The sequence below is a fragment of the Capnocytophaga sp. oral taxon 336 str. F0502 genome, from assembly GCF_000411575.1.
GTDB classification, from domain to species: domain Bacteria; phylum Bacteroidota; class Bacteroidia; order Flavobacteriales; family Flavobacteriaceae; genus Capnocytophaga; species Capnocytophaga ochracea.
Map to the genome: position 1 here is coordinate 5,001 of NZ_KE150489.1, position 57,671 is coordinate 62,671.

Annotated in this window: 47 protein-coding genes, 1 rRNA gene and 2 pseudogenes (2 of these 50 cut by a window edge); 38 read left to right on the forward strand and 12 right to left on the reverse strand. The window is 35.3% G+C overall.

Annotated features, from left to right (window positions below; genetic code table 11):
- The 5 genes from HMPREF1528_RS03495 to purE form a co-directional block, all read right to left on the reverse strand.
- Window positions 1–225, reverse strand: a 16S ribosomal RNA gene (locus HMPREF1528_RS03495); it reaches 1,293 nt to the left of the window's first position.
- Between the two features lie 332 nt (window positions 226–557).
- Window positions 558–1,547 carry an aspartate-semialdehyde dehydrogenase gene (locus HMPREF1528_RS03500; protein ID WP_016478651.1) on the reverse strand — a complete coding sequence of 330 codons (990 nt, stop codon included), beginning with the start codon at window positions 1,545–1,547 and terminating at the stop codon, window positions 558–560.
- A 19-nt stretch (window positions 1,548–1,566) separates the two neighbouring features.
- On the reverse strand, window positions 1,567–3,495 hold the full coding sequence (locus tag HMPREF1528_RS03505) for a LysM peptidoglycan-binding domain-containing protein (RefSeq protein WP_016478652.1): 1,929 nt from the start codon (window positions 3,493–3,495) through the stop codon (window positions 1,567–1,569).
- Window positions 3,496–3,554: 59 nt separating this feature from the next.
- The gene (guaA, locus tag HMPREF1528_RS03510; protein WP_016478653.1) at window positions 3,555–5,102 is read right to left on the reverse strand and encodes a glutamine-hydrolyzing GMP synthase; all 1,548 of its coding nucleotides are present in this window, start codon (window positions 5,100–5,102) and stop codon (window positions 3,555–3,557) included.
- Window positions 5,095–5,580: a 5-(carboxyamino)imidazole ribonucleotide mutase gene (gene purE / locus HMPREF1528_RS03515; RefSeq protein ID WP_016478654.1), complete on the reverse strand. Its 486-nt coding sequence runs from the start codon at window positions 5,578–5,580 to the stop codon at window positions 5,095–5,097. The genes guaA and purE overlap by 8 nt, the downstream gene beginning before the upstream one ends.
- Before the next feature lie 913 nt (window positions 5,581–6,493).
- Between purE and clpB the strand changes: the two genes are divergently transcribed.
- From clpB to HMPREF1528_RS03585, 15 genes and pseudogenes are all read left to right on the forward strand, one after another.
- Window positions 6,494–9,088 (forward strand): ATP-dependent chaperone ClpB, encoded by a 2,595-nt coding sequence (gene clpB, locus HMPREF1528_RS03520; RefSeq protein WP_016478655.1) that lies wholly within the window; start codon window positions 6,494–6,496, stop codon window positions 9,086–9,088.
- A gap of 106 nt (window positions 9,089–9,194) precedes the next feature.
- Window positions 9,195–11,099 (forward strand): molecular chaperone DnaK, encoded by a 1,905-nt coding sequence (gene dnaK, locus HMPREF1528_RS03525; protein WP_034567873.1) that lies wholly within the window; start codon window positions 9,195–9,197, stop codon window positions 11,097–11,099.
- Window positions 11,100–11,294: 195 nt separating this feature from the next.
- Window positions 11,295–11,867, forward strand: coding sequence for a helix-turn-helix transcriptional regulator (locus HMPREF1528_RS03530; protein ID WP_009411836.1), 573 nt, complete (start codon window positions 11,295–11,297; stop codon window positions 11,865–11,867).
- Window positions 11,864–13,096: a tyrosine-type recombinase/integrase gene (locus HMPREF1528_RS03535; protein WP_016478657.1), complete on the forward strand. Its 1,233-nt coding sequence runs from the start codon at window positions 11,864–11,866 to the stop codon at window positions 13,094–13,096. The genes HMPREF1528_RS03530 and HMPREF1528_RS03535 overlap by 4 nt, the downstream gene beginning before the upstream one ends.
- Before the next feature lie 10 nt (window positions 13,097–13,106).
- Window positions 13,107–13,883, forward strand: coding sequence for a hypothetical protein (locus HMPREF1528_RS03540; RefSeq protein ID WP_016478658.1), 777 nt, complete (start codon window positions 13,107–13,109; stop codon window positions 13,881–13,883).
- A 135-nt stretch (window positions 13,884–14,018) separates the two neighbouring features.
- Window positions 14,019–14,356: pseudogene (locus tag HMPREF1528_RS03545) on the forward strand (helix-turn-helix domain-containing protein).
- 24 nt (window positions 14,357–14,380) lie between these two features.
- Window positions 14,381–15,610, forward strand: coding sequence for a primase-helicase family protein (locus HMPREF1528_RS03550; RefSeq protein ID WP_016478660.1), 1,230 nt, complete (start codon window positions 14,381–14,383; stop codon window positions 15,608–15,610).
- Between the two features lie 220 nt (window positions 15,611–15,830).
- Window positions 15,831–16,679, forward strand: coding sequence for a toprim domain-containing protein (locus HMPREF1528_RS03555; RefSeq protein ID WP_016478661.1), 849 nt, complete (start codon window positions 15,831–15,833; stop codon window positions 16,677–16,679).
- Window positions 16,680–16,788: 109 nt separating this feature from the next.
- Window positions 16,789–16,935, forward strand: coding sequence for a hypothetical protein (locus HMPREF1528_RS12880; protein ID WP_016478662.1), 147 nt, complete (start codon window positions 16,789–16,791; stop codon window positions 16,933–16,935).
- A 37-nt stretch (window positions 16,936–16,972) separates the two neighbouring features.
- Window positions 16,973–17,239, forward strand: a complete 267-nt coding sequence (locus tag HMPREF1528_RS13185; RefSeq protein WP_410492503.1) for a hypothetical protein — start codon at window positions 16,973–16,975, stop codon at window positions 17,237–17,239.
- Window positions 17,232–18,020: a relaxase/mobilization nuclease domain-containing protein gene (locus HMPREF1528_RS03565; RefSeq protein ID WP_016478663.1), complete on the forward strand. Its 789-nt coding sequence runs from the start codon at window positions 17,232–17,234 to the stop codon at window positions 18,018–18,020. Before HMPREF1528_RS13185 ends, HMPREF1528_RS03565 begins: the two co-directional genes overlap by 8 nt.
- 145 nt (window positions 18,021–18,165) lie before the next feature.
- Window positions 18,166–18,639 (forward strand): hypothetical protein, encoded by a 474-nt coding sequence (locus HMPREF1528_RS03570; RefSeq protein WP_016478664.1) that lies wholly within the window; start codon window positions 18,166–18,168, stop codon window positions 18,637–18,639.
- Window positions 18,640–18,680: 41 nt separating this feature from the next.
- Window positions 18,681–21,767 (forward strand): type I restriction endonuclease subunit R, encoded by a 3,087-nt coding sequence (locus HMPREF1528_RS03575; RefSeq protein ID WP_016478665.1) that lies wholly within the window; start codon window positions 18,681–18,683, stop codon window positions 21,765–21,767.
- Window positions 21,768–21,780: 13 nt separating this feature from the next.
- Window positions 21,781–23,406: a class I SAM-dependent DNA methyltransferase gene (locus HMPREF1528_RS03580; RefSeq protein WP_016478666.1), complete on the forward strand. Its 1,626-nt coding sequence runs from the start codon at window positions 21,781–21,783 to the stop codon at window positions 23,404–23,406.
- A 7-nt stretch (window positions 23,407–23,413) separates the two neighbouring features.
- Window positions 23,414–24,043 carry a restriction endonuclease subunit S gene (locus tag HMPREF1528_RS03585; protein ID WP_016478667.1) on the forward strand — a complete coding sequence of 210 codons (630 nt, stop codon included), beginning with the start codon at window positions 23,414–23,416 and terminating at the stop codon, window positions 24,041–24,043.
- On the opposite strand, the gene HMPREF1528_RS03590 is transcribed toward HMPREF1528_RS03585, so the two are convergent.
- The 3 genes from HMPREF1528_RS03590 to HMPREF1528_RS03600 all read right to left on the reverse strand — a co-directional run bounded on the left by HMPREF1528_RS03590 (window position 24,014) and on the right by HMPREF1528_RS03600 (window position 27,160).
- Window positions 24,014–25,204 carry a restriction endonuclease subunit S gene (locus tag HMPREF1528_RS03590; RefSeq protein ID WP_016478668.1) on the reverse strand — a complete coding sequence of 397 codons (1,191 nt, stop codon included), beginning with the start codon at window positions 25,202–25,204 and terminating at the stop codon, window positions 24,014–24,016. The two genes, HMPREF1528_RS03585 and HMPREF1528_RS03590, sit on opposite strands and share 30 nt — an antisense overlap.
- Window positions 25,205–25,278: 74 nt before the next feature.
- A complete protein-coding gene (xerA, locus tag HMPREF1528_RS03595; RefSeq protein ID WP_009411822.1) occupies window positions 25,279–26,265 on the reverse strand; it encodes a site-specific tyrosine recombinase/integron integrase in 987 nt (328 codons plus the stop codon).
- Window positions 26,266–26,368: 103 nt separating this feature from the next.
- Complete coding sequence (locus HMPREF1528_RS03600; RefSeq protein ID WP_016478669.1) at window positions 26,369–27,160, reverse strand: hypothetical protein; 792 nt, start codon at window positions 27,158–27,160, stop codon at window positions 26,369–26,371.
- Between the two features lie 158 nt (window positions 27,161–27,318).
- Between HMPREF1528_RS03600 and HMPREF1528_RS03605 the strand changes: the two are divergent.
- From HMPREF1528_RS03605 to HMPREF1528_RS03645, 11 genes and pseudogenes are all read left to right on the forward strand, one after another.
- Window positions 27,319–28,651, forward strand: a pseudogene (locus tag HMPREF1528_RS03605) (Fic family protein).
- A 492-nt stretch (window positions 28,652–29,143) separates the two neighbouring features.
- The gene (locus HMPREF1528_RS12885) at window positions 29,144–29,395 is read left to right on the forward strand and encodes a hypothetical protein (RefSeq protein WP_016478672.1); all 252 of its coding nucleotides are present in this window, start codon (window positions 29,144–29,146) and stop codon (window positions 29,393–29,395) included.
- Window positions 29,396–29,504: 109 nt separating this feature from the next.
- Window positions 29,505–29,675: a hypothetical protein gene (locus HMPREF1528_RS12890; RefSeq protein WP_410492504.1), complete on the forward strand. Its 171-nt coding sequence runs from the start codon at window positions 29,505–29,507 to the stop codon at window positions 29,673–29,675.
- Window positions 29,675–29,983 carry a hypothetical protein gene (locus tag HMPREF1528_RS12895; protein ID WP_016478673.1) on the forward strand — a complete coding sequence of 103 codons (309 nt, stop codon included), beginning with the start codon at window positions 29,675–29,677 and terminating at the stop codon, window positions 29,981–29,983. The genes HMPREF1528_RS12890 and HMPREF1528_RS12895 overlap by 1 nt, the downstream gene beginning before the upstream one ends.
- A 108-nt stretch (window positions 29,984–30,091) precedes the next feature.
- Complete coding sequence (locus HMPREF1528_RS03615; protein WP_016478674.1) at window positions 30,092–31,750, forward strand: ATP-binding protein; 1,659 nt, start codon at window positions 30,092–30,094, stop codon at window positions 31,748–31,750.
- Between the two features lie 251 nt (window positions 31,751–32,001).
- A complete protein-coding gene (locus HMPREF1528_RS03620; protein ID WP_016478675.1) occupies window positions 32,002–32,739 on the forward strand; it encodes a DUF6261 family protein in 738 nt (245 codons plus the stop codon).
- A 115-nt stretch (window positions 32,740–32,854) separates the two neighbouring features.
- Window positions 32,855–33,862: a DHH family phosphoesterase gene (locus HMPREF1528_RS03625; RefSeq protein ID WP_016478676.1), complete on the forward strand. Its 1,008-nt coding sequence runs from the start codon at window positions 32,855–32,857 to the stop codon at window positions 33,860–33,862.
- A 6-nt stretch (window positions 33,863–33,868) separates the two neighbouring features.
- Window positions 33,869–34,441, forward strand: coding sequence for a gliding motility-associated peptidyl-prolyl isomerase GldI (gene gldI, locus HMPREF1528_RS03630; protein ID WP_016478677.1), 573 nt, complete (start codon window positions 33,869–33,871; stop codon window positions 34,439–34,441).
- A gap of 25 nt (window positions 34,442–34,466) precedes the next feature.
- Window positions 34,467–35,597: a peptidylprolyl isomerase gene (locus HMPREF1528_RS03635; RefSeq protein WP_016478678.1), complete on the forward strand. Its 1,131-nt coding sequence runs from the start codon at window positions 34,467–34,469 to the stop codon at window positions 35,595–35,597.
- A gap of 108 nt (window positions 35,598–35,705) precedes the next feature.
- Window positions 35,706–36,215, forward strand: a complete 510-nt coding sequence (locus tag HMPREF1528_RS03640) for an IS1096 element passenger TnpR family protein (RefSeq protein WP_002671788.1) — start codon at window positions 35,706–35,708, stop codon at window positions 36,213–36,215.
- A 30-nt stretch (window positions 36,216–36,245) separates the two neighbouring features.
- Window positions 36,246–37,304, forward strand: coding sequence for a nucleoid-associated protein (locus HMPREF1528_RS03645; protein WP_009418343.1), 1,059 nt, complete (start codon window positions 36,246–36,248; stop codon window positions 37,302–37,304).
- Window positions 37,305–37,383: 79 nt separating this feature from the next.
- Here HMPREF1528_RS03645 and HMPREF1528_RS03650 read toward each other — a convergent pair whose 3' ends face one another.
- Window positions 37,384–38,391, reverse strand: a complete 1,008-nt coding sequence (locus tag HMPREF1528_RS03650) for an aldose epimerase family protein (protein ID WP_016478679.1) — start codon at window positions 38,389–38,391, stop codon at window positions 37,384–37,386.
- A gap of 83 nt (window positions 38,392–38,474) precedes the next feature.
- Entirely contained in the window at window positions 38,475–39,458 is a 984-nt protein-coding gene (gene murB / locus HMPREF1528_RS03655) for a UDP-N-acetylmuramate dehydrogenase (protein ID WP_016478680.1), read from the reverse strand.
- A 524-nt stretch (window positions 39,459–39,982) separates the two neighbouring features.
- Here murB and HMPREF1528_RS03660 point away from each other — a divergent pair.
- The 9 genes from HMPREF1528_RS03660 to HMPREF1528_RS03700 all read left to right on the forward strand — a co-directional run bounded on the left by HMPREF1528_RS03660 (window position 39,983) and on the right by HMPREF1528_RS03700 (window position 51,197).
- Window positions 39,983–41,518: a helicase HerA-like domain-containing protein gene (locus HMPREF1528_RS03660; protein ID WP_016478681.1), complete on the forward strand. Its 1,536-nt coding sequence runs from the start codon at window positions 39,983–39,985 to the stop codon at window positions 41,516–41,518.
- The gene (locus HMPREF1528_RS03665; protein WP_009411807.1) at window positions 41,518–42,063 is read left to right on the forward strand and encodes a hypothetical protein; all 546 of its coding nucleotides are present in this window, start codon (window positions 41,518–41,520) and stop codon (window positions 42,061–42,063) included. The genes HMPREF1528_RS03660 and HMPREF1528_RS03665 overlap by 1 nt, the downstream gene beginning before the upstream one ends.
- Before the next feature lie 83 nt (window positions 42,064–42,146).
- Window positions 42,147–43,271 (forward strand): 3,4-dihydroxy-2-butanone-4-phosphate synthase, encoded by a 1,125-nt coding sequence (gene ribB / locus HMPREF1528_RS03670; protein WP_016478682.1) that lies wholly within the window; start codon window positions 42,147–42,149, stop codon window positions 43,269–43,271.
- Window positions 43,272–43,299: 28 nt separating this feature from the next.
- Window positions 43,300–44,196 (forward strand): DUF4835 family protein, encoded by an 897-nt coding sequence (locus HMPREF1528_RS03675; RefSeq protein WP_016478683.1) that lies wholly within the window; start codon window positions 43,300–43,302, stop codon window positions 44,194–44,196.
- Between the two features lie 5 nt (window positions 44,197–44,201).
- A complete protein-coding gene (recN, locus tag HMPREF1528_RS03680) occupies window positions 44,202–45,860 on the forward strand; it encodes a DNA repair protein RecN (protein ID WP_016478684.1) in 1,659 nt (552 codons plus the stop codon).
- A 43-nt stretch (window positions 45,861–45,903) separates the two neighbouring features.
- Window positions 45,904–46,902 (forward strand): polyprenyl synthetase family protein, encoded by a 999-nt coding sequence (locus tag HMPREF1528_RS03685; protein ID WP_016478685.1) that lies wholly within the window; start codon window positions 45,904–45,906, stop codon window positions 46,900–46,902.
- A 60-nt stretch (window positions 46,903–46,962) separates the two neighbouring features.
- The gene (locus HMPREF1528_RS03690) at window positions 46,963–47,493 is read left to right on the forward strand and encodes a DUF4136 domain-containing protein (protein WP_016478686.1); all 531 of its coding nucleotides are present in this window, start codon (window positions 46,963–46,965) and stop codon (window positions 47,491–47,493) included.
- A gap of 116 nt (window positions 47,494–47,609) precedes the next feature.
- Window positions 47,610–50,786 carry an efflux RND transporter permease subunit gene (locus tag HMPREF1528_RS03695; protein WP_016478687.1) on the forward strand — a complete coding sequence of 1,059 codons (3,177 nt, stop codon included), beginning with the start codon at window positions 47,610–47,612 and terminating at the stop codon, window positions 50,784–50,786.
- A 198-nt stretch (window positions 50,787–50,984) separates the two neighbouring features.
- Window positions 50,985–51,197, forward strand: a complete 213-nt coding sequence (locus HMPREF1528_RS03700; protein WP_034567834.1) for a hypothetical protein — start codon at window positions 50,985–50,987, stop codon at window positions 51,195–51,197.
- Between the two features lie 2 nt (window positions 51,198–51,199).
- Here the strand turns inward: HMPREF1528_RS03700 and HMPREF1528_RS03705 are convergent, their stop codons facing one another.
- Window positions 51,200–51,940, reverse strand: a complete 741-nt coding sequence (locus HMPREF1528_RS03705; protein WP_016478688.1) for a 16S rRNA (uracil(1498)-N(3))-methyltransferase — start codon at window positions 51,938–51,940, stop codon at window positions 51,200–51,202.
- Window positions 51,941–52,069: 129 nt separating this feature from the next.
- Between HMPREF1528_RS03705 and HMPREF1528_RS03710 the strand changes: the two genes are divergently transcribed.
- From HMPREF1528_RS03710 to HMPREF1528_RS03720, 3 genes are read left to right on the forward strand one after another with little or no spacing between them, the layout of a single operon-like run.
- A complete protein-coding gene (locus tag HMPREF1528_RS03710) occupies window positions 52,070–52,372 on the forward strand; it encodes a hypothetical protein (RefSeq protein ID WP_002671767.1) in 303 nt (100 codons plus the stop codon).
- A gap of 18 nt (window positions 52,373–52,390) precedes the next feature.
- Window positions 52,391–53,989, forward strand: a complete 1,599-nt coding sequence (gene bshC / locus HMPREF1528_RS03715) for a bacillithiol biosynthesis cysteine-adding enzyme BshC (protein WP_016478689.1) — start codon at window positions 52,391–52,393, stop codon at window positions 53,987–53,989.
- 34 nt (window positions 53,990–54,023) lie between these two features.
- Window positions 54,024–55,244 carry an aminotransferase class V-fold PLP-dependent enzyme gene (locus tag HMPREF1528_RS03720; protein ID WP_016478690.1) on the forward strand — a complete coding sequence of 407 codons (1,221 nt, stop codon included), beginning with the start codon at window positions 54,024–54,026 and terminating at the stop codon, window positions 55,242–55,244.
- A gap of 32 nt (window positions 55,245–55,276) precedes the next feature.
- Here HMPREF1528_RS03720 and HMPREF1528_RS03725 read toward each other — a convergent pair whose 3' ends face one another.
- Window positions 55,277–57,671 carry the 3' portion of a PD-(D/E)XK nuclease family protein gene (locus tag HMPREF1528_RS03725; protein WP_016478691.1) on the reverse strand. The gene runs 335 nt beyond the window's last position, so 2,395 of the gene's 2,730 nt are visible here — the last part of the coding sequence; the start codon falls outside the window, past its right edge; it ends in the stop codon at window positions 55,277–55,279.

Here is a 57,671-nt window from a genome sequence, read left to right on the forward strand (position 1 = left end):
CATCTTTCACCACCGTAGCTTTAATATAAAAACGATGCCGTCCCTATATACTATGGGGTATTAATCCAAATTTCTTCGGGCTATCCCCCAGTGAAAGGCAGATTGTATACGCGTTACGCACCCGTACGCCGGTCTCAGTTACCCGAAAGTAACTTCCCCCTCGACTTGCATGTGTTAGGCCTGCCGCTAGCGTTCATCCTGAGCCAGGATCAAACTCTTCATCGTTAAATTCTTTTATATCTTCTAACCGATCTTCAAGTTATTGACTTCAGGTTTCACTCAATCCTTTAAATCTTCTTTGTGCTGTACAACATTATGTCAAGGTACGTGTTGTTTCTTCTACTCCAGAGGCACTACTCTCCTCTTTTGCGGGTGCAAAGGTACACCTTTTATCTTTACCTCCAAAATTTTTATACATTTTTTTTGAAGAAAATTTTTAATAATTTGATAAGTGATTGATTACTAACTTTATAAATTTTCAATATTTTATTTTTTTATTATCAATATAACACTTCTTTATATTTTCTAAGCATTAATACTTTTCAAATACATCATTACTACAACAGTTTATGTGCGATGAGATACTCAGCAATCTGTATGGTATTAGTAGCAGCTCCTTTGCGTAGGTTATCAGCTACTACCCATAAGTTAAGAGTATTAGGTTGTGACTCGTCACGACGGATACGCCCTACAAATACGTCATCTTTTCCGTGAGCGTACAGTGGCATAGGGTAAGTATTCGTATCAGTATTATCCTGCACCTTAATCCCAGGCGATTGTACTAAGAGCGCACGCACTTCATCAATATTAAAATCCTTTTTCAATTCTACATTCACCGCTTCACTATGTCCGCCTACTACCGGTATGCGCACCGCTGTAGCTGTTATTGCAATACTGTCGTCTCGGAGTATCTTTTTAGTTTCACGCACCAATTTCATTTCTTCCTTGGTATAACCATTATCTTCAAACACGTCACAATGAGGAATCACATTGCGGTGTATTGGGTAATGATAAGCCATCTCGCCTTTTTCTCCTTTGTATTCGTTTTCTAACTGGCGTACGGCTTTCACTCCTGTACCTGTAATCGATTGGTAAGTAGAGACTACCACACGCTTGATACCGTATTTCTTTTGTAAAGGAGCTAAAGCTACGAGCATCTGTATCGTAGAACAATTAGGGTTTGCAATAATCTTATCGTCTTTCGTAAGCACATCGGCATTGATTTCAGGGATTACCAATTTTTTAGTATCGTCCATACGCCACGCCGATGAGTTATCTACCACTGTTGTCCCTACTTGGGCAAACTTAGGTGCCCATTCTTTAGAGACGGTAGCTCCTGCTGAAAAAAGAGCTAAATCGGGTTTGAGCGATACGGCTTGTTGTAAGCCTATCACAGTATATTCAGTTCCTTGAAAAGTAATTTTCTTCCCTACTGACTTCTCTGATGCTACGGGAATTAATTCAGTTACAGGAAATTTGTGTTCTGCAAGTACTTCTAACATCACGTTACCTACCATTCCGGTAACGCCTACTACTGCTACTCTCATTTTTAATTATAATTTTGTTTTATTTTAATTCTTTTACTTCCATATTGTCATACTGTACAATATATACGCCTTGGTTTTCATAGCCACCTCCCTTATAAGCATTTTTTAGGTAGGCAAATTTATTCTCTAAGTAAGAAGTCTCTCCTATACGTGTATTGGCACTGGTAAGATTGCCCGATACTCCCAAACGCAATACAGCATCCATAGTAAGGTCAAACCCGCGAACAGCATACTTATTAGGTAGAATACCATAAGTCTTTAAATATCGCGCAGAAAAACTATCTGTACCATTAGAATATTTATTTACAGTAGGATAAGTAAAGCGTAAATCGGATAGCTGGTTGTTAGAAAGGTTATTAGAATCGTATACTGAACCTCTATCCACAGTCGCCAACATAATCTTAGGGAAGGTGTTGTTCCTTTTAGATTTAAGCGCATTGTGCAACAAACGCACTGCCATCGACACGTAACCTATATCATTCGACTGTAATAACACTACATTTTCCTTGTTGTAGTTTAGAGCATTAACAAATCCATTAGCCGACATTTCGGTTACTACCTTAGCATTAGGGAATGAACGCTCTAATTTCTCACGCAAAGAACTATTCTTGCTATCAGCTAAGATAATCATATTCTCATCTGAATAGTTTTTGTTCAGATAGTCAATCATTTGTGCTTGCAACACCTCATCGTTCGGTAAGGTCTGATACACATTAGGATTGAGAGTTATATTCTTATTAGATAAAGGAGCTAATAATATCGTATTGTTACTTGTAACCAATGATGCCAAAGTATTAAACGATTTAGTGGTAAAAGGACCTATTACTACTTGTGAGTTCTGTACTGAGGCGTTAGAAGCTATCTTCTTTAAGTCTCCTTCACTATCGTATACATTCACTTTAAACTTATATCCCATTTTTTGAAGAGAGTCCAAAGCTATTAGAGCTCCTGAATAGAAATCGGTAGCCACAGGAGTTAGTTTATTTTCAGTAAGTCTAGATTTTATAATAGCGATTTGTCCAGTGCTGACATCCGATAGTTTAAAGGGTAAAATATAAGATATCTCCTTCACATTGGCTGGTGAAGATGCTGAACGCAAGGTATTGTTAGAATTCTGAAAGTTGTAGTTTGCTGTATTATTCTGTGAAGCACTCTTATAGTGTTCGTAATTCTCTTTGGGTATCCATATTTGAGCATCGCTTTTCAATCCATCTTTAAGACTAGGATTTAGTTTCACAAGTTCAGCTTCCGATAAACCGAACTTGCGTTCTAAGCTGTAAAATCCTTCCCCTCTCTCCACAAGATAAAGCACCACTTCTTTCTTAGTATTAGGGCGAGCTGGTGGTTCAGGCTCTGTACTATCGGTAGAAGAGGCTGGCACCCAGATTTCTTGCCCTTCTCTTATACTATTAGGGTTGAAACCTTTTTCGTTTTTGTTCAGCTTTTCCAATTCCTCTACACTCACATTGTGATTTTTAGCAATGCGCCAAAGTGTTTCTTGTGGTTTTACTACGTACCGCTTTTGTCCTTGTACGCTTTTTTGTACCATTTCAGCTGTTTTGCTAAATAGCGGAATAGTAATACGCTCACCCTCTTGTAACTCTCTTATATAGAGGTCTAAATTATAACGCTTTAAATCATCAATAGTGATGTTGTATTTTTGCGACAGACCAAAGAAAGTCTCACCTCCTTTTACCAAGTGAGTCGTAAACCCTACAGGACGTTGGGTATTGTAATGCTTCACTTTACTGATAGGAATATTGATAGTCATTCCCTTTTGTACTCCATCTTTAAGCCCTGGGTTGAGTTTTAAGATGTCAGCAGGCGAAAAGCGATAGGTCTTAGCTATATTTTCAATACTTTCATAGTTATTTGCTGTGTACGTTTGCGGTTGTGCATAGGCAACTCCTAAGCACAATAACAAAGCTAATGTAAAAAGTTGTTTCATAATATTGTCTTATGATTTATTTTTTTAGTGTTAATTGATAATTCTAAATTGTTTATTGTCTATTCCCATTCTATCGTGGCAGGCGGTTTACTGCTGATATCGTACACCACACGGTTTACGCCTTTCACCTTATTGATAATATCGTTAGACACTTTTTGCAGAAATTTATAAGGTAAGTCTACCCAATCTGCCGTCATACCGTCTATGCTTTCCACAGCGCGCAAGGCTACCACACGCTCGTAGGTACGTTCGTCTCCCATTACTCCCACACTGTTGATAGGCAGTAAAATAGCCCCTGCTTGCCACACTTTGTCGTATAGGTTGTTTTCTTTCAGTGCGTTGATGAATATAGCATCTACTTCTTGTAAAATAGTTACCTTTTCGGCAGTGATATCTCCCAAAATGCGGATAGCCAATCCAGGTCCCGGAAAAGGGTGTCTGCCTAATAGTTCATCACTGATGCCCAAACTGCGTCCTACTCTTCGCACTTCATCTTTGAAGAGCATACGCAAAGGCTCTACTACTTTCAATTTCATATAGTCGGGTAAGCCTCCTACGTTATGATGTGATTTGATAGTCGCTGAAGGTCCCTTTACTGATAGTGATTCAATCACATCAGGATAGATAGTGCCTTGTGCCAACCATTGAGCATCGGTAATTTTATGAGCCTCATCATCAAACACTTCAATAAAAACACGCCCTATGGTTTTGCGTTTCTCTTCGGGGTCGGTTTTACCTGCTAAGGCAGTAAGGAAACGCGCTGAGGCATCTACACCCTTCACATTCAGTCCCATACCCTCATATTGTTTCAGTACGTTTTCGAACTCGTTTTTGCGCAAGAGTCCATTATTTACAAAAATACAATGTAATTGCTTGCCAATCGCTTTGTTAAGTAATACAGCAGCTACCGTAGAGTCTACTCCTCCCGATAAGCCTAATATCACTTTCTCATTACCTACTTGTGCTTTTAGCTGGGCAACCGTCATCTCTACAAAGTTGTCGGACGTCCAATTAGGGATAAGTTTCGCTATTTTGAAAAGGAAGTTAGCTAATAGCTTCATTCCATCAACTGAGTGGGTCACTTCGGGGTGAAACTGAATTGCGTAGGTTTCTTCTCCTTCTATGCGATAAGCAGCGTTCACTACATCAGGAGTGCTCGCCAAACAAACCGCCCCAGTAGGCAATTGTTTGATAGTGTCACTATGGCTCATCCACACTACACTTCCTTCTGCAATCCCTTCAAAAAGAGGTTCATTAGGCTTAATATAGGTAAGGTGAGCACGCCCGTACTCTCGTATGTTCGAAGGGGCTACTTCACCACCGCCAAAGTGTGCCAAATACTGCGCTCCGTAACATACTGCCAAAAGAGGCATTTTACCTTTCAGTGCTGATAGGTCTGGGTGCAAGGCTTCTGCACTACGCACCGAATAAGGCGAACCTGAGAGTATCACTGCCGAGAAGTCTTCTAAGTTCTCAGGCAAATGGTTGTAGGGGTGCATTTCGCAATACACGTTCAATTCGCGCACACGGCGTGCAATAAGTTGGGTGTATTGCGAGCCAAAGTCTAATAATAAAAGACGTGAGCCCTGAAAAGTATCTTTATTCATCGTCAAGGGTTGCTGCGGCAGTAAGCACCGCTTGTTTCAAATTTTCTTTATAATCAATCATTTTTTGCAAGAGCTCAGCGTCGGCACTTGCCAATATTTGCACGGCTAATAAACCTGCGTTCTTAGCAGCATTTAAAGCTACGGTAGCCACAGGCACTCCGCCAGGCATTTGTAAGATAGAAAGGATAGAATCCCAACCGTCAATAGAGTTACTGCTTTTCACCGGCACACCTATCACAGGCAAAGGCGACATCGAGGCAACCATACCAGGTAAATGAGCTGCACCTCCTGCTCCCGCAATAATTACCTGAATGCCTTTTTTATGAGCGTTCTTACTGAACTCCATCAGCTTTTCAGGCGTGCGATGCGCCGACACGATGTCTACCACAGTTGTGATACCAAAGGACTTGAGGATATCAATAGCGTCCTGCATCACAGGCAAATCACTCTTGCTTCCCATTACCACAGCTACTTTCATTTTGTCTATATTTTGGTGCAAAGGTACAAAAAAATATCAATTCACAATATAAAGGCTTTATATTTTGTTTCCCCGTGCTACTTCCCTGCAACCTTGTCATTCGCCATTCGCAACTCGTCATTAATTTGGTATCATTAGTATTTTGGGTATTGTAATATTAAATTTGTCTTTGCGCTTTCTGCAAATACGCCTTGTCTTTTAGTCTAATAGCTATCTATATTTTTTCCTCTTGAAGTATGCTTATTTTTCTATTTACCTTTGCTCATCTCACATTTTTGTATCGCCACACTATTCTTTTAAAAAGATTACTTCTTTCTCTTATTTTCGTTTTTCTTCTACTTTAAATCCGCTCAAATCTCTTTTTTCTACTCATTCTTAACCCCTCATTATTAACTACTTATACACCCTTTCTATATCTATCTTCCAAGATTCGTATAAGCTTCCTATAAGCTCTCTATAAGCTACCACCACCCTCTCAACAGCTACTTTACCTCTTGTTTTTTACCTTTCACCTAAATTTTCTCTTCCGAATCTCTCCGTTATCTTCCGAAACCTCCAACCTGCCAAGTAACTTTTTTCATTCCACCTCATATTTTCGGTAAGTGTTTTGGAGCAGATGCACTATTTACTTTTTAGCTTCAAAAATAGATAGGAATCAGTACCTACCCGTTAATGAACAGAGATTTAATTACTAACTGACACTTTGTCATTTGTTACACATTTCTAATCAAGTAGTTATTATTAAATAATAATCAGATTGTTAATTATTTTTAGATTCCTATTTAATATTACATTTGGTATAAAAAACCTTTTAAAAAACTGTCTTTTTGTCAGTTAAAAGCTGTTGGCACAACTCTTGCCCTATTGGGAGTGAACAAATCATAAAATGTTGAACACACTAAATTGAAAATATATGAATTTTAATAACTTTACTATCAAAGCGCAAGAAGCGGTACAAACCGCTCAGCAAATTGCCCAGCAGTACGGGCACCAGGAATTGCAAAACGAACATTTCTTCAAAGCTATTGAGCAAGTAGATGAGAACGTATTGCCTTTCCTATTCAAAAAATTGAATATCAACCGCGAGCAACTAAATAAACAGTTGGATGCAGCCTTACAAGGTTTTGCAAAAGTAAGCGGTGGCGATATGGGGCTCTCACGCGAAGCAAGCACTATGCTCAACGAGGCTGCTAACATCGCTAAAAAATGGAACGACGAATATGTATCCTTAGAACACCTTATATTGGCTATCTTCAAATCAAACAGTAAAATCGCCCAAGCCCTCAAAAACCAAGGCGTGAGTGAAAAAGAGTTGGAGAAAGCCATTCAAGAATTGCGCAAAGGCGAACGCGTAACTTCGGCTTCAGCTGAAGATACTTACAATTCGCTCAACAAATACGCCAAAAACCTCAATCAGTTAGCTGATAGCGGGAAACTCGACCCTGTGATTGGTCGTGATGAGGAAATACGTCGTGTATTGCAAATTCTTTCACGCCGTACCAAGAACAACCCTATGTTGGTGGGTGAACCTGGGGTAGGTAAAACGGCTATAGCCGAAGGCTTAGCGCACCGTATTGTGAAAGGTGACGTACCTGAAAACCTAAAAGACAAGGTGATTTACTCCCTTGATATGGGTGCCCTTATCGCAGGTGCGAAGTACAAAGGTGAGTTTGAAGAACGACTCAAATCGGTAGTGAAAGAGGTTACCTCATCCGATGGCAATATCATTCTGTTTATAGATGAAATTCACACCCTTGTGGGAGCAGGAGGAGGCGAAGGTGCTATGGACGCTGCTAATATATTAAAACCTGCCTTAGCTCGTGGTGAACTCCGTGCCATTGGTGCCACTACTCTCGACGAATACCAAAAGTACTTTGAGAAAGACAAAGCTCTCGAACGTCGTTTTCAAAAGGTAATGGTAGACGAACCTGATACCGAGAGTGCTATCTCAATATTGCGTGGTATCAAAGAAAAATACGAAACTCACCACAAAGTACGTATCAAAGACGAGGCGATTATCGCAGCAGTAGAACTTTCTGAACGCTATATTACTAATCGTTTCTTACCCGATAAGGCAATAGACCTAATGGACGAGGCAGCTGCCAAGCTCCGTATGGAAATCAATTCTAAACCCGAAGAGTTAGACGTACTCGACCGTAAGATAATGCAACTCGAAATAGAAATTGAGGCTATCAAACGTGAGAAAGACGAAGATAAGCTCAAAATGTTATATGTAGATTTGGCAAATCTTAAAGAAGAACGTAACGCTATCAATGCTAAATGGCAGAGTGAAAAAAGCGTAATTGATGAAGTGCAAACCACTAAGGAAGCTATTGAGAAATACCGTTTGGAAGCCGATAGAGCTGAACGTGAAGGCGACTACGGTAAAGTAGCCGAATTGCGCTATGGCAAAATCAAAGAAGCGGAAGACAAGTTAGTAGAATTGCAAAAGAATTTAGACAGCAAGTCACACGAAAATGCTCTTGTAAAAGAAGAAGTAACCGCCGAAGACATCGCTGAAGTAGTCGCAAAATGGACAGGTATACCTGTAGCTAAAATGTTACAAGGCGAACGCGAAAAACTCTTAAACTTAGAAAAAGAATTGCATCGTCGTGTAGTAGGTCAAGAAGAAGCCATCGAGGCAGTTTCCGATGCCATACGCCGTAGTCGTGCTGGTTTGCAAGACCCACGTCGTCCTATAGGTTCTTTTCTTTTCTTAGGAACTACGGGGGTAGGTAAAACCGAACTTGCCAAAGCCTTAGCCGAGTATCTATTCGACGATGAAAATGCAATGACGCGTATCGATATGAGCGAATACCAAGAGAAACACGCTGTGAGCCGATTAGTAGGTGCGCCTCCAGGATATGTGGGTTATGACGAAGGTGGTCAGCTTACTGAAGCTGTGCGTCGTCGTCCCTATTCCGTAATACTTTTAGACGAAATCGAAAAAGCTCACCCCGATACATTCAACATCTTGTTGCAAGTACTCGACGAAGGTAGGCTTACTGACAACAAAGGTCGTACCGCCGACTTTAAGAATACGATTATCATTATGACCTCCAATATGGGTAGCCATATCATTCAGGAAACTTTTGAAAAGTATCCTAAGGATACCGAGCGCGCTATCGACGAGTCACGTGACGAGGTGTTACAACTCCTCAAACAAACTGTACGTCCTGAGTTTTTGAACCGTATAGACGACATTATAATGTTCACACCGCTCAACGCCAAGGATATCCGTAGCATTGTGCGTTTGCAATTGCAATCAGTGTTCCGTATGGTTGTCAAAGAAGGCATCTTGCTCGATGCTACCGATGAGGCTATTGATTACTTAGCACAAAAAGGTTTTGACCCTCAGTTTGGTGCTCGTCCAGTGAAACGTATCATTCAGAAAGAAGTGCTTAACAAGCTTTCTAAAGAAATTTTGAGTGGCACAGTACAACGTGATGCTGTCATCTTATTAGATGCTTTTGATAACCAATTGGTATTTAGAAATAGTCAAAAATGACAATTTGTCAGTTTTTAGTCCTTTGGCACAGTGATTGACTGCAACTAACTGCGTAAGCGTAAGGCTTACAAAAATAATGTTGAACTTAAAAAACGATAATATTAATATGAGTAAGATTATAGGTATTGACTTAGGAACCACAAACTCTTGTGTTTCTGTAATGGAAGGTAATGACCCCGTGGTGATTACCAATGCCGAAGGTAAACGCACAACCCCTTCAGTGGTAGCTTTTACCGAAGGTGGCGAAATAAAAGTAGGTGATGCTGCCAAACGTCAGGCGGTTACTAACCCTAAAAACACGATATATTCTATCAAGCGTTTTATGGGTAACAAGTTTTCTGAATTAGAAAAAGAAATCGCTCGTGTACCTTATAAAGTAGTACGTGGCGACAACGATACTCCTCGTGTGGACATAGATGGACGTTTGTATACTCCACAAGAAATCTCAGCTATGATTCTTCAAAAGATGAAGAAAACTGCAGAAGACTTCTTAGGACAACCCGTAACAAGCGCGGTAATTACTGTACCAGCTTACTTTAACGACGCTCAACGTCAAGCTACTAAAGAAGCAGGTGAAATCGCAGGCTTAAAAGTAGAACGTATCATCAACGAACCTACTGCCGCTGCATTGGCTTATGGCTTGGATAAAGACCATAGCGACCATAAGATTGTTGTATTCGACTTTGGTGGTGGTACTCACGATGTGTCTATCTTGGAACTTGGCGACGGCGTGTTTGAAGTACTCGCTACTGATGGTGATACCCACTTAGGAGGTGATGATGTAGATGAAAAAATCATCAACTGGTTGGCTGAAGAGTTTGAAAAAGAAGAACAAATCGACCTTCGTAAAGACCCTATGGCATTGCAACGTCTTAAAGAAGCTGCTGAAAAGGCTAAGATTGAACTTTCTTCAACTACTGAAACCGAAATCAATTTGCCTTATATCACTGCTACAGCTTCAGGTCCTAAACACTTGGTGCGTAAGCTCAGCCGTGCTAAATTTGAACAACTTATCGACGACCTAGTAAAACGTACTATTGAGCCTTGCAAAAAAGCGTTGGAAAATGCTGGTCTCAGCGTAAGTGATATCAACGAAGTAATCTTAGTAGGTGGTTCTACTCGTATTCCTGCCGTACAAGAAGCCGTTGAAAAATTCTTTGGCAAAAAACCTAATAAGAGCGTAAACCCTGATGAGGTAGTAGCCATTGGAGCCGCTATTCAAGGGGGGGTACTTACTGGTGATGTGAAAGATGTATTGCTTTTGGACGTTACTCCTCTTTCTTTGGGTATCGAAACTATGGGAGGTGTGATGACTAAACTGATAGAAGCCAATACCACTATCCCTACTAAGAAATCGCAAGTGTTCTCAACTGCTGCCGACAATCAACCGAGTGTGGAAATTCACGTATTGCAAGGTGAAAGACCTATGGCAAACGACAACAAAACTATCGGTCGTTTTCACTTAGATAACATTCCGCCTGCCCCACGTGGCGTACCACAAATTGAGGTTACCTTCGATATCGATGCTAACGGTATCATCAACGTATCGGCGACTGATAAAGGTACAGGCAAGTCTCACAATATCCGTATAGAAGCATCTTCTGGACTTTCAAAAGAAGATATCGAGAAGATGAAACGCGAAGCCGAAGCCAATGCCGAAGCTGATAAGAAAGCCAAAGAAAAAGTAGATAAGCTCAACGAAGCTGATGCGATGATATTCCAAACTGAAAAACAACTCAAAGAGTTTGGCGATAAAATCCCAGCCGACAAGAAAGGCGCTATCGAGACTGCTCTTAGCGAACTTAAAACAGCCTACGATAGCAAAGACCTCAGCTCTATTGAGACTGCTTTGGGCAAAATAAATACTGCTTGGCAACAAGCCTCTGAGGACATCTACAAAGCCCAACAGGGAGGTGGTAGCTCCACCGCACAAGAGCAACCTAACACTGGTGGGGCACAAGACGTCAATACAGACAACGTTCAAGACGTAGATTTCGAAGAAGTAAAATAGAGATTAGTTATTAACAACTAATAAATATCAAAAACCACTATAAACTAAGTGTTTATAGTGGTTTTTATATTTTTCAATTAATCAAAAATATTTGTTTTTCTCATTTTTTAATCATAATTTTGTACCATATTTGTATCGGGTCTTAATTTACTACAATGTGGTTCTTAAAACGCTTATGATTCTTAATAGTATAAAATGGGATTTAGTAAACTGAAAATACCAAAGGTTTGTGAACAATGTCAGAAACCATTTGAGGCAAAAACAATAACTACTCGTTTTTGCTCGCATTCATGTGCGGATAAAAATAGGAAAGAACAAAAAAAGCGAGAGCTGGAATTACAGAAAAAAGAAAAAGTTTTAGAAAAATATGCAGATAAGATTGCTATTCTGCAACATAGAGAATTAATTTCTGTAAGTGAGGCAGTTGTTTTATTTGGAATTTCAAAAAGTTCTATTCATAGATTGATTAAGCGAAATGTCATTTGTAGTGTGAATTTGGGAGAACGACTTACGAGAATAAATAAAACAGAATTAGAAAAACTTTTATCTCCAATTATTATAAATGAAAATGATAAACAAGAAAAAGAACTTCCTAAAAAATATAAAAAAGAAGATTGCTATACGCTTTCGCAAGTGAGTGAAAAGTTTGCAGCAAATCCTTCGACAGTAAATAGCATCATAGAAAGATTTAATATTCCTAAGGAAAAAATAGGGAAATTTGTATATGTTCCAAAGGTTGAAATTGATAAAATATTTATTAGACAATGAAAGTAAAACCCACAAAATGTACAGTAAGACTTCGTAAGGCAGAATTTAAGAAAGAATGGTATGTTTACGTGGAGTCTTACCCTGTTTATGAAGCAAATGAAGAAACACCTAAAAGAGTCAAAGAATATCTCAATAGAAGTGTTAGTTCTGTAGTTTTTGACAAAACTCGCTCAGCAAAAACTGATGATAAAGGAAATGTCTCCTATAAACCCAAACGAGATGAAAATGGAGTAATCATTTGTAAAAGTGATTTGGATAAAGAGACAATGTTATTTGCGGATGCAATTCGTAGAAAATTACAAAAAGAATATGATGAGCAAATTTTATTAGGAGATAATCAACAATTAAAACAGAAAGAATTATTAGAAGAAAATTTTATTTCATATTGTGAAGAGCTATTGAAGAAAAAACATAAGAATAGTTCAGACTCCATTCGTGTAAATTGGAAAAGGGTAATAGGATTTCTAAAATTGTTTTCAGGAGAAGAAGTGAAATTTGCACAAGTTGATATGAAATTTTCAGAAGATTTTAGAAATTTCTTATTATCAGTACCTTGTGGAGGAAATAAAAAGGGAACTATCTCTGTCAATACATCGGCAACATATTTTTCTATTTTCAAAGCTATTCTAAAACAAGCTTTTATTGATGGATATTTTTTATCAGATTTATCAGGAAAAATAAAAGGTATTGCCGATAGAGAGTCAAGAAGAGAGTATCTCTCAGAAGAAGAATTAAATATTTTAGCAAAGACACCTTGTGATAATGATATTTTAAAACGAGCTTCACTTTTCTCTGCTCTCACAGGATTAAGACTCTCAGATATTCAAAGGTTAAAATGGAAAGAAATCATAGAAGATAATGACAAAATAGAACTCCACTTTACTCAGAAGAAAACCAAAGGAGTAGAATATAAACCCATTTCAAAACAAGCCTTGAAATTATGTGGAGAGAGAAGAGACCTAGATGATTTGGTTTTTGAGAATTTGCCTGATCCTGCTTGGATTTCTCGCCCTTTGAAAAAGTGGATTGCAAGAGCAGGTATTCACAAGAATATTACTTTTCACTGTTTTAGACACACATTTGCAACCTTGCAATTAGCTAACGGTACAGACATTTATACTGTAAGCAAAATGCTAGGGCATACAAATGTAAAAACAACTCAAGTATATGCAAAAGTAATTGATGAAAATAAAATGAAAGCAGCAGAAGTTATTAAGTTGAATTTTTAATTGTAAAACTATGAATATGATACAAGAAAGATATTTAATTTGGGGATCAAGAGAATTAGCGATTATTATAGTTACGTTAATAGAGATAATAATACCTTTTATGATGAAATTTGAAGTTTATGAAACTAAAACGATTGTTACAATGATTATGATTACAATTATATTGTTAGTAGTTTTTATTTATTGTAATCTTCAGTTACTTCTGATGGAAATTTCATACTTTATTAAAAATAAAATAAACTCTAAAAAAGTTATAAATATTAATACATTACTTCATAAAACAAAAGATACTATTCCAGCTAATATTATCCCTGCTAATACAGTTTTTCATGATAGTATCCCTGTAAATAGGGCTTCTTCAGATATAATTAATGATAATATAAATGATGTTAGCATAAGAAAAGCACAAAACAAAAAACACAAATTTAATATTGCTAAAGAATATATAACAGAAACTTTTTCTCCATATTGTTCAAATGAAGAAATTGAAAATATTTGTGCTGCTATAATAGATTATTCTAAAGGGGAGACTGATTTTTCAAAATATCCATCAGTAGAAATTAAGGTACTAAATAATCTTGATTTATATCACTTCGCTTGGAGTATTTGGAATCACTTTAGAGTTGGGAAACAAGATATGATTGTCAAACTCTTGAAAGTAATTTTTGCGACAAAATTATCAGATGTTGATGTGAAAACAATAAAAAGCCATTTGAAAGACGATGAAAACAAAGGAATAGTTAAAATCAAAGAAGATTTATCTAATCCCGATGAGCAAAAAAAATAATAAAAAAGAGTGTTTTTATTGTGATTTTTCTGTGATTCTCTTGTGATTTCTATGTTTTTGTGTGTTTTGTGTGTTTTTCTTATCACAAAGAAAACACTTATTAAGTTTGCACCGTGATTTTAAAATATCAAAATTATGAACGCAAACGAAATTTCATTTGAAAATCTGCCTAAAGCAGTTGCTTTTCTATCTCATCAGATAGAAGAATTAAAGACTATTGTAAAAAATAAAGATACAATAGAAATCAATAACAAGAAGAATCCTATAAGTATAGATCAGGCCTGCACAATCATAAAAAAGGCTAAACTACAGTCTATACTTTAGTGAGAAAGCGACAAATTCCACATTACAAAAATGGAAAAAAGCTCTATTTCTATGAAGATGAACTTTTGGATTGGATTGCTCAAGGAAAAAGAAAGACAATTCAAGAAATAGATGAAATAGCCCATAAAACTGAAAAAAGGTTCAAGTAATTTTAACATAAAAATGTATCAATATTGGAAGAATTACTTATACCTTACATTCGTGTGGGCACTACCTATTACGAAATTATAGAACGTCCACAAATCTCTGGCGACAAAATCACTTCACTCGTTAAGTGGTCAAGGGAAACTATTATCCAAGATCACGGCAAGAGATATGTCTATGACATACCGAAATATGATGGGTTTTGCTGTATTCCCAATCATTTGAAATATCAAAAAACAATTAGAAACTTCTACAATATTTATAATGAAATCCCTTATCAGCCAAGCGTTTCAGAGGTTTCGATAAATGATATTCCATTTTCCATTTCTTTTATTCAACATATTTTTGGAAATCAAGTAGACTTAGGTCTAGATTATCTGAAGATTTTACTGGAAAATCCTACTCAAATTCTTCCTGTTTTATGTTTGGTAAGCAAGGAAAGAGCTACAGGGAAAACCACTTTTCTAAAATGGATGAAAGAAATTTTTGGAAGAAATATGACTTACATCAAGGGAGATTCTTTTAATAGTCGATTTAATTCTGATTGGGCTTCAATGCTGATTATAGCCATTGATGAAGTGTTTTTCGACCGAAAAGAAATCACCGAACGGCTAAAATATCTCTCCACTACTAATAAAGACAAGTTGGAAAATAAAGGCAAAGACAGAGAGGAAATTGACTTTTTTGGAAAATTTATTCTTTGTTCTAATAATGAAGAAAATTTCATACAAATTGATGAGAATGAAATTCGTTTTTGGGTCTTAAAAATTAATCCTATAAGGCTTGAAAATACTGAGTTTCTTCAAAATTTAATTACAGAAATTCCTTTGTTTTTAAGTTTTTTAATTCATCGGAAATTCCATTCAGAAAAGAAAAGTAGAATGTGGTTTGCTCCCGAAGAAATAAAAACTAAAGCACTTCAGAAACTTATTCTCAAAAATTCAAATAAGTTGGAATGTAAGATGATAGAGCTTCTTTATGAGTTTTTTGAATCAAATGAGGAAACAGAAATAGAAGTTGTCCCTCAGGATATTTTGAATATGCTCAATAGAATGTTCCGCCAGCTGCATTATTCCCGAAATGATGTGAGAAATATACTGAAAGAAAAATGGAATTTGGAACCCCAAAAAAATGGATTAACCTACACCCGTTATGATATTGACTATTCAGGAAATTTCTATCAGAACAATTCTGTGGGAAGGTACTTCAAAATTTCCAAAAATTTTATTCTTGAAAAATACGTTGATTTGTTGAATTAAATCTCAAATCATTGAAAAACAATTAAAATTTCATTCAACAAAATATTCAACAAATTTTAAATCCTTGAATTTTGTTGAACTATTGTTGAATAATCATAAACCTATTTTGTTGAATTGTTGAGTTTTTGTTGAGTGTATAAAGAACACTTGATAAGATGGTTATATTCTTTTTTCAACAATTCAACGAAAAAACAAATATATTAAACCCAGATAATAACATATGAATTGTAAGCAAGCAAATACTCAGATATCTATTAGAAATGTTTTAGAAAGTTTTTCTCTTTTCCCAAGCAAAGATAATTCTAAGGCAGCATTTTATTTTGCTTTCGATAGAGAAGAAAAAACACCCAGTCTGTTTGTCAATTTTGTAAAAAATATTGCTTTTGACTTCGGAACGGGAAAGAAATACGATATAGTCTCATTGGTTCAGGGCATCAAACTATGTTCTGTATCTCAAGCCTTAGAATATTTGTCTCAATTTGATTTTTCTTTTAAGGAGCAAATGTACAATATAACTAAGGATGAAAGTAAATATGAAATATTATCTATTTCAGAGGTTAAACACAACGCCTTAATTCAATATTTAAAAGAAAGAAGAATTGAAAATAACATTCACTTGCTTAAAGAAATCTATTATAAAATATCTAATAAAAAATATTTTGGAATTGGTTTCAAAAATGATGCTAATGGTTATGAAGTAAGGAATAAATATTCAAAAATTTGTATTGGGAGAAAAAACATTACTACAATGAAAAATAATTCAAGCTGCCTTCGGATTTTTGAAGGATTTATGGATTATCTTTCTTTTAAACAAATGGAAAAAGCTCTCAAAAAAGCACTATCAGATTATGTGATTTTGAATTCTGTTACAATGATTTTTAAACTTGAAAAAATCATTAAAAGTTATGAGAAAATAGAATTATATTTTGATAATGATGAGGCAGGAAATAGGGCAACAAATGAAGTTAAACGATTAAATCCTTATGTTGAAGATAATAGAATTTTATATCAAAACTACAAAGATTTAAATGATTTTATAATGGGCAAATTCTTTTTGCTACAATATTAGTGCAAAAAGTACCCATTGTTTACAAAAAGCGTGGGGCTTAATGTAAAATGGAACTTTTTGTTTTTTTCCTATCGTCAAAAACATTTTAAAAACGCTAATAAATAAAAGAATGGAGCAAGATTTTTTAACGAATTTCATAACAAAGATTCAACAAGAGCAAGAACAAAAAGATGCAGAAGAAAAAAGGAAAAATTATTTCAAAACTATTGGTAAAAAAGGCGGTTTAGCCAAGAAAAAAATCTACTCTTTTTTCTAAAACAATTTCTGCAAAACTCACTGAAAAAGAATTTGAAATTCTCAGAACAAAAGCAGAAAAACTAAACCTCAAAATCTCTAAATATGTTCGATTAGTTTTAACGGAAAAAGAATTGAAAGTCAATGAATTTAAAACCGATGAAGTGCTTTTATCTTATGGGAATAACTTTAATAGAATTAAGAATCTATTGCGAAATCGTGAGTTTTCAAGTTTAGAGAATAAGGCTGAGATTATGAGAGAGATAGAAGGAGTTACTAAATTAATTTACAATTATTTATACCAAAATAGAGTACGAGATGAATAATTCTGCAACAACAAGACGAATTTCCAAAATCGCTTTACAATACAATGGAAATGATAAAGGCACAGCTGAAATGGTATATTCCAGCAATTTGTTATCCTATACTGCTGAAAATCAATTCCAAGAGATGAAATCGGTAGCTGACCGAAATAAGAATGTAAAAAATTGGGCTTTAACGGGGTATATTTCTCCCGAGAGAAGTGAAGAAAATGAAATCTCTAATGAAGTTTTGGTAGATATTACCCTGAAAGCTCTACAAAAAGTTGGTGTTACAAAAGACAATCAAATTCGACTAGATATTCATAATTCTACAAAACACAAACATATTCATTTTATAGTCAATAGAGTGAATACACATAGAAAAAACACAATAAAAGCTCATAAAATAGGAGAATTATTTGGACAAGCTGTAAGGGAGATTTGTAAGGAAATGAATCTTAAAACTGATGTAGAAATCAGTAAAGAAAAGAAAGAGAAAATACTTGAAAATCTACAGAAATCTCTGAAAAAAGCCTTTAACTTTGATGAATTGATTAGTGAAATGGATAAATTGGGTTACAAAGTAATACTGTCAGAAAATGTAAAAGTAGGCGTTTCGGGAATGCGGATTGTAAAACTTTCTGATATTAATACAGAAACAAAAAGGGAATATTTAGCAGGATATAAACTCTCTGAAATTACTAATAAACTTAAAATGAAAGAAATTAAAGAGATTCTGGAACTAAATAGTTCAATTCTAAAAAGAGAAAAAGAAGAAATAAACAGACCAAGAAGAAGGTTTTAAACTAAATGTAAATTTTAAAGAATATGAATGCAGAAAAACAAGAAATGGATAATGGTTTAGAATTACTAAACAAAGTCATAAAGAGCAATGAGGATAACATAGAAAACTAACAGATGTAGTTTTTGTTTATCAAGATATTTTAAATTTGGTTGGGGAGTTTGAAAGCTCAGCTAATTCACTAAATCATAGAATAAATAATTTTGAAACTTCATTTAAAGACATTTCTAAACAAATTGAAAGCACTACAAAATTTATTCCTAAGAGTATTAAAACAGATTTATCTGAAAATACACTTTCAAGATTAGAACATTTTGAGAAGAAATCTAAGTCATTAAAATATTTATTGATAGGTAGTTTTAGTTGTTTTGGAATAGCAATTATTGTAATGTTTTTATCATTTTATTTTTCTAAGCAATGGTATGATACAAGTATAAAGACCAAAGAAGAAATTAGAAGCCAAATTTTTAAAGAAATGAGAGCAGAAGGCAAAGAGTTTTATGATATAGAAGTATTTAATCGATTGAAAATGAATACAGAAATTATCAATAAATGGATTGAGAGAAATCCAAAACAAGGAAACAATTTTTTAAAATTTAAGGAAGGGTATGAAGCGAAGTAAAAAAATCGTATATTTGCGCCATCTAACAACAGAGAATTATTATGTATTTCAATGAAGATTCACGCGTAAAAATCCCAGCCCTTTTGCATTTAGCAAGGCTTGATTATGAATATATCCCACGAAATCAACATTCTAATCGTATTGAGAAAAATAATGTTTTCCCAATAATATTCAGAGATGGGATTAAAAATATTAATCCTAATATATCTGATGATGAGGTAAATAAACTTTTGGAAGAGATTAGTGTTTCCTTAGAATTTGATGATTTAGGAAGAGATTTTTATCAGCGTTTGACTTCTTCTAGTGGAATTAAACTAATTGATTTCGAAAATTTTGAAAAAAACTTATTCCATTTTACTACTGAATTAGTTTATAAAAGTGGAGAAGAGGAATTTCGTCCAGATATTACAATCTTAATTAATGGAATGCCTTTGGCTTTTGTGGAGGTTAAGAAACCCAATAACCGAGAAGGAATTATAGCTGAACGCAATCGAATGAATCGTCGTTTTGGGGCAAAACATTTTAAAACTTTTGCCAACATTACACAATTGATGATTTTTTCTAATAATATGGAATATGAAGATGGTATAATAGAGCCTATTATGGGGGTATTTTACAGTACTTCGGCATATGGAAATCTTCATTTTAATTATTTCCGTGAAGAAGAAATATTAGATTTGACGCACATTTTAAAACCTGAAAATGAAGAGTTTGAGAATTTTCTATTAAAGGATAATAATATTGCTGAAATTAAATATTCTCCTGAATTTATCAAGAATAAGGACTATAATTCACCTACACATCGGGTTCTTACTTCGTTATTTCATAAGAAAAGATTGGCTTTTTTGCTCAAATATGGAATAGCTTATGTGCGTGAGGAAAACAAAGACACAGCACAGCAGGAATGGCAAAAGCACATAATGCGTTACCCACAGATTTTTGCAACATTCGCTATTGAAAAAAAACTTAATGAAGGCATTAAAAAGGGAATAATTTGGCATACACAAGGCTCTGGAAAAACAGCCTTGGCATATTATAATGTGCAGTTTCTGACAGATTATTTTCAGAAAAAGGGCGTTATTCCTAAATTTTATTTCGTGGTGGATAGATTAGATTTAGCTGATCAAGCGCAGTCAGAATTTGCTAAACGGGGATTAGAAGTGAAACGAGTAAATTCTCGACAAGATTTTGTGGAAAATATGAAATCTACAAGTGTGGTAATGGGTAGTTCTGGAGGAGCCGAAATTTCGGTAGTTAATATTCAAAAATTTAGTGAAGATAGTGTTTCAGAAGAAAAAGCAGATTATGATGTAAATATCCAGCGCATTTATTTTGTAGATGAAGCACATAGGAGTTTTAATCCTAAAGGAGATTATTTTCTAAATCTTTTAAAATCAGATAAAAACGCTATAAAAATAGCTCTTACAGGAACACCTTTGCTGAAAGAGGTAGCTAAAAACTATGATTCCAAGACGCTTTTTGGAGATTATATACATAAATATTACTATAATAAATCCATTGCTGATGGCTATACACTTCGTCTTATTCGCGAAGAAATAAATACCGAGTACAAGATGAAGATGCAGGAGGTAATGGAACAAATATCGGTAAAAGCAGGCGAGATTTCTAAAAGTAAAATTTTCGCTCATGAAAAATTTACAGCTCCAATGTTGGATTATATTGTAAATGATTTGACAGAATTCAGACAAAAAAACGCAGATGAATCTCTCGGAGCAATGGTAGTGTGTGACACTTCAGAACAAGCCAAAGAATTATATAAACAGTTTAAAGAAAAATATGCCAAAGAAAATTCTGAGCAAGACGATAGTGAGCTATGTGGAAAAGCGAGATTTATCCCTACAAAAGTATCACTAATCCTGCATGATGTAAATGATAAAGTTACGCGGGAAAGCGAAATCAAAGATTTTAAAATTGGGAAAATCGACATTTTATTTGTTTATAATATGTTGCTCACGGGCTTTGATGCTAAAAGGTTGAAAAAATTGTATTTGGCTCGTGTGGTAAAAGACCACAATCTGTTACAAACTCTCACAAGGGTAAATCGTCCATATAAAAATTATAAATATGGATTTGTAGTAGATTTTGCGGATATCTCAGCTCAATTTGAAAAAGCAAATTATAATTATTTAGAGGAATTGAAGGCTGAGTTGGGTGATGAAATGGAACATTATTCTAATCTTTTCAAAACTAGAGCGGAAATAGAAAATGAAATAGCCGAAATCAAAGAAACCCTCTTCCATTACGATACAACAAATAGAGAAAATTTCAGTAATCAAATTACTGAAATCAATGATAAAAAGCGTCTTTCAGAACTTTTAAAGCAACTCATCAATGCCAAGGAACTCCGAAATATTATTCGTTTGCAAGGCGAAGAAGATTTGCTGAAAAATGCAGATTTTTCTCTCTGGCATGATTTTCTAAAAATAGTTTCAGCTCGAATGGAGATGTTGAAATATACCGAAAGTATCAACGAAGGTGAAACCATTTCTAATTTGCTAAATGTAGCGCTTGAAGATATTTATTTTCAGTTTGTAAAAATATCCGAAAGCGAACTAAAAATAGCTGATGAATTGCAACAAAAACTCCGCAGAACACGAGAGGAAATGCAATTGAATTTTGACCCAAAAGACCCACAATTTGTGTCGCTTAAGGAGGAATTAGAACGCATTTTTAGAAGTAGAAACCTAAACGAAACTACACAAGAAGGAATGCAGGAACATATCAGAATTTTAGATAAAATCTATGATGAAGTAAAAGAAATAAACCGGAAAAACACTCTGCTAAAAGAAAAATATAAAAACGATGAACGCTATGTTCGTGTGCATAAAGATTTGAAAAACAATCAATTTAAAGATAAAAAAGAAAGTCAAATCTACGAAGCCCTTTTAGCAACAAAAGAAAATGTAGATGATATTGTTCTTAGAAATAGTCAAATTATTAATAATAGAGAATTCTTTGCCAATGATATTATGCAAAAAATCATTATCCATTTTATGGACTCTTATAAATTAATAAAAGAAGAAGATGAAAAAGCTTATGAGGGAGTGCAGAACATTAGCAATCTTATCATATCAGAATATCAACAAGGGTGGCAATCATGGAGATAAATTTAAATAAAAGATGACAGATATAAAATATATTACCGAAACTAAAAAACTAATAGACGACTTAAAGAGCGTTTGCGCTAATTATGGCTTAGGGAATGATGGGAATGAGTTTAAAATCATTTCACAAGTATTTTTGTATAAATATTTGAATGATAAATTTTCGTATGAGGTAAAAAAAGTAAATCCAGAACTTGCTTCTGCAGAAAATTTTCAGACAGCATATGAGCAAATGCCAGATTCGAAAAGACAGTTTTTGTTGGCTCGTGTGGGTAATAAAGCACCACATCTGAAACCAAATCAGCTTCTTTCTCATCTCTATAACAATCAGAATCAGAATAATTTTGCTGAAATTTATTTTGATGGAACGCTTCGTAATATCAGTCAAGAGAATATTAGTTTGTATTCTATCACATCGGCTTCTGGGGCAAAGGATAAAATGTTTGATGATTTAAGTCAATTCATTACCGATGCTTCCCAAAGAGATAATTTCTGTAAAGCATTGGTTAATAAATTGGTGAATTTCAGTTTTGAAAAAATGTTTTCAGAGAAATACGACTTTTTTGCTACTATTTTTGAGTATCTTATCAAGGATTATAACTCTGATAGTGGTGGAAAATATGCAGAATATTATACCCCCCATGCAGTGGCTCGTATTATGGCTTCTATTTTAATGGGTGAAGCACAAGATGTGAAAGATGTAAAAGTATATGACCCCTCGGCAGGTTCAGGTACTTTATTGATGAATATAGCTCATGCTATTGGTGAACAAAATTGTACAATTTATTCAGAAGATATTTCGCAAAAGTCTAGTAATATGCTTAGGCTTAATCTGATTCTCAATAATTTATCCTATTCTATTCCGAATATTGTAAAAGGGAATACTATTTTAGAGCCTTCCTATCTCAATCAGAAGTTCGATTATATTGTATCCAATCCACCTTTTAAACTAGATTTTTCGGATTATAGAGATAATTTGGATAAAGATAGTAACCGAGAGCGATTTTTCGCAGGAATTCCTAATATTCCAAAGAAAGATAAAGATAAGATGGCTATTTACTTGCTTTTTATTCAGCATATTATGTATTCGTTGAACGAAAAAGGTAAGGCAGCAATCGTAGTACCTACGGGCTTTATCACAGCACAAAGTGGTATAGAGAAAAAAATCCGTGAAGCGCTTATTGATAGAGGTTGGCTCAGAGGCGTTATAAGTATGCCGAGTAATATTTTTGCCACTACAGGTACCAATGTTTCTGTTTTGGTTTTAGATAAAAACGTCGGAAGCGAAAAAATAGTTCTGATGGACGCCTCTAAATTAGGTGAAACAGTGAAAGAAGGCAAAAACCAACGGACTGTACTTTCAGCCGAAGAAGAACAAAAAATCATAGATACTTTTAATCAAAAACAAGCAATAGAAGATTTTTCGGTAGTGGTTTCGGCAGAAGAAATTAAAGCTAAAAACTATAGTTTTTCGGCAGGACAGTATTTTGAAATCAAGATAGAGTATGTGGAAATTTCTGCTGAAGAATTTACTGAAAAAATGAATAATTTTGAAACTACTCTGACAAAACTTTTTGAGCAAAGTAATCAGTTAGACAAAGAAATTTTAGAGAATTTTAAAAAGTTGAAGTTTAATAATTGATTGAAAAATGGATAACTATATAAGTGTAGAAGTTTTTATAGAAAATGATATTTCTGGTGATTGGGGAAAAGAAGTTCCTGATGAAAAACATAAAATCAAGGCTTTTTGTGTAAGAGGTGCTGATATAAATGATTTGAATATAGGAAAAACAGAAAATTTGCCTATTAGATATGTGAAAGAAACAAGTAAAGATAAATTTTTAGAAAAAGGAAATATCATTATTGAAATTTCAGGAGGAAGTCCTACTCAATCCACAGGGAGAGTGGCTTTTTTAGAAAATATAGATAGAGATATAGTCTGTTCTAATTTTTGTAGAGCATTGAAAATCAAAAAAGATTATTCTTCTAAATATGTTTTCTATTTGCTTCAAAACATCTATAATTCAGGCGTTTTTTTTAATTTTGAGAGTAAAACAAGCGGAATTAAAAATTTACTTTATAATTCTGCTTTTGAAAATATAAAAGTTCCTAGCCGAGATTATAGTAGCCAGCAGAAAATTGAAAATATAATTACAGTAATAGATAAAAAAATCCAGCTTCTGCATCAAATAAATGATAATTTAGCGGAATTGAATCCAAACAAAAAGACCCTTTTAGGGTCTTTTTGTTTATTCTACCGATATCTGTCCATTCATTAACATAGGCAAGAGCCAATCTCGAAAGGATTGGAGGTACTGGATTTGTTTCTTAGATGAAACTATATTTTCAATTATACCTCTTAATTGTATGTCTAGTTTCTCTATAATTACTATAGTCGGGATAGGAATGTAACTATCTTTCAAATGATTAATTGTAATATGCCCCATAGTTGTTTTTCTCAATTCAGCCATCATCTTAAAATGTTGCAAATAATTTTTAAGTTCAAAAAAATAAAAACTCATAGGGAATTTATCAGATTTAACTTTAAAAATATGCTGATTTAACCCTCCTTTTCCTCCTACCCAAATTTTAACATCTAATGAAGCAGACCAAGAAAACAAAACATCACCATCATATATTATGTATTTTTTAGGAATGTCTGTTCTTACTTTTTCTGTATTTGAAGATATTCCTTCATTCATTTCCTTAATTTTAATTACAGGTAAAAATTCATTTTCGTTTGTAGGTCTGTATTTTTGGCAAGCAAGACCATTTATATAATGTGCTATTTCATATAAACTCTTCACGTGCCACCCCTCTGGAATTTCTCTCTTCAAAACCTCATTATACACCATTTTTTCACCACTAGATTTGTAAGGTTTTCCGTTTTCATCTGGAAAATCAAACTGCACAAACCAATAATCATAAATAGTTTTAGCTAATTCCGCTAAATTATCATTTATCGAACGATTGAGCCATAACTTATTTGTGATATTAATAACAAAGTTTCCGATATTATCTTGCTCTTGTGGAGAGAATGTCTGTAATTCATATCTCATTATCTGTTCTTTATCACCTCGTGGCATTTTACTCCCTTTTGCACCTTTCATTGCATAGTCAAAAAATCTATCTTGCAACAATATAGCATAGAGGAAAGAACTTTTATAGCCTTCTTTTGCTCTAAAAACAAGAACATCAGAAGAACACCCTCCTTCTTTATTGGCAAGCCAGATTTTCTTCAGATAGGGGCGTATATTTGCTACTAACACATCACCTTCTCGATAATGTGTTAGTGAACATACTACAGGAGGAAGGTTTTTAGCGATAGTTTTTCCCTCCTTGTTAGGCAAAAGAGAGTCTGTAGTAACATAATCTATCAAAGAAATACTGCTACTACTAATTTTGTCTTCTACATATACGGTAATCTCAGATAACTTCATCTTTTCTTTTTTGAGGCAAAGATACAGCTCTAAAAGCAAAAACACAAAGAAATCAAAGATAAAAAGACTACTAATTAACTTATATACTTTCGATGAGCCATTTTTACATTGATTTGATTGACCATTGCATAATGCATTGTAGTATCTATTTTGGTGTGTCCTAGTAGTTTTTGTACTTGTTCTATAGGCATCCCTTTATCAATAGCCATTGTAGCAAGAGTCCGCCTAAATTTATGCGGGTGAACTTTATTGATATTACATTTCTTGCCTAAACTTCGTAATATGCTCTCTATGCTATTGATAGTTAGTCGTTTATTAGGTTTAGAAAAAGAAACAAATAAAGCTTCTTCAGTGTCTTTTCTACTATTAATATATTCTAAGAGATGAATTTTTGTTCGAGCATCAAAATAAACTTCTCGTTGTTTATTTCCCTTCCCTGTAACAATACATGAACGCTCTTGGAAATCAATATCTTTTGTGTTTATTTTTACTAATTCACCTACTCGCATTCCTGTGGAAGAGAGAATTTCTACAATGGCTAAATCTCTGATATTATTAGTGTTATCTCTTAGTTTTTCAATTTCTTCATCGGTTAGAATTTCTTTTATGGTTTTGGCTGTTTTTACTTTATGAATTCTTCGTACAGGGGATTTTAATATATAATCTTCATCTTCTAGCCACGAGAAAAAACTGGAAAAGATTCTTCTAATATTATCAATAGTTACTTTGCTTGAACCATTTTTTTCTTGATAATCAGAAAGGTAAAGTCTCAAATCATTTGTAGAAATGTCACTAATATTTTTATTCAGTTTATTGAGAAGTGCTTCAATAGTTGAAAAATAGTATTTTAATGATTTTTCTGAGCAGCCTTCTATTTTCTTTGCAGAAAGAAAAGAATGAAGCAAATTTATAGGACTTTCGTTCGGCATTTTTTCTGTTAAGAGGTCTATAGTAAAATTTTTAATATTTTGTTCTAAAACAGTTTCTAACAATTCCATCTGCTGAAAGTTTAGACTATTACTCATCTGATTAAGGATTTTTTGTTTAAAAAGTTTTTTCATTCTTTGATAAAATTTAATTTGCAAATAAACAACTTTTTGCTAAATGATAATTTAGCGGAGTTAAGCCCAAACAATAAAAAGACCCTAAAAAGGGTCTTTTTATTTATTCTACTGATACTTGTCCATTCATTAACATAGGTAAAAGCCAATCTCTGAGGGATTGAAGATGATGGATTTGTTGGAGATTTTTTTGTTTATTTTCATCTACTTTAATATTATAAAAATTATATTTTTCTATTATGTTTTTTTGAGGAGAAATTATAGGATAAGTATGAATAAATACCTCAAATAAAAAGTTCTTAATTCCACTAGTTTTTCCTTCAAAAGAAAATAATATATTATTATGGTAAAGCCTTTCCCATTCTTTTAAAAAGAAAAAAGTATATTTTTCATCTTTCAAAGAAATTGCTTTACAAAAATTAGAACAAATGATATTGTTTTCAAATCTGGCAAAAGTATTATTTGTTAATAAAGCTATTCTTCCTGTGGATTGAGTAGGACTTCCTCCAGAAATTTCAATTATAAAATCATTTTCTACTAAAATTTTGCATTTGTTTTTTTTATTTATATACCTAATAGGACTTTTAAGCTCTCCATTTCCATTAAGTCCATTTATATCAGCTCCACGAATACAACTTACTTTTTCTGTGTAATTTCCTTCTTCTTGTTCCTTTCCCCAATCTCCATTTTTTATATCTTTTATAAAATTAGAAAAAGTACAAACTTCCCACCCCTCTGGAATTTCTCTCTTCAAAATATCATTATAAACCATTTTCCCACCACTGGATTTGTAAGGTTTTCCATTTTCATCTGGAAAATCAAACTGCACAAACCAATAATCATAAATAGTTTTAGCTAATTCCGCTAAATTATCATTTATTACTAGATGAGGCACTATATTATTTTTTAACCAATTTATATAATTCAACCAACAAGTTCAATTATTTATTGTATTTTTGCCCAAAGTTCCTGAATTTTGATGTTTTTTCTAAACACAGAATACTAAATTTTGGAAACCTTTACTTTATTGAAAAAACTTAAATAACTTCATATATGAATCCAGAAACGAATCGTATAGAATACAAACAAGAACTTATAGATGATTTAGAGAAAGAGGTAATCGCTTTTCTGAATTATCAAGAGGGAGGGATAATCTATATTGGAATAGACAAGAAAGGAAAGGCTGTGGGTGTTTCAGACATTGATGACATTGATGGAGATATGCGATATGCTTAAAATCAAAGACCGATTAAAAAATAATATTATGCCTTCTTGTATGGGGTTATTTGATGTATCAGCAGAAACTATAGATTCAAAAAACGTGATTAAAATCACATTGGCAAGTGGTACTGAAAAACCTTACTACATCAAGAAACTTGGGATGTCGGAAAAAGGTACATTTATTCGTATCGGAACGGCTGCTGAGCCAATGCCTATAAAAATGATAGAATCTCTGTTTGCCAAACGTACTCGTAGCTCAATTGGAAAAATCAAGTCTCCAAATCAGAATCTTACTTTTGAGCAACTCAAAATATATTATGAAAGCTCAGAAAAGATGTTAAATCAGCAGTTCACATCCAATTTGGAACTTCTTACTGAAGAAGGACAATACAATTATGTAGCATATTTATTAGCTGATATTAATGGAATATCTGTAAAAGTTGCAAAATACGATGGTTTAGATCGTGTTGAATTGATCGAAAACAACGAGTATGGGTATTGTTCATTGATAAAAGCAACCAAGCAGGTATTGGATAAGATAGGAGTCGAAAATAAGACATTGGCAAAAATTACACCCAAAGAACGAAAAGAAACAAAATTATGGAACCCTGTTGCTTTGCGTGAAGCTGTAATTAATGCTATTGTTCATAATGATTATACCTTGGAAGTACCTCCCAAATTTGAGTTTTTTGATGATAGAATTGAGATTACCTCATTTGGTAGTTTGCCACAAGGTATGACAGAAAAAGAGTTTTTTGAAGGCTATTCGGTACCACGCAATAAAGAGTTGATGCGTGTATTTAGAGATTTGGATTTAGTAGAACATTTGGGCTCTGGCGTCCCTCGTATTCTAAGAAGTTATGGAAAAGAATGTTTCAAGTTTACAGAGAATTTTTTACGAATGATATTTCCCGTTACCGCGCAGGATACCGCGCAAGTTACCGCGCAAGTCAAAGAATTGATTGAAATACTATCCAAAGAGATGGATAGACAAGAAATACAAGATATGTTAGGACTTTCTCATAGGGAAAACTTTCGATTAAAATATTTAAAACCTGCATTGGAACAAGGATTTATAGAAATGACTATTCCTGACAAACCTAATAGTAGGTTACAAAAATATCGACTAACCATCTTGGGCAAACAATTAAAAGACAAACTATAAACTTAGAGAGAAGTAGAAACTACTCAAGAATGTGCTACCAAGTTAGGTGAGTGAATTACAATCAAATTTGTACCATAAAATTATAAATTATTGATTTTCAGAACTAGTTATTTTTGAAAAAGTAAAATAGCGGAGAGCCTCCGCAGGCAAATAATAACAGCCCCATCTAATAAATAATTAGGTGGGGTTTTTAATGACTTAATACTATAAAACTACAAATATGGAAGAAAATACAAAAAAAATGATACCAAGAAGTATATTCTTTTACAAAATAATTATACTGTAGCGTATGATGATGAGAATTATTATGTAAATAATAAGGCTCAGGATTCAAAAAAAGATGGAGATAAAACTCCAACTAAAGAAGATATTGAAAAACAAGCAAATGACTTAAAAATACAACAATTATACAACTCTTTCCTAAGAAAACATTTTAAAAATATAGTTGTTTTAACAGGAGCTGGCTCTTCTAAGGATAGTGGAGGAAAATTAATGGGAGAATTGTGGGAGGAATACAATACAGAGATAGAAAGTTTAGTAGAAACACTTCCTGATATAAAAAATAAATCTTTTTATGACACAAAACCAGATATTGAAGCATTTATCTCATATATAACTTTGATAGAAAAAACAGCTGATAAGAATAAAGCAAGTGAATTAAAGAAAGGGCGAGAAGAATTAGAGAAAAAAATAAGAGAATTATGTACTCTCACTCTTCAAAAAGATAAAGCCCCCTCATATTGATTTTCTTAATAAAATAACTGCTCGTAAAAATAATGATTCAAGGGTTCAAATATTTACAACAAATTATGATACACTTTTTGAACAAGCAGCCAATGAAGCGGGGTTTGTAATTATAGATGGTTTTTCATTTACCCAACCACGAGAGTTTTCAGGAAGATGGTTTGATTTAGATATTGTAAATCGAGAAAAAACACGATTGAAACAAGAGGAGAGTTTTATTTCAAAAGTATTTCACTTCTATAAATTGCACGGTTCCTTAACTTGGGAGAGGAAAAAATAATGGAAAAATTATTCAGAAAAATTATTCAGAAAAATAAACCTGATAATCATCTGATAATTTATCCTTCATCTGAAAAGTATGAGAGTTCTTACGAACAACCTTACTTTGAAATGATGTCAAGATTTCAACAAGCTTTAAGAAAAGAAGAAACGCTTTTAATCGTAATTGGTTTTGGAGACAAACATATTAGAAATGTTGTGTTGGAAGCTGTAAATCAAAATCCAAGTTTTCAGTTATTAATTGTTAACTATAATAGGGAAGGTAGAATTTATAAAACAGACTCTCTTAAAGATTTTTTTTTGAAATAACTGAAAAGGAAGATGAACTGAGTGTGAGACGAAATGTGAATATAGTTTTTGATACTTTCAAAAATTTTACAGATAACTATCCCGAAAATAAAACATATTATAATAGCAATGAAACCATTTAGTCATAATTATTTTTTAGGATATGTAAATGAGGTAACCCCTCAATATATCAAGATACATTTTCCATCATCAATACTTCTTAACAAGTTTCATTTTGAAGGAATAAGTTATACTGGAGGTGGCGTTGGTAATTTTGTAGTAATTGAGGGTGATGAATATGGTTTTTTGGCACAGCTTACAGAAGTAAAATTATCTGATAGCGAGAAAAAAGAACTTACAGAAAAGGCTATTGAACACAAAGATTCTGATTTTCACCCCATAGGCAAAGCAGAATTATTGCTTTCTTTTAGTGTTTATGAGCCTCAGAAAATAGAAAAAACCGTTTCAAAATATCCTTCTATTGGAGCTAAAGTATATTCTTGTTCTGATGACCAAATTGCAAAATATGTAAAACAGTTTGGTTATAAAGGTAATGATGACAATATGTATGCTTCTTTGGGTAGATTAACTTCTAATAATGTAGAGTGTAAAGTTGCTTTAAATTCTTTATTTGGTAGACATTGTGCTGTGGTAGGAACTACAGGAGGAGAAAAAAGTTGGACAATCTCAAAACTTATTGAAGAGATAACAAAAGAAACTGATAATAAAGTCATTTTAATAGATGCTACTGGAGAGTATAAAGAACTTGTAAAATATAAAAATCAATGTGTTATAGGAGAAAAAGTGTATTTTTCTTTTAAAGAAATGACAAATAGCGATTTTTGTTTCCTTTTTAGAGAACATTCTCCAAATACTTCAAATGCTTTATGTGAAGCCATTAATTCTTTAAAGTTAATTTATTTGAATAAATTTGATGGGGTTAAAATTGGAAAAAATGTTACTGAAATAAATAGAATTATTACTGAAAATACTAGTAATTTGTATGGAACAGATTTTGACATTCAAGAACTTCCTAACCAAATAAAAAATGAATGCGTAAAACAAGGATGGAAAGGTATTTATGAAGAGGATACTTTTAAACTAGGATATTGTTCTCATTTAATATCTAGAGTTGATGCTTTCTTACAAAACTCAGTAATACAAAAGGCTTTTGGTATAAATATTAATAAAGAAGGTTCTAAAGATATTAATGATATAATCAATGAATTTATTGACACACCAGAAAGTAAGGTACTTAGAATAGGCTTTGAGAAATTGTCATATGATTTTGGAATACGTGAAATTATTGTAGATTTTATTTCATTAAAACTATTAGAAAAATCAAGAAAAGAGAAATTTCAAGAATCTCCTTTAGTTCTATTTATAGATGAAGCACATCAGTTTTTGAATAAACGTATTAGTGCAGATGATGATTCTTCTTTTTATTTACAAAATATAGAGTTTATAGCAAAAGAAGCTAGAAAAAATGGTCTTTTTCTATGCTTAGCTACACAAATGCCACGTGATATACCTATTGGCACATTAAGCCAAATGGGGACATTTATTGTTCATCGTTTGATTAATGAACAAGATAAAAAGGCTATTGAAAATGCTGTTTCATCAGCAAGCAGAAATAGTTTATCTTTTTTACCAATACTTGGTGAGGGGGAAGCATTGCTTGTAGGGGTCGATTTTCCTATGCCTCTATTGTTAAAAATTGATGAACCTACTGTTAAACCTAATTCTAAGACACCTAAATTAGGTAAAAGAAGTAATAAAGAAAAATAACATTCTTTTGTTAATTATGGTAATTAATTATTTTCGCCGGTAATCTCTTCCTCCTTGCTTCACATTTTCATTCGCAGAAAATTTTCTCCCGCAGCTTGAGGGAGGTCGTGTTCTGTAAAATTTTATCTCCCGCAGCTCGGGGAAGAGCGTGTTCTACAAAAAAATAGAAAAAACATTTTTTCTTCATTTTTCAAAAAAACTTCTTATCTTTGCGCATAATTATTAATCATTTTCTAAAAATTTTTATACGTATGAAACCACTTAGAACAAGCGCCCGGATTACTGAAGTTGCCGATACCGGCTCAAGACTTTCAATTCTTTTTAGCAGGGAAACCGCCCTCGCCAAAGATGTTATTCTCAAACCACTTTTTGCTGAAATAGAAACGCTTACTCAGCAACTTTCGGAAGCTATTAAAAGCGACCGCACTCTCTCCGAACTCGATGCTATTGATACCACACGCGATGAGCTTATCCGCCGAATGGGCAAAATACTACAAGGCTATGCCGCTTCGCCTATCGAAGCTCTACAACGCTCAGGAAGCAAGCTCAACGCTGTTTTTGAAAAATATGGCGTGGGCATTGCGCGCGAAAATTATGCAGTAGAGTCCGCTCATATCGAATCACTTTTAAAAGATTTTTCAGATGCTGCCCTCTCTACTGATATTAGTGCTCTAACGGGAGTTACCGAAATAATTTCAATGCTTACTAACGCTCAAAAAGATTTTAACAACCACCGTGTAACCTATGAGCAGGCTGTAGCTCAGAAAAATTCTCAGCTGAAACCCAACGAACTGAAAAAACTCCTTTTGCAACGCATTAACCACTCGTTATTGCCTTACCTCAAAACACTGAAAAGCCTTAACAATGAGCCTTATTTTCATTTCATTGAAGGGGTACACCAAATCATTTTAAGTACCAACAGTGCCATTGCAGCGCGAAGCAAAAAAACACCTCACACCCCCTCCCCCACCGATAGACCTAAGGAATAACTTCTGGTGAAAATAGTAAAGTTGATTTGTAAAAAGTAGTCCTTCTACAATCGATGAAAAACTTTTCTATTCCTTTTTGGCGATAATTAAAAATAATGTCGTACTTTCGCACCCTATGAATATATATGATATAGAAAACGTTAAGCTACTACTTAAAAAACAGCTGAAAATAAGTATCATTCCTCACAAAAGCCCTGATGGAGATGCCATAGGGAGTTGCTTGGGACTATATTTGTATTTAAAGCAATTGCACCAAAATGTAACGGTGGTGTCGCCCAATGATTTTCCTGATTATTTAAAATGGTTACCCTCAGCCGATGAGATTCTCATCTATGACAATGCTCCTGAAAAGGCAAAAAAACAAATAGAAAACTCTACGCTCATCTTTACGCTTGATTTCAATTCGCTTAAACGCGCTGATGGGCTCACACCTTTATTAGAAAACTCGGCTGCTACATTTGTGATGATTGACCATCATCAAGCGCCTGAGGCTTATGCCAAAGTAACTTTCTCTAACCCCAATGCCAGCTCTACCTGCGCAATGGTATATTCGTTTATTGATGCAATGGGCAATAAAAACCAAATAGATAGAGAAATAGCTACTTGTTTGTACACAGGAATAATGACCGATACGGGAAATTTTAAATATCCCACCACTACTAGCAATACGCTAAAAATAGCTGCTTTTCTTATCGAAAAAGGAGCTAAAAACAGTCAGATTAACAGTAATGTGTTTGATAATAATTCATTTAACAAATTGCAATTACTGAGTGTAGTTCTGAAAAATATGACGTATTTAAAAGAGTACGACACGGCTTACACAACGCTTAGTTCCGAAGAACTACAACAATACGACTGCCAAAAAGGAGATACTGATGGTTTCGTAAATTATGGGCTTACGATTAAGAACACCAAGCTGGCAGTAATCTTCATTCAAGAAGGTGATTTTATAAAAATGTCGTTGCGTTCCAAAGATAATAACGATGTAAATCTGTTTGCGCGCAAATATTTCAACGGAGGAGGGCACATCAATGCTGCAGGAGGTAGATTTGACGGTACAATGGAAGAAGCAGTAACTTATTTTAAACAAGTTTTGCCTGATTTTATTCACAAGAATATTTAAAATACAATGAATATACTCAAAAAAATAGCAATAATAATGGTTGCTGGCATAGTTTTCATAAGCTGTGCCGACCGACAAGCACGCCACCCTGTAACCAAGAAAACAAGTACCTTTTTAAAGGAATCGGCTAAGAAAAACAAAGTACTATTAGCTTCAGAAGAAGCTCTTATTGATTCTATTATCAAAAAAGATACGCTCCACACCTTTATAGATTCACAACACGGTTTTAAATTCTATTACCTAAACCAAAATCCTAATGCTGACTACACAGCACAGTTTGGCGATATCGTAACCTATGATTACAGTCTTTCGGATTTGCAGGGTAACGAACTCTACCAAGAGAAACCCGATGGTGATTATAAGTATAATGTAGATAAAGAAGAGGTATTCCAAGGGTTGCGTTCAGCACTAAAATTGCTAAAAGAGAAAGAAAGTGGTGTTTTCTTTTTCCCCTCGAGCGTAGCCTATGGTTATCGTGGTGATAAAGATAAAATAACTTTCAACCAGCCTATTATTGCCAAGATAGAGGTTTTTAAAATTGAAAAGAACAAAGAGAAAATAGAACCACGACCTGAATAAGTAGAAATTTTAATTAATTTTATATATGAGACGACTCAATTTTATCGCATTGCTTTCTGCAATGTTTGTATTTTTCAGTTGCAATTCGCAAAAGAAAGCCTATAAAGATTTAGGCGATGGCTTATTTGCGGATATCGAAACTACTCAAGGAAATATTATTGTAAAACTAAACTACAAAGAAACTCCTGTAACAGTAGCCAACTTTGTTACTTTGGCAGAAGGTAAAAACACTTTTGTAAAAGCTGAATACAAAGGTAAACCGTTTTACAACGGAACAATTTTCCACCGAGTAATCAAGGATTTTATGATACAAGGAGGTGACCCTACCGGCACTGGAATGGGAGAACCCGGTTACCGATTTGAAGATGAGATAGTGCCTACTTTAAAACACGATAAAAAAGGAATCTTGTCAATGGCAAACGCAGGACCAGCTACCAATGGCAGTCAGTTTTTTATTACCCAAGTGCCTACTCCTCATTTAGATGGTCGTCACACAGTATTCGGCGAAACGGTGAAAGGTTTAGAAGTAATAGATGCTATTGCTAATACTAAAACAGTAATGAACGACAAGCCTGAAAAGGATATCAAAATCAATAAGATTACTATTATTGCTAATGGTAAAGATGCTAAAAACTTCAATGCTGTAAAAGTTTTTGAAGATTACTTCAAAGAAATTAACAAGAGAGAGCGAGAAAAAGAAGCTAAGACGAAAGCCGCTGCAGCTAAGTTCTTAGAAGAAGTAAAAGTACAGGAACCACAAGCTAAAGCACTTCCTTCAGGAGTAAAAATCTTTAAGTTAGTTGATGGCAAAGGCAAACAACCTAATCACACACATCAAGTAATGGTAAACTACGCAGGTTATTTGAGAAACGGAACCCTTTTCGATTCTAACGTAAAAGAAATTGAAGAGGCTTATGGTAAGTACGACTCATTACGTGAACAACAAGGAGGATACCAAGCCTTCCCTATGCCTTACAACACTTCTGCACAACTTATACCAGGCTTCAGAGATGCTTTACTTACAATGAAAGTAGGTGATAAAATACGCGTATTTATTCCTGCTGCTTTAGGATATGGCGAAAGAGGTGCTGGCGATGTGATTCCACCTAATAGCGACCTTATTTTTGATATTGAAATTACAGATATAGCTAAATAAGTATACAAAATAAGGATATACAAACTTTGTCAAAGTCTCTAACAGCCTGTCGTGCTACGACCTTTGACAAAGTTTTTTACTAACAACTAAAATAACTAAAAACTAAAAATGGTATACAAATTCAGAGTGATACTTGACGTTAAAGAAGACGTTTTTAGAGATATTATCATTCAAGGAGAAGCTACTTTGGAAGATTTACACAATGTAATCAACCAATCATTTGGCTTTGCTGGTGACGAAATGGCTTCTTTCTATCTTACCGATGAGGATTGGAATCAAGGAGAAGAAATCACCCTTTTTGATGTATCAGAAAGTGGAGAAATGCGCTTGATGGAAGAGACAACCATCGAATCGGTAGTAAGTGAAGAAGAGCCTAAACTATTGTACGTATACGACTTTATGTCGATGTGGACATTCTTCGTAGAATTAGTAGAGATTGATGAAGAAGAAACAGGCGTTTCTTATCCTGCTCTGATATACGCTCACGGTTCTATTCCTGCTGAAGCTCCCGAGAAATCATTCGTAGCTGATGATTTTGATGAGTTTGAAGATGAATTTAACGATTTTGACCTCGACGAAGACGATTATGGAAGTTTCAGTGAAGAAGAATACTACTAATTACGTAATAGTAACAGATAACAAGTAACTATGCTAAATTTATATACAACAAACATTGAAACACTTTCTATTCACAGGGTAGGTAATCTAAGCAAAGGAGAACCTCTATTCCTTTCAGAAAAACCTTATGCACTAAACGATGAGATTATAGGGCTACTGAAAGAATACTTCTTTAAACCTTTCCGTGAAAAAGAAGAAAACTACTTTCACTTAGTACACGATACCGATGTTGAGTTCAATGAACTTTACCAGCTGGTAACTCCTATTTTTGAGGACGAGAGCTCTATTCACGAGCAATCTAAGAAGATCGCGCAACACTTGTACAATCAGTCTAATCACCCACATATCAAAAGTGGAGAGGTGTATGTAGCGCTTCTTCACGATAGTTATTTAGATAATGAAAAGGTAAAAGCAGTGGGTATCTTCAAATCGGAGATGAGGAACAGCTTTTTGCAGTTTGAAGAACAGGCTAACCAGTTGGAGATGATTATCCAAGAGGGAGTAAACATTCACCGATTGGATAAAGGTTGTATTATCTTTAATGTGAATAAAGAGGACGGATACAAAATACTTTCCATCGATAGCAATCGTTATGACACTAAATATTGGTTAGAGAACTTTCTAAATGTCGATGCGTTAATAGACGATAATTTCTATACTAAAAAGTACTTAAAATTCAGCCAAGACTTTGCCAAAGATGTAATCTTACCTGCTGAGGATAAAAAAGAAGAGGTTTTGTTTATGAACCGTGCGATTAATTACTTCGCTAAGAATGATGATTTTGAAGAAACCTCGTTTATGAATGAAGTGTTTGAAAATCCTGAATTAATACCAGAGTTTAAGCACTACAAAGTAGAAAAAGGACCTAAGTACCAAATAGAAGATGTATCAACCTTCCCGATTGTTAATAAGGCTGTATCGGATGTACGCAAAAAAATTAAAAATGTGATTGATTTAGACACTAATATCCAAATACGTATGGACTTTATCAATCCAGAATCAGCTGATAAGTTTATTGAGAAAGGTTGGGACGAAGAAAAACAAATGTATTACTATTTGGTGTACTTCAATAAAGAACAAAAAAGCTAGATTTTAAATGGTAATAGCATAAAAAAAGAGTCTGATGTACAGACTCTTTTTTTATGCTTCTATGTATCTTATATTCCTTCTACGAAAGGTGTATAAACTTAAATTCGGTAAAAAAATTGTATTCTTCTTTAGGTCTTAACACTACATTATCGAACTGTGGATGTTTAGTAGCATCGGCATAACCTTGTGCTTCAAAACAAATCCCTCTGCTTTGCCCTATAGTTTTGCGATGAGGTGGTTGCAACTCAGGTAAATAATATCCTGCATAGATATGTAACACAGGGTGATTGGTACGCACTTCCATTGCCAATGAACCTTCTCCGTTAGTAAGTGTAGCCATTACTTCCTCAGGGGTAATCTCACGTACAAACGAATTATCAGTATGAGCATATACCTTTTGCCCTTTTCGGTAATCCAAACGTGTGCCAGCCACAGGAGGGCGTTCACCTGTAGGAGTAAAGAACCCTTCTTCTAACGGTACGTACTTATCGGCTTTTATTTGTAAGGTATTGTTAAGCACATCGGTATTGCTTTCATTGAGGTTAAAATACGTATGCTGAGTGAGATTTAAAATAGTAGGTGCATCGGTGGTGCCGTGATAATCAATACGCAAACGGTTATCGGAAGTAAGCGTATAAGTTACACGCACCGTTACCTCACCTGGATAACCCTCTTCGCCGTCTTTAGAAACATATTGTAAGGTTACTGAAGAATTATCATCTCCCCTATTTACTGCCACTACGTCCCAAAAGACACTATCAAAGCCTACTGAGCCTCCGTGTATTTGATTTTCTCCCAAATTGCAGTTCAATTGTATTTCCTTGCCATCGATAATAGCTTTTCCATACTTTATACGCCCTGCATTACGCCCTATAATCGCACCAAGATACGGATACTCTTTGCGGTAAGCCTCACTTACGTACTCTTCAAACGTGTCGAATCCCAATACACACTCTACTTTTTTCCCCTTTACAGGCACTTTAATAGAGCTAATCACACCACCAAAATTAAGTACGGTTACTTCCATACCTCCCTTATTAGAAAGTACAATAGTTTGTAATTTTTCTTTATGATATTCTTTTTTCATCAATAATTATTTTTTTAGATAAAGATATTGAAATAATGCGAATCAAGAGTTGGATTGAGTTGTATGTAAATGAAGTATATCCATTAAAATATATTCACTTCAAACTCCAAGGCAATACCAAACTTTTCTCGCACTTGAGCTTTTACATAATTAGCCACCGCTAAAATTTCTTCACCTGTAGCTTCACCATAATTTACCAATACCAATGCTTGATGTTTGTGCACTCCTGCATCTCCTTTCCGATAACCTTTGAGTCCTGAGCGATCTATAAGCCAACCTGCTGGCACTTTCACTTCGGTTTCATTTACTGGATAACAAGGAATTTCAGGATATTGCTGTTGTAGCTTTTCGTAATCAGTTTTTAGAATAATTGGGTTTTTAAAGAAACTGCCACAATTACCCAAAACATTAGGGTTAGGCAATTTACTTTCGCGAATAGTAATAATCGCATCGGACAACTCTTTTGGGGTAGGTTTAGTAATTCCTCGCTCTGAAAGGACTTGCTGAATAGCTCCGTATTGCGTGTGCAATTGGTGGTTCTTTTTAGTAAGTTTAAAAGTAACCGAAGTAATGATGTAATTGCCCTTCTCTTTCCCCTTAAAAATAGATTCTCGATAAGCAAAAGCACATTCTGCATTTGTGAATATGCGTTTTTGCAGTGTATGAACCTCAATAGTCTCACAACTCTCCATCACATCTTTTATTTCCACCCCATAAGCCCCTATGTTCTGTACAGGAGTAGTACCTACATTGCCGTAGATCAGTGAAAGATTTTCAAGTCCGCCATAGCCCTGTTGTAAAGTATAACGCACAAATTGGTGCCAATTCTCTCCAGCTTGTGCTTTAAGCCATATGTATTCATCAGTTTCTTTTACAGTGCTAATGCCTTTAAGCAAAATGTGAAACACAGGTTGCGTAATATTTTTAGTGAGAAGCATATTGCTTCCTCCCCCTAAAACAAATGGATTGTGATACTCTTGTAACGCACTGATGAGTTCCTTTTCGCTATGGATAGGAATATATTTTTCAGCTTGAACTTTAAGGTTAAAAGTGTTAGGTATTTGCATAACTTACAGTCTACTTACAAGTGCAAAGGTATGCAAAAAAAAATGAATTAGCAAATGTGAAAAATTAGTAAATTAGCAAATGGAGATTGATGGCTTAGTAGTAGGGTCACGAAGAAACGGAAGATAACGGAGAGGTTCGGAAGATGATTGAAGGGGATTTTGGTGAAAAAAGGTTATTAGGAGGGTACGTTTAGCTTATAGGAAGCTTATAGGAAGCTTATACGAATCTTGGAAGATTGGTATACAATAGCTATGTAAATGATTAAAAATGAGGAGTTAAGAGTTAATGAAAAACCGTAGTTTTGAGGGAAATAAAGCGACGTAAAACGAAAGGAAAGACCGTTGTTTGCTCTTAGTCTGTAAGTCTCATAAGGTTATTAACAAATCCTTTTATTGCACTAAAAATAAATTTGTTACCTAATAAATTTTGGGTTTTCAACTTTTTTTTCTACCTTTGTGCCTTGAAAATGCCAACTACCTATCGAATAAGTAAAACACTACTAACAGCTTAAAACTAATAACAAATGGCTAAAATAGATTCTTTTAAAGAAACAATGCTCGCTGGATACTCCTTTAAAGGTGATTACATTACCTTAGGAGGGGCTATCTACGAAGGGCAACCTATTGAAAACGTATTGGTAAATTTACCTTTAAAAACACTTAACCGCCACGGGCTTATCGCAGGAGCTACGGGTACAGGTAAAACTAAAACTCTGCAAGTTATCGCCGAAAACCTTTCTAAAAAAGGTGTTCCTGTATTGCTAATGGACTTAAAAGGTGACCTCAGTGGTATTGCTGAATCTGGTGAAGTAAAGCCTTTTATCTTAGAGCGTTTAGGTAAGATAGGCTTAGACTTTCAACCACAGGCATTCCCCACCGAACTACTGACCATTTCGGAGCAAAAGGGTGTGCGTATGCGTGCTACTGTATCAGAATTTGGCTCTGTGTTACTTTCACGCATCTTAGACCTAAGCGATGTGCAAGAAGGTGTTTTGGCAGTGGTTTTCAAATACTGCGATGACCACGCACTACCCTTGTTAGACCTAAAAGATTTAAAGAAAATACTTCAATATGCCACTGATGAAGGAAAGACCGACTTCGAGAAAGAGTACGGAGCGGTTTCTAAGTCCTCAACAAGTGCTATCTTGCGTAAAATTGTGGAATTAGAGCATCAAGGTGCTGAACTTTTCTTCGGCGAGCGCAGTTTTGAACCAGCTGACTTAATGAGAACCAATGCACAGGGCGAAGGTTATGTAAACATCATTCGCCTTACGGACATTCAAGACCGTCCTAAGATGTTCTCGACCTTTATGTTGAGTCTTTTGGCTGAAATTTACACTACTTTCCCCGAAGAAGGCGATATGTCGAAACCTAAGTTGGTTATCTTTATCGACGAAGCGCACCTTATTTTCAATGAGGCTTCCAAAACGCTTCTCAACCAATTAGAGAACATTGTAAAGCTCATACGTTCAAAAGGTGTGGGGCTTATTTTCTGTACTCAAAACCCTACCGATATTCCCGATGCGATACTCTCTCAGCTGGGTATGAAGGTACAACACGCTCTGCGTGCTTTCACCGCTAAAGACCGTAAAGCCATTAAGCTGATTGCGGAGAACTATCCTTCATCAGAATTTTACGACACTACCGATACGCTTACTTCCTTAGGAACAGGAGAAGCACTGGTAACAGTACTGAACGAAAAAGGAATACCTACCCCATTGGTAGACACAATGATGCGCGCACCGATGAGTAGAATGGATATTCTTAGTGATAGTGAAATTGAAGCGTTGGTAGGACGTTCGGAGTTAGTGCGCAAATACAACGAAGTTATCGACCGTGAAAGTGCTTATGAAATCTTAAATAAGAAAATAGAGGACGTGCGGAAAGAGGAAGAGAAGCAAAAAGAAGCTAAGGAAGCCGATAAAGCTTCTGCTCCTAAGCCCACTACACAAAAAACCACTACTAAGCGTTCGGGTACTAATCCTTTGATAAAAATGGTTACAAGTGCTTCGTTCGTAAGAGGAGTTTTAGGAATATTAAATAAAATCATCAAGAAATAATGAAAAAATACTTTATCATCATTACTGTTCTTTTAACTATTGTGGCGTGTAACAATAAAAAGAATGAGTTCCTCATCACTAATAACAGTGTAGGAGTCCTCCAAAAAGACACTCCCATACAAAAGTTAGATTCTATCTTTGCTAAGGACTCCATAGTAAACTCGACTATGGAAGGAGAGTTGCGTTATGCAAGTGCTGAACGCATTACTATTTTAGACAAAGAAGGTAAAGAGCTTCTTGAAATTACTCCCACTACCAATGATAAGGGGGATAAAATAGTGGAAAGTGTATTGATATTGTGCGATAAATACGCTACCGAAAAAGGGATTTCGTTACAGAGTACTTTTAAAGACGTAAAGAAAAAATATCCCGATTTAGAAATTGAGCCCTCTATCAGTAGCGTAATGGTTACTCCAAAAGGAAAGAATTACTACTTTACTTTTGATAAATCGGCTCTTAAAACAGCTTTTGACCTTACCGATAATATCTCAGAAGGAGATATTGAGGAAAGTGCCAAAATCGCTCGTATTACAGTTAATTTTTAAGTTGAACGAAGATTAATAACTATTTATAATTTTAACACGAGTGATACACTCGTGTTCATTTTGTATAAAATCAATTGATAAAGATGAACAATATTAAACTAAACAGCATTGAAGAAGCTGTTGAAGACATAAAAAAAGGAAAAGTCGTTATTGTAGTAGATGATGAAAACCGCGAAAATGAAGGCGATTTTATTGCTGCTGCTGAAAAGGTAACTCCTGAGATGATTAATTTTATGATTACCAACGGTCGCGGGTTAGTCTGTGCTCCTCTTACTGAAAAACGCTGTGCTGAGCTTGACCTTCCGATGATGGTGCAAAACAACACCGTACTGCACGAAACTCAGTTTACTGTTTCAGTAGATTTGAAAGGTCAGGGTTGTACTACCGGTATTTCAGCTTTCGACCGGGCAAAAACTATTCAAGCATTGGTAGACCCAAAGACCACTCCTTTCGACTTAGGGCGTCCTGGACATATATTCCCTTTACGCGCTAAAGAAGGCGGAGTGCTTCGCCGTACAGGACACACAGAAGCAACTATTGACCTCACTCGTATTGCGGGACTAAAACCTGCCGGTATTTTAGTAGAAATCTTAAATGAAGATGGTACGATGGCACGATTACCTCAGTTGGTGGAAGTAGCTAAGAAATTCGACCTTAAAATCATTTCTATTGAAGACCTTATTGCTTATCGTATGCGCAAAGACACACTTGTGATAAAGAAAGAAGATTTCTTGTTGCAAACCCCTTATGGAGAATTCCGCTTGCGCGCTTATGAACAAACTACTAACAAGCAAATACACTTAGCCTTTACACAAGGCACTTGGAAAGCAGATGAACCTGTGCTTACGCGCGTTCATTCATCGTTTATCAGCAATGATATTCTGGAAGTTATAGCAGGAGATAAGGACAACCCTCTTGAACGCATTTTCAGAAAAATTAATGAGGAAGGCAAAGGAGCTGTGATAGTAATTAATAAAGAAGGTTATTCGAAAACGTTATTACAGCACATTACCGAAATCAAAGAACACCAAACAGGGCACTCTCTTCCTCAAGTAGGTAAAGATACCAAAGATATTGGAATGGGAGCTCAAATACTCAACGATTTAGGTATTAGAAAACTTCGATTGCTTACCAACTCTAAAAATGCGTCTAATTACGTAGGAATGTCGGGCTACGGTCTTGAAATTACGGAAGAGATACCGTATTAATTAGAATGGGAAGATAGGAAATAATTATATGACACATATCATTATGAAAAGAATAATACTTTTTTTAGCCCTAATTGCCAGCTCATTTTCTTTCTCACAAGAGTTGAATGCCGTGGTAACGGTCAATACACAACAGGTAAATTTAAGTAATCGCTCAGTCTTTAAGACCTTAGAAAAATCTTTGCAAGAATTTATCAATCAAACCCGTTGGACAGATTTAAAAGTACGCGAAAACGAACGTATCCGTTGTAGTTTTACTCTGGTGATTAATAAGTTTGAAAATTCGCACTATGAAGCAAGTCTTTTGGTGCAATCTTCACGTCCTGTATACAATTCAGCTTATCAATCTCCTGTATTTAACTTGCAAGATAAAGAAGTAGCTTTTGACTATCAAGAGTTTGCTCCTCTTACCTTCAATGAAAATGCCTTTGAGTCGAACCTCACGTCGGTAATAGCTTACTATGCCTATTTGCTATTAGGGTTCGATGCTGATACGTTTGCTGAAAATGCAGGGAGACCTTATTTCTTAAAGGCACAACAAATTGCTAATATAGCACAAAACAGTAGTTATACAGGTTGGGCTGATAATGGTAAAAACAACCGATTCTTGTTAATAAATGAGCTCATTTCAGAAAATTACACTGATTATCACAAAGCTTTATACCAATACCATCGTTTGGGCTTAGATATAATGAGCACCGATGAGAAAGGTGGAAAAGAAGCTATCCAGAATGCTATTATTTTACTTGAAAAAATACCGAGCCTACGGTTGAGCTCCTATGCGATGATATTGTTTTTTAATGCAAAAACTGATGAAATTGCCTCTATTTACTCAGGTGGAATGATTTTTAATACCAAAATGCTAAAAGAAGCCTTAATGAAATTAGCTCCCACCCAAGTAACTAAGTGGAATGAAATAAAATAAGGAATATGCTCAACACTCTTTCTATAAAAAATTATGCATTAATTGATGACCTAAAAGTTGACTTCCCTAAAGGCTTTATTATTATCACAGGCGAAACAGGTTCAGGAAAATCTATAATGCTTGACGCTCTTTCCTTAGTATTGGGGAAACGTGCCGATATGTCTGCTTTGAGGAATAAAGATGAAAAATGTATAATTGAAGCCGAATTTTCTTTACAAAATTATGAATTTCAATCTCTCTTTAATGAGCTGGAAATAGATTATGACCCTCAAACTATTATACGTCGTGAAATTCTTCCTTCGGGAAAATCTCGAGCTTTTGTCAATGATTCTCCTGTAACATTAGACGTGCTTTCACGTTTAGGTGAAGTTCTCGTAGATATTCATTCTCAGCATCAGACACTTTCTTTAAGTGACACAGCTTTTCAGTTTGAAATTATAGATGCAATGGCTGAAAATAAATCTTTATTAGAGGAATACCAACGCCTTTTAGTACTACTTAAAAACGAACAAAAAAAACTACAAGAGCTCATAGATTTCCAACAGACAGCTAATAAAGAATACGATTACAATCTGCACCAACTAAAAGAACTGAAATCGGTTACTTTAGGAGAAGGCATTTTGGAGGAATTGGAAGAAAGCTATGAAGAAGCCTCTAACATCGAAGAGATAAAAGAAAGTGTAGCTGAAAGTTTATATTTGCTCAACGATGAGAACATAGGTATCTTGAATAATTTGCGTGAACTGCGTCGCGCTTTTTCAAATCTTACAGAATACAAACAGCAATACCGCGAATTATACGAACGCATTGACTCGGCTTTCTTAGATTTAGAAGATTTGAGTAGAGATGTAGCAGACATAGATGAAAACATAGAAACAGACCCAGAAAATTTAGAGGAAATATCTAAGCAACTCAATAAAATCTACTCACTTCAGCAAAAGCACAAAGTAACAACTGTTGAAGAGTTGATGAGTATTCAAGAGCATTTAGAGAAGGCTGTTTCTAAAACTGAAAGCGCAGATTTCGACCTTAAAGAACAACAAGAGTTAGTTGCAAAACATCAAGCAGAAACTTCTAAAAAAGCAACTGAGTTACACAAAACTCGTGAAAAAGTAGTTCCTTCTCTCACTAAACAATTAGAGAGCTTTATGCACGAATTAGGAATGCCCAATGGGCATTTTGATATCAAGCTAACATCTACCTCACATTTCTTTAACAACGGAAATGATGAGCTCTCATTTTTATTTTCTGCCAATAAAGGAGGAGATTTTGGACCATTAAAGAAAGTAGCTTCAGGAGGAGAACTGTCGCGTATAATGTTAGCTGTAAAAGCAATAATGGCAGCACATACAGCACTCCCTACTATTATGTTCGACGAAATTGACACAGGAGTATCAGGGGAAATCTCTCAAAAAATGGGTGATATAATGAAACAAATGAGCAAAAACAGACAGGTTTTTGCCATTACTCATTTACCGCAAATAGCTGCTAAAGGTGCTTATCATTTTAAAGTGTTTAAAGAAGATATAACAGGTAAGACAACTACCCATCTTAAAATGCTCACTGAACAGGAACGCATTTCAGAACTCTCAGAAATGCTTGAAGGAAAAAATAGTGGCGAATCAGCTCGTAATCACGCAATAGAGCTTTTAAGAAAAGGATAAAAAACAGACAAGTATTAACTTTCTAAACTAATAATAAATTATTATGCTTCCCATTGAAGAGTATAAAACAGCTTTTTTACAGCATATAGAAAAAATTTTTACTCCCAAAGAGCCTATTCACCTCTATGAACCTATTCAGTACATTCTTAACTTAGGGGGAAAGCGTATTCGCCCTATACTTACCCTTATTGCAACCAATATTTTTGGTAAAGACTATCACAAAGCACTTAATGCAGCTACTGCCATAGAGGTTTTTCACAACTTTTCACTTATCCACGACGATATTATGGATAATGCTTCTCTAAGACGTGGCAAGCCTACTGTACATCAAAAATGGGATACAAATGTAGGTATACTTTCAGGAGATGCTATGCTTATCATTGCCTATAAATTATTAGAGGATTATCCTTCAGAAATATTTCAAGAATTAGTAAAAACATTAAGTGAAACAGCTCTTAAAGTATGTGAAGGACAGCAAATGGATATGGATTTTGAAAAGCTACAAGAGGTAAGTATTGAGGCATATATGCAAATGATTTCATACAAAACTTCAGTTCTTATAGGAGCTGCCTTACAAATGGGTAGTATTATCTCAGAAACTACTAAGGAAAACCAAATAAATATGTACAATTTTGGTTTAAATTTAGGAATAGCTTTTCAGTTACAAGATGATTATTTGGATACTTTTGGAGATGCTTCATTTGGTAAAAAAATAGGAGGTGATATTATAGAGAATAAGAAAACTATACTCTATTTAAAATCTTTAGCCCTAAGCAATGAAAAACAACGTGAAGAACTATTGAGAGCATATGCTTTAAATGAAGTTGATAATAAAAGAGCATATGCTTTAAATGAAGTTGATAATAAAATAGCAAGAGTAAGAGAGATTTTTCAGATAACAAATGCAGACAAAGCAGTTCGCCAGCTGATAGAAAATTATACTCAAAAAGCTCTTATGATATTAGAGAAAATAACTATAGGAGATGATGAACGAGAATACCTCAGAACTTTTGCCCTACAATTAATGGATAGAAAAATATAAAACGGTATAGATTTTGTGCTTATAAAGCTAGAATTTATAACCTTTTAAATAACTTATGATATGAAAAAAACAACTGTTTTTATACTCCTAATTATGGCTGTTGTTCTTAGTTCTTGTGCTAGTGTATATGTAGCTACAGATTATGACCAACAGGCCGATTTTTCTGCATACAAATCATTTGCTTTCTTTAAAGAAGGTATTGATAAAGTTCCTATCTCAGATTTAGATAAGAAACGTATCTTACGAGCTATTGAGCGTAATTTAACTTCTAAAGGAATAACACTTTCTGAAAAACCAGATGTTTTAGTAAATATCTTTACACGTGAACAAGAAAATGTAGATGTATATAACAATTCTCCATACTATTGGGGCTGGGGAATGGGTTGGGGGCCTTTTTGGGGAGGAGCAACCTATAACGTCGCTCGAAGTACAGAAGGTTCTCTTTATATTGAAATTATAGACGCTCATAAACGCGAACTCATCTGGCAAGGTAAAGGTGTAGGTAACCTACCTCAAACAACGGAACGCAAAGAAGAAGCTATTAATAACTTTGTAAATAAAATATTAGAAAAATATCCTCCAAAACAGTAAGTCTCATAAATTATTCAAGTACTTACTCATAATAAAAGTTTCCAAAAATATGGAAACTTTTTTTGTTTATTAAGTTTTTTATCGTACCTTTGCCCCCGATTTAGAACAAACAAAAGATGGATTTAATTAAACTTTCTATTAAGCGTCCCAGTGTACTTATTGTGATGCTCTTGTTGTTGCTACTTGGTGGCTTCTATTCGTATAAGTTATTGAACTACGAGCTCATTCCTAAGTTTGAAGTGAATGTAGTTACAATCTCTACTGTGTATGCGGGAGCCTCTCCTTCGGAGATTGAGAGCACCGTGACAAAGAAAATTGAGGATGCCGTTTCGGCTTTGGAAAATATCAAAAAGATACAATCATATTCGTATGAAAGTCTTTCGGTGGTAGTAGTACAACTTACTAACGATGCGAATGTAGATAATACCCTTAATGAGGCACAGCGCAAAATTAATGCAATAAGAGCTGATTTGCCCGATGATGCTAAAGAGCCATCATTGAGTAAATACTCTCTTTCCGATTTGCCTATTGTGTCTATTGGGGTAACTTCTAAGTTATCGGCACAAGAATTGTACGACTTGGTAGATAAAAAAATACAGCCAGAGTTATCACGTGTTCCAGGAGTAGCACAAGTGAATATAATAGGTGGTCGCAAACGCGAAATACGCGTGAGCATTGATGCTAAGAAGTTAGAAGGTTATGGTCTTTCTATTGCTCAAGTACAACAATTGATTGCAGCTTCGAATATGGAAATTCCTGCGGGTAAAATTAAAACTCGTGAGAATAGCACTTCTATACGTTTGCTTGGTAAATTACAAGATGTAGAACAATTGCGCAACCTTATACTTGCTTCGCAGAATGGAGTAGAGATACGACTTTCGGATGTAGCTGATGTGCAAGACACCGAAGAAGAAGCTACAAAAATAGCGCGTATAGACCAAGAAAATACCCTTTTGTTACAAGTGATCAAACAAACCGATGCCAATGCCGTATCAGTGAGTGAAATGGTGCGCAAGAAGATGGCACAAGTAGAGCAGACTTATAAAAATGAAGGTGTAAAGATGCTATTGGCTGAAGATACCAGTGAGTTTACCTTGGAAGCAGCCAACTCTGTAATGTCCGATTTGATATTGGCAATTGTATTGGTAGCAGTAGTGATGTTCTTCTTCCTTCACAGCCTGCGTAATGCTCTTATCGTAATGGTATCTATACCTACTTCTCTCATTGCTACTTTTATAGGTATGTATTTCTTTGGTTTTACACTGAACTTGATGAGTCTTGTTGCCCTCTCGATGGTGGTAGGTATCTTGGTGGACGATGCTATTGTAGTATTGGAAAACATTCACCGTCATATGGAGATGGGTAAGAATAAAGTGCGTGCTGCTTTTGATGGCTCTAAGGAAATTGTGCTTACTGTAATGGCAATTACCTTAGTAATTGTGGTAGTGTTCGTTCCTATTTCATTAGGTAATGCTATTGTAGTAAAAGTATTGCGTGAGTTTTGTTTGACTGTAGCTATTGCTACAATGCTTTCATTATTGATGTCTTTTACAGTAGTCCCTTGGTTGTACTCTAGGTTTGGAAAATTAGAGCACGCAAATCCCAATTCATTTTTAGGAAAGATGACCATAGGATTTGAAGGATACCTCAAACGCTTTACACAGTTCTTCTCTGACTTATTGGTATGGGTATTTGCCAATAAATGGAAAACTATTATTTTGGTATTTTTCCTTTTTGTAGGTTCTTGTTCATTGATTCCTACTGGATTTATCGGATCTGAGTTTATGCCTAATATGGATAGAGGAAAGTTTTTAGTACAGTTTGAATTGAATAAAGATGCTTCCTTAGAGCAGACTAACTTTATGACCCAAAAAGCTGAAAATTATCTTCGTAGCTTAAAAGTAGAGGGTACCAATAAACCTTTGGTAGAGAGTATGATTACTACTGTAGGACAGTCTACCAGTGGTATGGGAGCTTCACAAGCAACCCCTTATAAATCGGAAATACAGCTTACTATTATCGATAAGAAAGAACGTAGTGAATCGACTAACGTAATTGCGGCAAAGCTGAAACGTGAACTGAGTCAGTATTTGGTAGATGCTAAAGTAAAGACGGTGCCTGTAGGATTGATGGGAGCTAAACAAGCACCAATTGCTTTGGTTGTTACTTCTGACAATGTGGAAGTAGCCCAACAGTACGCTGAAAAAACAGCTGAGCTTCTTAAAACTGTTGAAGGTGCTACTGAAATTAAGCTTTCCTCAGAATCTGGTAATCCTGAAATAAATGTGCAGATAGACCGCGATAAGATGGCAATGTTAGGACTTAATATTGCTACTGTAGGGGGAACGATGCGAACCGCTTTTAATGGTAATGACGACAGTAAGTTCCGCACAGGAGATTCAGAATACAATATTAATATAGTGTTTGAAGAAGGTAGCCGTCAGTCTATAGACGATATAGAAAATATGATGTTTATCAACTCGGTGGGACAACAGGTAAAACTATCACAATTTGCGACTATAGCCTACGCTTCAGGACCTACACAGCTGGAACGTTATGACAAATCTCCTTCGGTAACAGTACAAGCTCAATCGGTAGGTCGTCCTACAGGTACTATAGTTTCAGAATGGAAAACTAAGATAGACCAATTAGAAAAACCTGCTAACGTACACTTTGTGTTTACAGGTGACCAAGAGATGCAAGACGAAGGGTTCGGCACCTTGTTTATATCGCTCTTTGCAGCTATTCTCTTAGTTTATATGGTAATGGTAGTGTTATACGACAGTTTTTCACGACCTTTTGTGGTATTGTTCTCTATACCGCTTTCGTTCATTGGAGCTTTAGTAGCTTTGGCATTAGCTAATATGTCACTCAATATCTTTACTCTTTTAGGTATCATTATGCTTATTGGGTTGGTTGCTAAGAATGCGATTATGTTAGTAGACTTCGCCAACCACCGCAAGCAAGAAGGGGAAGATACTGTAACTGCATTAATACAAGCAAACCACGCCCGTTTACGCCCTATCTTGATGACGACTATTGCAATGGTAGCAGGTATGATTCCGCTTGCTATTGCCAATGGAGCAGGTGCCGAAGTGAACAATGGTTTGGCGATTGTAATTATAGGTGGACTTATTTCCTCATTGTTCTTAACACTTATTGTAGTGCCTTTGGTATACCTTATTTTTGACAATATTGGCAGACGTTTCGGTAAAGGTACTAAGACTGATTACGAAAAACTGATGATTGCCGATTACGAGCACAGAGACATCAAAGGCGAACACGAAGTATAACTATAATTCATCTTATTTTTTACTTATCTCTTAGACGGTGCGAGGTCGTAGCACGACAGGCGGATAGAGCGAGACGCATAGGCAGATATAGTGAAAAGACAAAGGTAACCTCCCCCTCAACTGCTCAAAGAGGGGGGAATGTAGCGACGCAAAGATGAAAGATAGACGAACAAAAGACGGTGCGAGCCGCACGAGCAGATGAGGGAAAGACGAACAAAAGACGAACAAAAGACGAACAAAAGACGAACAAAAGACGAACAAAAGACGAACAAAAGACGAACAAAAGACGAACAAAAGACGAACAAAAGACGAACAAAAGACGAAGGAATGACGAACAGAAGACGAAGGAACGACGAACAGAAGACGAAGGAACGACGAACAGAAGACGAAGGAACGACAGACCTAAGATGATATTAAGTTGAACTAATGTTAGTCAGTTCATTTATTACCGCAACGGTATGACAGGCTACTATGGCTGCTGTTTCGGTGCGTAAGCGAGTATCTCCTAATGAGATAGGCACAAATGCTTGTTGCAAAGCGGTGTTTATCTCATTAGTAGAGAAATCGCCTTCAGGACCTATAAGCACAGTAATACGCTCAGGAAAGGGCTTGAGGGCGCGAGAGAGCAAGCGCTTTTCATTTTCTTGACAGTGAGCTATATATTTAGCTGAACTATCTGTCAGCATCGTTTTGAAAAACTGAGCTGATGCAATAGGCGTATTCAGTTTAGGCAAATAGCATTGCAACGATTGTTTCATTGCTGAAAGGAGTATCTTTTCAAAACGTTCTACTTTGATAGTGGTACGATCAGAATGTTCACAGATAATAGGAGTAATTTCATCAACGCCTATTTCGGTGGCTTTCTCCAAGAACCACTCATAACGTTCATTCATCTTGGTAGGTGCTACCACCAAATGTAAGTAGTAAGGACGGGAAAGCTGAGGAGTACATTTCAGTATAGACACCTCACATTGTTTAGGTGTAGCGAAATCTAATTTTGCTTCAAAAAGAAGTCCTTTACCATTGGTAATATGGAGTATATCGCCTGCTTTTTTGCGCAGTACCTTTACTATATGTTGGCTTTCTTCCTTATCAAAAAAGCAATTTGTGCTACTTGAATGAAGGTTGGAGTGAAAAAATAATTGCATACTCATAATTTTATTTTCTTAGAAAAAATGGGCTTTATTGCGGGACAAAGATACAACAAAATAAAAAAAAGTAGATTTTTTATTTTGTAATTATAAAAATTGACTTACTTTCGCCCCGTGAAAAGTAATATTAATATGAAACGTGTAATAGTAGACTACAACAAACTAACTAATGAGATTCTCTCAATGTTGGTAGAGAAATACCCCGAAGGGTATACAGATGCAGATGTGATTCGTTTTAAGAATGCTAAAAATGAAACAGTTGATGCCTTGGAAGTCCGTACTGATGACACTATATATTTAGTGAAAGTAAGTACCCGCTTAGCTGACACTATGGAAAACTTCGACGAAGATGATGACTTTATGAATAACGAAGAAGATGATATGAGTGTAAGCAATTTAGATATACCTGATGACTCTTCATTAGACGACGAATAATAAAACACTAAAAAGCGTATGATTACCGCTTATATTCCTTATCAAAATATTCGTTTTTTCTCTAAACTCATCACTGATTATGTAGGTGAGAAAAAAAAATTACGCCCTTTTTATCATAATTTCCCTTTATTGTTAGAATTTAAAAAGCAAATAGAAGAAAAAGCTCTTGATTTTACCGAGGAGAAACGCCATATTTTGGTCAGTAGTTTAAAAGAACAATACGCTGAGGTAAAAACTACTCCGAAAGTACTTAAAAATATCGAACTTTTATCCAAAAGTAATACTTTTACCATCACTACGGGACATCAATTAAGTCTTTTTACAGGACATCTTTACTTCATTTTCAAGATTATTTCGGTAATTAATACTGCTAAACAGCTCGCCGAAAAGTACCCTGATAAGCACTTTGTACCTGTATATTGGATGGCTACAGAAGACCATGATTTTGAGGAGATTAACCACTTTCACTTCAACAATCGCACAATTTGCTGGAATAGCGACCAAACAGGAGCCATAGGCAACTTTGCTACTGACACACTTGAAGCGGTGTTTCAGACTTTTGACAAAGCCATAGATCTAGGCAAAAATGCTAATACTTTGCGCACACTCTTCCACGATAGTTATCTAAAAAATAAAGATTTAGCCTCTGCCACTCGTTACTTAGTAAATGCTCTTTTTGAAGCATACGGAGTTGTAGTAATAGATGGCAACGATAAAGCCCTAAAAAGACAATTTATCCCTTACATAAGCGATGATTTACTGCACAGTGTGGCACATACTGAGGTTACTAAAAGTATTAAGGCTTTACATACTGTAAATAGCTCTTATCCCGTGCAAGTGAACCCTCGTGAGGTGAATATGTTTTATCTTACAGAAGGAGGACGACATCGTCTTGTGCGCACTGCGGACGGCTTTGAGGTACACGGTACGAATATTCGTTTTTCCGAGGAGGGGATTTTAGAGGAACTACGCACCCATCCAGAACGATTTTCGCCCAATGTAATCTTACGACCTTTATATCAAGAGGTAATATTACCCAATTTGGCATATATTGGTGGAGGTGGTGAAATAGCCTATTGGCTGGAATTAAAAGGCTTTTTCAATAAGGAGAAAGTACCCTTCCCGATACTAATGCTGCGCAATTCAGCAATGATTATTTCGCAAAGACAAGCCGAAAAACTACAAAAACTACAACTTTCAGTAGAAGACTTATTTCTAAAACCAGAAGATTTAAAAAACAAGAAAGTAAGACAGTTAAGCGAAATTCCTATAGATTTTACTCCTGAAAAAGAATTACTACACAAGCAGTTTAAGCACTTATATGAGTTAGCCAAACACACTGATGTTACTTTTGAAAACGCTGTAAAAGCACAAGAAGTAAAACAGCTGAAAGGGTTAGACAAACTGGAAAAACGCCTCTTAAAAGCCCAGAAAAGGAAGTTTGCAGAGGAATTGGAACAGACTATTTTTTTACAAAATGAACTCTTTCCTAATGGAGCCTTACAGGAGCGTTTTGCTAACTTCACAGATTTCTATTTGATGAAAGGAGAAGAACTCATTCCTGAGTTAATAAAAGACTTTAATCCGTTTGATTTTAGGTTTGTGGTAATACAATAAAAATGTTGTATCTTTGCACCCAAAATAACGAACAATGAAAAGTATTCTTGAAATAAGAACAGACTTCCCTATACTCTCACGCACTATTCATAACAAACCTCTTATCTATTTTGATAATGGAGCAACTTCGCAAACGCCTACACAAGTGATAGAGGCAATAGTGCATTATTACAGTTACCAAAACGCTAATATACACCGTGGAGTACACACTCTCAGCCAAGAAGCTACTGATGCTTATGAAGAAGCGAGGAAGAAACTACAACGCCACTTCAATGCCCGTAAAAGCTCTGAAATTCTTTTTACTGTGGGAACTACCCACAGTATTAATTTAGTGGCTAACGGTTATGGCGCACTGATGCAAGAGGGAGACGAAGTAATTATTTCGGCTTCAGAACACCACAGCAATATAGTGCCTTGGCAATTAGCTTGTCAACGGAGTGGGGCTACCTTAAAGGTAATCCCGATGAATGAGAAAGGAATTTTGGACTTAGAGGTGTATAACCAACTGCTAAATGAGCGTACGAAGATAGTGTGTGTACAGCACGTATCGAACGCCTTAGGAAATATTCACCCTATAGAAGAAATTATAGAAAAAGCACACCGTGTAGGAGCTGTTGTATTAGTAGATGGAGCGCAAGCAGCCCCACATTTGCAACCCGATATGCAAACTCTCGATGTTGATTTCTATGCTGTTTCAGCTCATAAAATGTACGGACCTACGGGGATAGGAGCGTTGTATGGTAAAGAAGAATTACTATTACAATTACCTCCTTATCAAGGAGGGGGAGAAATGATAAAAGAAGTACATTTTGAAGAGAGTACTTATGCCGATCTCCCTTATAAGTTTGAAGCAGGTACTCCTAATATTTGTGGAGGTATTGCGTTTGGAGTTACAATTGACTATATACAGCAATTGGGAATGGAAGCTATTGCTAGACACGAACACAAACTATTAGAATATGCTATCGCTAAATTACAAAATATAGAAGGCATTACTCTTTACGGTAATGATGATTTGAGTAAGCGTACCGCTGTTATATCATTTAACTTACAAAACATTCACCCTTATGATGTAGGTGTAATTCTCGACCAATTAGGAATTGCTGTACGTACGGGGCATCATTGTGCCCAACCTATTATGGACTTCTACTGTATACCAGGTACAGTTCGTGCCAGCTTTGCTGTTTACAATACCTTTGAAGAAATAGATACCTTTGTAGAAGCTGTAAAAAAAGCTCAGAAAATGTTAAGCTGATAAACACACAAAAGGAATATAAGATATAAATACTATAGTTTCTCGTAAAAAGGTCTCTCTATATCAAAGATTTCTTGCAATAGTTGCTCGGTATACTGACTGTACAGAGCGAGAGTTTGAGCAGTTACATCACAGTCTTTTACCTTGTCGATATAGGTGTGGAAACGCAAGAATCCTTTTTGCAAACGCTTAAACGATAGGTTGGCAACTATCATCGGTTCATCAATTTTGAAATGCTGGGTAATCATATAAGCATAAGTAAGGAGTTGGAAAGCTTTGCCGTACTTGATATCAGTAATAAGACTCTCCCAATCCTTGATACGCACATCAGTTTCTTCTACAATTCCTGTCTTGTAGTCAATGATATGCAACACTCCGTTACGTCTATCCACCCGGTCGATAATCCCTTTGAAATTAACAAGAAAAGGCAAGTGAGAAGCTTGGAAAGGTATTTTTATTTTCTGTTCTAAATACAGAGGGATAATTTCGGTACCACTTTTTATTTCGTTGAGTTCTAAAGTTAAAAAACTACGCACATACTTCTCTATTACATTGAAAATAAGCCAGTTTTTACCTGTCCTAAAATCAGTACTTCGGTACTCTTCTTCAAAGCGTTTTTCGATAGTGGGGAGTACCAAAGGTTGCATTTTTTTGATGTGCTCTTCGGTGAGTATTTCGTTTAAGAAAGATGTGTACAAATCTTCTAAAGTGCCGTGTACGATATTTCCAAAAGTGCGTACTTCAACAGTTTCTTCTACCTCTTTTTCTTCGTATACCTGTAGTACTTGTTGCTCGTAGAAAGTAAGTGGATTGCGGATATAGGTAGTTAGTGCTGAAGGTGAAATGCCCTTCTCGGCAAGTGTCTTTAGTGTATCGATTACAGAGGTCGTTTTTTTGATGTTAAGAGGTCGCAACACAGCAGGATATACCTCAGGGGCTTTGATTTGGTGCACTACCTTGTGAGTGGGAATTTTCTCTGCCAACAATTGAAGGATAAACCTACTTTTTTCCTTGCTTTTCAGACTATTCATCTCGGTATCGTAGAATAGGTGTACTTGTTTGGCGCGCTGTAAAATGCGGTAGAAGTTGTAACTGTACACCGCATCACGCTCTTTGTAGGTAGGCAATTCCAGTTCGTACTTCACATCGTAAGGAATCAGAGAGCTGTCGCTTTTGCCTAAGGGTAATACGCCTTCGTTTACCGAAGTAATAATCACGCGCTCAAAATCCAAACTACGGCTTTCCAACACACCCATAACTTGCAAGCCTTCCAAAGGCTCACCGCGGAAATTGAGTGAACTCTTTTGTAATACATCTAAGTAGAAATGATAAAGCGTTTTCACCGAATCGATATAGCCGTATCGCTCTTGTAACTGCTTTAACTGATTGAATAACTGAAAGAAGCGATAAGCATACTCTTGAGTGAGTAGGTGAGTATTGCTCTCAGGGTCGATTTGTGCTTTTAGGCGATAGATAAGCGTAATAGCATTGTCGATAAGGGTAGTGATGAGTGTTTTTCCTTTGGCATCGGGGAATAGCAAAGTGAGCATCTCGTGTTCGGTTTCATCTACCGACTCGAATAGCTTTTTACGGGTGATATAGGTGAGGTTGTGTTTTTTGATGAACTCCGAAATATGGCGCACCACTTCTTCTTTTAGCAAGGTGTGCAAGAAAGGTTGTGAGAGCAGGTTCAGTATATCTTTATAGTAAAAACTCTTGGAAAGATGCAAGCGGAAATAGGCGACAAAAAGGTCGTTGAGAGGAGTTTGTTGCAAGGGGTAGCCCATAGTAATGTTCACACTTGTTTTGGGTTGCACGGCTTGTAGTACAGGTATGAGCAAATTCTCATCGGCGATGATGAGGGCTGTTTTTTCCAATTGATTAGAGGGGGTATTCTTGAGCAGTTCGGCTACACTATGTGCCTGATTGATGCTTTTGGGTACTCCCGTGAGATAGAGTTCTTTTTCTTTTTCGTAATTGCTTTGTATAAACTTAGGTTTATGGGTTTGGTAATAACGCCAGTTTTTTATATACTTGCGCAAGAAGAACCCTGCATCGTGGGCTGGATTGTTTAAAAAATAAGTATCACCGTCCCAATAAATTTCACCGCCTATATCCATTAATATAGATTGAATTACGTGTTGTTCGGCTTTGGAAAGAGCGTTGAAACCGACGAATATATGAATGCTATTGCTGTGTGTTTGCAGGTATTCGGGGAGTTTTTCAACAGCTTTTTTAGCGATGAAACCACCATAGCCTTTACCCATTTCAGTGAGTTTGCTGTTGAGAGCGAAATAGTAATCGCCAAGAGTGTTCCAAAACTCCAAATATTTTTTCTGCATCTCGCTAAGCTCGTCCATACCCGACCAATGTTCTACTTCTTTGAGGGCGTGAATATAAGGGAATATCTTATCGGGATTTACCAAA

What these genes read in the sequence shown, in the direction of transcription:
- HMPREF1528_RS03500 (WP_016478651.1), bottom strand. Translation starts at nt 1,547, where the DNA reads ATGAGAGTAGCAGTAGTAGGCGTTACCGGAATGGTAGGTAACGTGATG.
- HMPREF1528_RS03505 (WP_016478652.1), bottom strand. Translation starts at nt 3,495, where the DNA reads ATGAAACAACTTTTTACATTAGCTTTGTTATTGTGCTTAGGAGTTGCC.
- guaA (WP_016478653.1), bottom strand. Translation starts at nt 5,102, where the DNA reads ATGAATAAAGATACTTTTCAGGGCTCACGTCTTTTATTATTAGACTTT.
- purE (WP_016478654.1), bottom strand. Translation starts at nt 5,580, where the DNA reads ATGAAAGTAGCTGTGGTAATGGGAAGCAAGAGTGATTTGCCTGTGATG.
- clpB (WP_016478655.1), top strand. Translation starts at nt 6,494, where the DNA reads ATGAATTTTAATAACTTTACTATCAAAGCGCAAGAAGCGGTACAAACC.
- dnaK (WP_034567873.1), top strand. Translation starts at nt 9,195, where the DNA reads ATGAGTAAGATTATAGGTATTGACTTAGGAACCACAAACTCTTGTGTT.
- HMPREF1528_RS03530 (WP_009411836.1), top strand. Translation starts at nt 11,295, where the DNA reads ATGGGATTTAGTAAACTGAAAATACCAAAGGTTTGTGAACAATGTCAG.
- HMPREF1528_RS03535 (WP_016478657.1), top strand. Translation starts at nt 11,864, where the DNA reads ATGAAAGTAAAACCCACAAAATGTACAGTAAGACTTCGTAAGGCAGAA.
- HMPREF1528_RS03540 (WP_016478658.1), top strand. Translation starts at nt 13,107, where the DNA reads ATGAATATGATACAAGAAAGATATTTAATTTGGGGATCAAGAGAATTA.
- HMPREF1528_RS03555 (WP_016478661.1), top strand. Translation starts at nt 15,831, where the DNA reads ATGAATTGTAAGCAAGCAAATACTCAGATATCTATTAGAAATGTTTTA.
- HMPREF1528_RS12880 (WP_016478662.1), top strand. Translation starts at nt 16,789, where the DNA reads ATGGAGCAAGATTTTTTAACGAATTTCATAACAAAGATTCAACAAGAG.
- HMPREF1528_RS03565 (WP_016478663.1), top strand. Translation starts at nt 17,232, where the DNA reads ATGAATAATTCTGCAACAACAAGACGAATTTCCAAAATCGCTTTACAA.
- HMPREF1528_RS03575 (WP_016478665.1), top strand. Translation starts at nt 18,681, where the DNA reads ATGTATTTCAATGAAGATTCACGCGTAAAAATCCCAGCCCTTTTGCAT.
- HMPREF1528_RS03580 (WP_016478666.1), top strand. Translation starts at nt 21,781, where the DNA reads ATGACAGATATAAAATATATTACCGAAACTAAAAAACTAATAGACGAC.
- HMPREF1528_RS03585 (WP_016478667.1), top strand. Translation starts at nt 23,414, where the DNA reads ATGGATAACTATATAAGTGTAGAAGTTTTTATAGAAAATGATATTTCT.
- HMPREF1528_RS03590 (WP_016478668.1), bottom strand. Translation starts at nt 25,204, where the DNA reads ATGAAGTTATCTGAGATTACCGTATATGTAGAAGACAAAATTAGTAGT.
- xerA (WP_009411822.1), bottom strand. Translation starts at nt 26,265, where the DNA reads ATGAAAAAACTTTTTAAACAAAAAATCCTTAATCAGATGAGTAATAGT.
- HMPREF1528_RS12885 (WP_016478672.1), top strand. Translation starts at nt 29,144, where the DNA reads ATGGGAGAATTGTGGGAGGAATACAATACAGAGATAGAAAGTTTAGTA.
- HMPREF1528_RS12895 (WP_016478673.1), top strand. Translation starts at nt 29,675, where the DNA reads ATGGAAAAATTATTCAGAAAAATTATTCAGAAAAATAAACCTGATAAT.
- HMPREF1528_RS03615 (WP_016478674.1), top strand. Translation starts at nt 30,092, where the DNA reads ATGAAACCATTTAGTCATAATTATTTTTTAGGATATGTAAATGAGGTA.
- HMPREF1528_RS03620 (WP_016478675.1), top strand. Translation starts at nt 32,002, where the DNA reads ATGAAACCACTTAGAACAAGCGCCCGGATTACTGAAGTTGCCGATACC.
- HMPREF1528_RS03625 (WP_016478676.1), top strand. Translation starts at nt 32,855, where the DNA reads ATGAATATATATGATATAGAAAACGTTAAGCTACTACTTAAAAAACAG.
- gldI (WP_016478677.1), top strand. Translation starts at nt 33,869, where the DNA reads ATGAATATACTCAAAAAAATAGCAATAATAATGGTTGCTGGCATAGTT.
- HMPREF1528_RS03635 (WP_016478678.1), top strand. Translation starts at nt 34,467, where the DNA reads ATGAGACGACTCAATTTTATCGCATTGCTTTCTGCAATGTTTGTATTT.
- HMPREF1528_RS03640 (WP_002671788.1), top strand. Translation starts at nt 35,706, where the DNA reads ATGGTATACAAATTCAGAGTGATACTTGACGTTAAAGAAGACGTTTTT.
- HMPREF1528_RS03645 (WP_009418343.1), top strand. Translation starts at nt 36,246, where the DNA reads ATGCTAAATTTATATACAACAAACATTGAAACACTTTCTATTCACAGG.
- HMPREF1528_RS03650 (WP_016478679.1), bottom strand. Translation starts at nt 38,391, where the DNA reads ATGAAAAAAGAATATCATAAAGAAAAATTACAAACTATTGTACTTTCT.
- murB (WP_016478680.1), bottom strand. Translation starts at nt 39,458, where the DNA reads ATGCAAATACCTAACACTTTTAACCTTAAAGTTCAAGCTGAAAAATAT.
- HMPREF1528_RS03660 (WP_016478681.1), top strand. Translation starts at nt 39,983, where the DNA reads ATGGCTAAAATAGATTCTTTTAAAGAAACAATGCTCGCTGGATACTCC.
- HMPREF1528_RS03665 (WP_009411807.1), top strand. Translation starts at nt 41,518, where the DNA reads ATGAAAAAATACTTTATCATCATTACTGTTCTTTTAACTATTGTGGCG.
- ribB (WP_016478682.1), top strand. Translation starts at nt 42,147, where the DNA reads ATGAACAATATTAAACTAAACAGCATTGAAGAAGCTGTTGAAGACATA.
- HMPREF1528_RS03675 (WP_016478683.1), top strand. Translation starts at nt 43,300, where the DNA reads ATGACACATATCATTATGAAAAGAATAATACTTTTTTTAGCCCTAATT.
- recN (WP_016478684.1), top strand. Translation starts at nt 44,202, where the DNA reads ATGCTCAACACTCTTTCTATAAAAAATTATGCATTAATTGATGACCTA.
- HMPREF1528_RS03685 (WP_016478685.1), top strand. Translation starts at nt 45,904, where the DNA reads ATGCTTCCCATTGAAGAGTATAAAACAGCTTTTTTACAGCATATAGAA.
- HMPREF1528_RS03690 (WP_016478686.1), top strand. Translation starts at nt 46,963, where the DNA reads ATGAAAAAAACAACTGTTTTTATACTCCTAATTATGGCTGTTGTTCTT.
- HMPREF1528_RS03695 (WP_016478687.1), top strand. Translation starts at nt 47,610, where the DNA reads ATGGATTTAATTAAACTTTCTATTAAGCGTCCCAGTGTACTTATTGTG.
- HMPREF1528_RS03700 (WP_034567834.1), top strand. Translation starts at nt 50,985, where the DNA reads ATGAGGGAAAGACGAACAAAAGACGAACAAAAGACGAACAAAAGACGA.
- HMPREF1528_RS03705 (WP_016478688.1), bottom strand. Translation starts at nt 51,940, where the DNA reads ATGAGTATGCAATTATTTTTTCACTCCAACCTTCATTCAAGTAGCACA.
- HMPREF1528_RS03710 (WP_002671767.1), top strand. Translation starts at nt 52,070, where the DNA reads ATGAAACGTGTAATAGTAGACTACAACAAACTAACTAATGAGATTCTC.
- bshC (WP_016478689.1), top strand. Translation starts at nt 52,391, where the DNA reads ATGATTACCGCTTATATTCCTTATCAAAATATTCGTTTTTTCTCTAAA.
- HMPREF1528_RS03720 (WP_016478690.1), top strand. Translation starts at nt 54,024, where the DNA reads ATGAAAAGTATTCTTGAAATAAGAACAGACTTCCCTATACTCTCACGC.